The organism is Pontivivens marinum (genome assembly GCF_900231835.1).
GTDB classification, from domain to species: domain Bacteria; phylum Pseudomonadota; class Alphaproteobacteria; order Rhodobacterales; family Rhodobacteraceae; genus Pontivivens; species Pontivivens marinum.
This window is the reverse complement of record NZ_OCTN01000008.1, coordinates 57672-115342: the sequence shown is the minus strand read 5'-3', so window position 1 is coordinate 115342 and position 57671 is coordinate 57672. Positions and strand designations below refer to the sequence as shown.

The 57671-nt window shown below is 60.1% G+C and carries 51 protein-coding genes, 1 tRNA gene and 1 other RNA gene (2 of these 53 cut by a window edge); 11 read left to right on the top strand and 42 right to left on the bottom strand.

What is annotated here, in order from left to right; translation table 11 throughout:
- The 3 genes from CR254_RS15325 to CR254_RS15315 form a co-directional block, all read right to left on the bottom strand.
- Positions 1 to 528: the start of a site-specific integrase gene (locus tag CR254_RS15325; protein ID WP_097931525.1), read on the bottom strand. 1227 nt of this gene lie to the left of the window's left edge; the window shows 528 of its 1755 coding nt (coding positions 1–528); its start codon is at positions 526 to 528; its stop codon lies off the left edge, out of view.
- Positions 529 to 661: 133 nt separating this feature from the next.
- A tRNA-Asn gene (locus CR254_RS15320) sits at positions 662 to 736 on the bottom strand.
- Positions 737 to 815: 79 nt separating this feature from the next.
- Positions 816 to 1616 (bottom strand): IclR family transcriptional regulator, encoded by an 801-nt coding sequence (locus tag CR254_RS15315; RefSeq protein WP_097931523.1) that lies wholly within the window; start codon positions 1614 to 1616, stop codon positions 816 to 818.
- Between the two features lie 119 nt (positions 1617 to 1735).
- Here CR254_RS15315 and CR254_RS15310 point away from each other — a divergent pair, with 119 nt between their 5' ends.
- Genes CR254_RS15310 through CR254_RS15295 form a run of 4 tightly spaced genes read left to right on the top strand, consistent with a single transcriptional unit; the run spans position 1736 to position 4968 of the window.
- Positions 1736 to 2539, top strand: coding sequence for an alpha/beta fold hydrolase (locus tag CR254_RS15310; RefSeq protein WP_097931521.1), 804 nt, complete (start codon positions 1736 to 1738; stop codon positions 2537 to 2539).
- Positions 2536 to 3858 (top strand): lyase family protein, encoded by a 1323-nt coding sequence (locus tag CR254_RS15305; protein ID WP_097931519.1) that lies wholly within the window; start codon positions 2536 to 2538, stop codon positions 3856 to 3858. Before CR254_RS15310 ends, CR254_RS15305 begins: the two co-directional genes overlap by 4 nt.
- The gene (locus CR254_RS15300) at positions 3855 to 4292 is read left to right on the top strand and encodes a cupin domain-containing protein (RefSeq protein ID WP_097931517.1); all 438 of its coding nucleotides are present in this window, start codon (positions 3855 to 3857) and stop codon (positions 4290 to 4292) included. Before CR254_RS15305 ends, CR254_RS15300 begins: the two co-directional genes overlap by 4 nt.
- A gap of 49 nt (positions 4293 to 4341) precedes the next feature.
- Entirely contained in the window at positions 4342 to 4968 is a 627-nt protein-coding gene (locus CR254_RS15295; protein WP_097931516.1) for a thiamine phosphate synthase, read from the top strand.
- A gap of 3 nt (positions 4969 to 4971) precedes the next feature.
- On the opposite strand, the gene CR254_RS15290 is transcribed toward CR254_RS15295, so the two are convergent.
- The 14 genes from CR254_RS15290 to CR254_RS15225 all read right to left on the bottom strand — a co-directional run bounded on the left by CR254_RS15290 (position 4972) and on the right by CR254_RS15225 (position 20960).
- Positions 4972 to 6177, bottom strand: a complete 1206-nt coding sequence (locus CR254_RS15290; RefSeq protein ID WP_097931514.1) for a phenylacetate--CoA ligase family protein — start codon at positions 6175 to 6177, stop codon at positions 4972 to 4974.
- A 57-nt stretch (positions 6178 to 6234) separates the two neighbouring features.
- Entirely contained in the window at positions 6235 to 7524 is a 1290-nt protein-coding gene (locus tag CR254_RS15285) for an ABC transporter substrate-binding protein (RefSeq protein WP_097931570.1), read from the bottom strand.
- 70 nt (positions 7525 to 7594) lie between these two features.
- Complete coding sequence (locus CR254_RS15280) at positions 7595 to 8413, bottom strand: ABC transporter ATP-binding protein (protein ID WP_097931512.1); 819 nt, start codon at positions 8411 to 8413, stop codon at positions 7595 to 7597.
- A 56-nt stretch (positions 8414 to 8469) separates the two neighbouring features.
- Positions 8470 to 9759 carry an ABC transporter substrate-binding protein gene (locus CR254_RS15275; protein WP_097931510.1) on the bottom strand — a complete coding sequence of 430 codons (1290 nt, stop codon included), beginning with the start codon at positions 9757 to 9759 and terminating at the stop codon, positions 8470 to 8472.
- A 61-nt stretch (positions 9760 to 9820) separates the two neighbouring features.
- A complete protein-coding gene (locus tag CR254_RS15270) occupies positions 9821 to 10897 on the bottom strand; it encodes a branched-chain amino acid ABC transporter permease (protein WP_097931508.1) in 1077 nt (358 codons plus the stop codon).
- Between the two features lie 42 nt (positions 10898 to 10939).
- A complete protein-coding gene (locus tag CR254_RS15265) occupies positions 10940 to 11944 on the bottom strand; it encodes a branched-chain amino acid ABC transporter permease (protein ID WP_097931506.1) in 1005 nt (334 codons plus the stop codon).
- Positions 11944 to 12432: a hypothetical protein gene (locus CR254_RS15260; protein WP_097931505.1), complete on the bottom strand. Its 489-nt coding sequence runs from the start codon at positions 12430 to 12432 to the stop codon at positions 11944 to 11946. The genes CR254_RS15265 and CR254_RS15260 overlap by 1 nt, the downstream gene beginning before the upstream one ends.
- Positions 12425 to 13246 (bottom strand): ABC transporter ATP-binding protein, encoded by an 822-nt coding sequence (locus CR254_RS15255; RefSeq protein ID WP_097931503.1) that lies wholly within the window; start codon positions 13244 to 13246, stop codon positions 12425 to 12427. Before CR254_RS15255 ends, CR254_RS15260 begins: the two co-directional genes overlap by 8 nt.
- A gap of 82 nt (positions 13247 to 13328) precedes the next feature.
- Entirely contained in the window at positions 13329 to 15296 is a 1968-nt protein-coding gene (locus CR254_RS15250; RefSeq protein WP_097931501.1) for an AMP-binding protein, read from the bottom strand.
- Positions 15297 to 15638: 342 nt separating this feature from the next.
- Complete coding sequence (locus CR254_RS15245) at positions 15639 to 16088, bottom strand: Hsp20 family protein (RefSeq protein WP_097931499.1); 450 nt, start codon at positions 16086 to 16088, stop codon at positions 15639 to 15641.
- A 135-nt stretch (positions 16089 to 16223) separates the two neighbouring features.
- Positions 16224 to 16991: a trypsin-like serine peptidase gene (locus CR254_RS15240; protein ID WP_097931497.1), complete on the bottom strand. Its 768-nt coding sequence runs from the start codon at positions 16989 to 16991 to the stop codon at positions 16224 to 16226.
- Positions 16992 to 17036: 45 nt separating this feature from the next.
- The gene (gene glcF / locus CR254_RS15235; RefSeq protein ID WP_097931495.1) at positions 17037 to 18326 is read right to left on the bottom strand and encodes a glycolate oxidase subunit GlcF; all 1290 of its coding nucleotides are present in this window, start codon (positions 18324 to 18326) and stop codon (positions 17037 to 17039) included.
- Between the two features lie 9 nt (positions 18327 to 18335).
- Positions 18336 to 19451 (bottom strand): glycolate oxidase subunit GlcE, encoded by a 1116-nt coding sequence (gene glcE / locus CR254_RS15230; protein WP_097931568.1) that lies wholly within the window; start codon positions 19449 to 19451, stop codon positions 18336 to 18338.
- Positions 19452 to 19511: 60 nt separating this feature from the next.
- Positions 19512 to 20960: an FAD-linked oxidase C-terminal domain-containing protein gene (locus tag CR254_RS15225; protein WP_097931493.1), complete on the bottom strand. Its 1449-nt coding sequence runs from the start codon at positions 20958 to 20960 to the stop codon at positions 19512 to 19514.
- Positions 20961 to 21112: 152 nt separating this feature from the next.
- On the opposite strand from CR254_RS15225, the gene CR254_RS15220 reads away from it, so the two are divergent.
- The gene (locus tag CR254_RS15220; protein ID WP_097931491.1) at positions 21113 to 21808 is read left to right on the top strand and encodes a DUF599 domain-containing protein; all 696 of its coding nucleotides are present in this window, start codon (positions 21113 to 21115) and stop codon (positions 21806 to 21808) included.
- Here CR254_RS15220 and CR254_RS15215 read toward each other — a convergent pair.
- Genes CR254_RS15215 through CR254_RS15200 form a run of 4 tightly spaced genes read right to left on the bottom strand, consistent with a single transcriptional unit; the run spans position 21805 to position 28517 of the window.
- The gene (locus CR254_RS15215; RefSeq protein ID WP_097931490.1) at positions 21805 to 23892 is read right to left on the bottom strand and encodes a hypothetical protein; all 2088 of its coding nucleotides are present in this window, start codon (positions 23890 to 23892) and stop codon (positions 21805 to 21807) included. The two genes, CR254_RS15220 and CR254_RS15215, sit on opposite strands and share 4 nt — an antisense overlap.
- Positions 23889 to 26648 (bottom strand): DUF4159 domain-containing protein, encoded by a 2760-nt coding sequence (locus CR254_RS15210; RefSeq protein WP_097931488.1) that lies wholly within the window; start codon positions 26646 to 26648, stop codon positions 23889 to 23891. Before CR254_RS15210 ends, CR254_RS15215 begins: the two co-directional genes overlap by 4 nt.
- Position 26649: 1 nt before the next feature.
- A complete protein-coding gene (locus tag CR254_RS15205; protein WP_097931486.1) occupies positions 26650 to 27522 on the bottom strand; it encodes a DUF58 domain-containing protein in 873 nt (290 codons plus the stop codon).
- A 2-nt stretch (positions 27523 to 27524) separates the two neighbouring features.
- Entirely contained in the window at positions 27525 to 28517 is a 993-nt protein-coding gene (locus tag CR254_RS15200; protein WP_097931484.1) for an AAA family ATPase, read from the bottom strand.
- Between the two features lie 82 nt (positions 28518 to 28599).
- Here CR254_RS15200 and CR254_RS15195 point away from each other — a divergent pair, with 82 nt between their 5' ends.
- Together CR254_RS15195 and CR254_RS15190 are read left to right on the top strand one after the other, a co-directional pair.
- A complete protein-coding gene (locus CR254_RS15195) occupies positions 28600 to 29193 on the top strand; it encodes a DUF1285 domain-containing protein (protein ID WP_097931482.1) in 594 nt (197 codons plus the stop codon).
- A gap of 26 nt (positions 29194 to 29219) precedes the next feature.
- Positions 29220 to 29735: a hypothetical protein gene (locus CR254_RS15190; protein WP_097931480.1), complete on the top strand. Its 516-nt coding sequence runs from the start codon at positions 29220 to 29222 to the stop codon at positions 29733 to 29735.
- Positions 29736 to 29775: 40 nt separating this feature from the next.
- On the opposite strand, the gene CR254_RS15185 is transcribed toward CR254_RS15190, so the two are convergent.
- The 4 genes from CR254_RS15185 to gpmI are packed head-to-tail and all read right to left on the bottom strand — an operon-like array spanning position 29776 to position 34250.
- Complete coding sequence (locus tag CR254_RS15185) at positions 29776 to 30261, bottom strand: RNA pyrophosphohydrolase (protein ID WP_097931567.1); 486 nt, start codon at positions 30259 to 30261, stop codon at positions 29776 to 29778.
- 2 nt (positions 30262 to 30263) lie between these two features.
- Positions 30264 to 31583, bottom strand: a complete 1320-nt coding sequence (locus tag CR254_RS15180) for a S41 family peptidase (protein WP_097931478.1) — start codon at positions 31581 to 31583, stop codon at positions 30264 to 30266.
- Positions 31584 to 31614: 31 nt separating this feature from the next.
- Positions 31615 to 32733: a murein hydrolase activator EnvC family protein gene (locus CR254_RS15175; RefSeq protein WP_097931476.1), complete on the bottom strand. Its 1119-nt coding sequence runs from the start codon at positions 32731 to 32733 to the stop codon at positions 31615 to 31617.
- Positions 32730 to 34250, bottom strand: coding sequence for a 2,3-bisphosphoglycerate-independent phosphoglycerate mutase (gene gpmI, locus CR254_RS15170; protein WP_097931474.1), 1521 nt, complete (start codon positions 34248 to 34250; stop codon positions 32730 to 32732). Before gpmI ends, CR254_RS15175 begins: the two co-directional genes overlap by 4 nt.
- A gap of 192 nt (positions 34251 to 34442) precedes the next feature.
- Between gpmI and purD the strand changes: the two genes are divergently transcribed.
- Positions 34443 to 35702: a phosphoribosylamine--glycine ligase gene (purD, locus tag CR254_RS15165; protein ID WP_097931472.1), complete on the top strand. Its 1260-nt coding sequence runs from the start codon at positions 34443 to 34445 to the stop codon at positions 35700 to 35702.
- Between the two features lie 25 nt (positions 35703 to 35727).
- On the opposite strand, the gene CR254_RS15160 is transcribed toward purD, so the two are convergent.
- Positions 35728 to 36381 carry a hypothetical protein gene (locus CR254_RS15160; RefSeq protein ID WP_097931470.1) on the bottom strand — a complete coding sequence of 218 codons (654 nt, stop codon included), beginning with the start codon at positions 36379 to 36381 and terminating at the stop codon, positions 35728 to 35730.
- 36 nt (positions 36382 to 36417) lie between these two features.
- A complete protein-coding gene (locus tag CR254_RS15155) occupies positions 36418 to 36741 on the bottom strand; it encodes a 2Fe-2S iron-sulfur cluster-binding protein (protein WP_097931468.1) in 324 nt (107 codons plus the stop codon).
- Between the two features lie 183 nt (positions 36742 to 36924).
- On the opposite strand from CR254_RS15155, the gene CR254_RS15150 reads away from it, so the two are divergent.
- A complete protein-coding gene (locus tag CR254_RS15150; protein WP_097931466.1) occupies positions 36925 to 37656 on the top strand; it encodes a calcium-binding protein in 732 nt (243 codons plus the stop codon).
- A gap of 39 nt (positions 37657 to 37695) precedes the next feature.
- Here the strand turns inward: CR254_RS15150 and CR254_RS15145 are convergent, their stop codons facing one another.
- From CR254_RS15145 to aptA, 15 genes are all read right to left on the bottom strand, one after another.
- Positions 37696 to 39120, bottom strand: a complete 1425-nt coding sequence (locus CR254_RS15145; RefSeq protein ID WP_245851677.1) for a DegQ family serine endoprotease — start codon at positions 39118 to 39120, stop codon at positions 37696 to 37698.
- A 170-nt stretch (positions 39121 to 39290) separates the two neighbouring features.
- Positions 39291 to 40694 carry a UDP-N-acetylmuramoyl-L-alanine--D-glutamate ligase gene (murD, locus tag CR254_RS15140; RefSeq protein WP_097931462.1) on the bottom strand — a complete coding sequence of 468 codons (1404 nt, stop codon included), beginning with the start codon at positions 40692 to 40694 and terminating at the stop codon, positions 39291 to 39293.
- A 45-nt stretch (positions 40695 to 40739) separates the two neighbouring features.
- Entirely contained in the window at positions 40740 to 41825 is a 1086-nt protein-coding gene (mraY, locus tag CR254_RS15135) for a phospho-N-acetylmuramoyl-pentapeptide-transferase (protein WP_097931460.1), read from the bottom strand.
- Positions 41826 to 43283 carry a UDP-N-acetylmuramoyl-tripeptide--D-alanyl-D-alanine ligase gene (locus CR254_RS15130; RefSeq protein WP_097931458.1) on the bottom strand — a complete coding sequence of 486 codons (1458 nt, stop codon included), beginning with the start codon at positions 43281 to 43283 and terminating at the stop codon, positions 41826 to 41828. It lies immediately after the preceding gene.
- Positions 43280 to 44758: a UDP-N-acetylmuramoyl-L-alanyl-D-glutamate--2,6-diaminopimelate ligase gene (locus CR254_RS15125; protein ID WP_425440291.1), complete on the bottom strand. Its 1479-nt coding sequence runs from the start codon at positions 44756 to 44758 to the stop codon at positions 43280 to 43282. Before CR254_RS15125 ends, CR254_RS15130 begins: the two co-directional genes overlap by 4 nt.
- A gap of 96 nt (positions 44759 to 44854) precedes the next feature.
- A complete protein-coding gene (locus tag CR254_RS15120) occupies positions 44855 to 46639 on the bottom strand; it encodes a peptidoglycan D,D-transpeptidase FtsI family protein (protein WP_097931456.1) in 1785 nt (594 codons plus the stop codon).
- Complete coding sequence (ftsL, locus tag CR254_RS15115) at positions 46636 to 47025, bottom strand: cell division protein FtsL (RefSeq protein WP_097931454.1); 390 nt, start codon at positions 47023 to 47025, stop codon at positions 46636 to 46638. Before ftsL ends, CR254_RS15120 begins: the two co-directional genes overlap by 4 nt.
- Before the next feature lies 1 nt (position 47026).
- Positions 47027 to 48025, bottom strand: coding sequence for a 16S rRNA (cytosine(1402)-N(4))-methyltransferase RsmH (gene rsmH / locus CR254_RS15110; protein WP_097931453.1), 999 nt, complete (start codon positions 48023 to 48025; stop codon positions 47027 to 47029).
- Positions 48022 to 48528, bottom strand: a complete 507-nt coding sequence (locus CR254_RS15105) for a division/cell wall cluster transcriptional repressor MraZ (protein ID WP_097931451.1) — start codon at positions 48526 to 48528, stop codon at positions 48022 to 48024. Before CR254_RS15105 ends, rsmH begins: the two co-directional genes overlap by 4 nt.
- A 464-nt stretch (positions 48529 to 48992) precedes the next feature.
- An RNA gene (rnpB, locus tag CR254_RS15100) (RNase P RNA component class A) lies at positions 48993 to 49367 on the bottom strand.
- A gap of 78 nt (positions 49368 to 49445) precedes the next feature.
- A complete protein-coding gene (locus CR254_RS15095) occupies positions 49446 to 50624 on the bottom strand; it encodes a DegT/DnrJ/EryC1/StrS family aminotransferase (protein WP_097931449.1) in 1179 nt (392 codons plus the stop codon).
- Positions 50625 to 50626: 2 nt separating this feature from the next.
- Positions 50627 to 51892, bottom strand: coding sequence for an ABC transporter permease (locus CR254_RS15090; protein ID WP_097931447.1), 1266 nt, complete (start codon positions 51890 to 51892; stop codon positions 50627 to 50629).
- Positions 51889 to 52695 carry a taurine ABC transporter ATP-binding protein gene (locus CR254_RS15085; protein WP_097931445.1) on the bottom strand — a complete coding sequence of 269 codons (807 nt, stop codon included), beginning with the start codon at positions 52693 to 52695 and terminating at the stop codon, positions 51889 to 51891. Before CR254_RS15085 ends, CR254_RS15090 begins: the two co-directional genes overlap by 4 nt.
- Before the next feature lie 86 nt (positions 52696 to 52781).
- Positions 52782 to 53777 (bottom strand): taurine ABC transporter substrate-binding protein, encoded by a 996-nt coding sequence (locus CR254_RS15080; protein ID WP_097931443.1) that lies wholly within the window; start codon positions 53775 to 53777, stop codon positions 52782 to 52784.
- A gap of 182 nt (positions 53778 to 53959) precedes the next feature.
- The gene (gene aptA / locus CR254_RS15075) at positions 53960 to 55279 is read right to left on the bottom strand and encodes an omega-aminotransferase AptA (protein ID WP_097931441.1); all 1320 of its coding nucleotides are present in this window, start codon (positions 55277 to 55279) and stop codon (positions 53960 to 53962) included.
- Between the two features lie 132 nt (positions 55280 to 55411).
- Between aptA and pdxR the strand changes: the two genes are divergently transcribed.
- On the top strand, positions 55412 to 56884 hold the full coding sequence (gene pdxR / locus CR254_RS15070; RefSeq protein ID WP_097931439.1) for a MocR-like pyridoxine biosynthesis transcription factor PdxR: 1473 nt from the start codon (positions 55412 to 55414) through the stop codon (positions 56882 to 56884).
- 99 nt (positions 56885 to 56983) lie between these two features.
- Positions 56984 to 57671, top strand: partial view of a sulfoacetaldehyde acetyltransferase gene (xsc, locus tag CR254_RS15065; RefSeq protein ID WP_097931437.1) — the start only. It continues 1091 nt past the right edge of the window; only the first 688 of its 1779 coding nucleotides appear in the window; the start codon lies at positions 56984 to 56986; its stop codon lies off the right edge, out of view.

The following is a 57671-nucleotide window of genomic DNA, read 5'->3' as shown; positions in this document are numbered from 1 at the left end:
CAGCAAGGAGATCAGCTTCGCACGGTCAAAGGCCGAAAGCTGAGGATGACCAGTTAACGCCTTGAAATCGCGTTGAATGATGTTCTGGCAAGCTTCGCTGGTGAGGTCAGCGCGGATGATGTCCAGATTCAAAGATACCAATGGCTGACCAGACGTCGTGCCGTGCAGGCCCTCCGCCATCACCTTTGCCCAAGCATCCGCCGTTGCCTGATCGTGGCGATTGTCATCTGCCGGATCGCGGGAATCAAAACGATGCAGCAGTTTGAGCTTCTCAATCTTCTCACGCTCTTTGGCGATGACACTGGCAAGCCAGCGCCGCGCCATATCCGGCGTGATCTGTTGGTGGGTGAGTTGTTCCATGACGATATCGCTTTCCGCACTGATCCTGCGGGATAAGATATGTGCGCAGCGCAGGTCTGTCGTCCCCAGCGAGAGCTTGATATCGACGATTCCTGTGGATTGTCGGCGCAAACGACGCCGCCACTGATAGGTATTGCCGCGTTTTGAGAGATGGGGTTGGTTCAACATTCGTTTCAGATCCGGTTGGGACGGATACGAAACAGTCATGCCATGTGGCTGCAGGGGGATGTAACACCCTGATGCCGCACCTATGGAGCCACGCCGTGACTTCGATAGGTATTTCAACAACTTACGAAAGGTTTGGCTCCGGCGGTAGGGATCGAACCTACGGCCAATTGATTAACAGTCAACTGCTCTACCGCTGAGCTACGCCGGACCATCGCCTCTCGACTGAGCGGGGTTTAGCAAAGGCATTCGGGGGCAGCAAGCGCAATTTGTGAGTTTTTTGCGAAAAGTTACGGAGCGCGTCCGCCGTACTCATTTGTGATCTCCAAAGCGATCTTGCGAACGTATTGTCCCAGCTCGGACATGCGCCCCTCAACCAGCCGTGATTGAGGGCCAGAAACGGAAACAGCGGCAATCGGATCGCCTGTTTCGCCAAAGATTACGGCGGCGGCACAGCCGAGGCCGTCGAAATGCTCGCCGTAATCTGTGGCATATCCCAAATGCCGCGCATCTGTCAGAGCCTGATCCAACGTGGCACGATCCGTTATTGTTGCGGCGGTCAGTGCGGGCAGGTCGAGCGTATCCAGCAAACCCTCACGCCGTTCGCGTGACATCATGGATAGCAGCGCCTTGCCTGAGCCGGATGCATGCATTGGCAATCGCGCGCCAACCTGTGTCATGGCCCGCATTGCGTGGCGGCTTTCCATCTGATCCAGACAAACCACCTGCCCTCCGCTCTCAACAAAGATATTTGCTGTCTCGCCCGTGGAATCGACCAAACGGCGTAGAAAGGGTCGCGCCAGTCCCGTCAGGTTCCGTGTGCGAACAAATGCTGCGCCAGTGACAAATGCATTCACGCCGATTTGCCACATGCCCGCATTCATATCGTAACGAACGAACCGCTCCCCCTCCATCGTGGTGAGCAGCCTATGGGTGGTGGATGCAGGCAATCCTGCCTTTGCCGCAGCGCTGGTCAGGGTCAGGCCGCCATCAGAGGCAGCGATTTCGCGCAACAATGTCATCGCCCGCAAAACGGCACGCACTTGCCCGGTGCGTTCATTTGAAGGTGTCTCATTGCTGTGATTGGTCATGCAGGGTACTTGCTATTCAGGGCGGCACTGGTCCGCACGGTTACGCTTAAAACTCGGCGAGAAAACGCCTAAGGGTAAATTTTACGTCTCTACGACCCAGTGGAAAGGGATTTTCTACGTTGTTTCACCTACCCGGCCGCAACACTCTGAACCTTACAGAAATTCGCAGCGACCATGGGCCTGCGGTTCTTCTATTGCATGATTACGGCCTAAATCGGGAGATTTGGAGCGAAACTACACAGCATTTGAACAAAGGTGTCCGGATCGTGATGCCGGACCTGCGCGGACACGGGGGCAGCGATGCCCCTGATGGGGACTGGTCCATGCGCGATATTGTCTACGATGTTGCAGATATGCTGTTCGCACTGGGGTTAAAGGACACGCTGGTTGTTGGCATGGGGATCGGCGGGTTGATCGCGCAGGCCCTCGCTGCCGAGTTTCCGCAATCCGTGCGCGCAATGGTTCTGATCGGCACTGCTGCCAAGCTGGAGACGGAGGAGCGCTGGCTGACCCGCGCCCACGCCCTATCCACCTTGCCCGATGCGGAACGTGCACAAGCGTTACTGCATTCCGCGACACGTAAATCCGCCGATACCCACCTGCGCGACATCGCCCAAAGCACACCCGCGCAGACCGTGCGCCGCATGTGTCAGGCCGTGGCACATACCGACCTGCGCATCTCAACCGACGCGCTGCGCCTGCCCACGATGGGCCTTGTCGGGCGCGACGACCGCATTACCCCGCCTGATCTAATGCGTGAGATGACCGAGGGCATTCCCGGCGCCCAACTGCAATTAATACCGCGATGCGGGCACCTAACCCCTTATGATGCGCCGGAAATGACAGCGCAGGCCATAAACCGCTTTATTGAACAAACCGGACACTTGCTGCCCGATCCTGATTGCGAGAACCCAACGATATGAGCTTCACCCCCTTTGATAGCCCGCTATACCGCGAACTGACCTCGGATGCGGAACTGGCCGTGTTGTTCAGCGACACAGCAGAAATCCGCGCCATGTTGTTATTCGAGGGCGCACTGGCCGATGCGCAGGGAAAGTTGGGGATCATCCCGCTGGAAAGCGCCCTGTTCATCGCCCGCAGCGCCCGCGAGGTACAACTAGACCCATCCGCAATGGCGCGGGGCGTGGCAAGCGCCGGCGTTGCTGGCCCTGCATTGGTTGCCGCATTTCGCAAGGAGATGAAGGCACCGGACCATGCGCGATGGGCGCATCACGGCGCATCCTCGCAGGATTTGGTCGATACGGGCCTGATCATTCGCCTGCGCCGCACTGCCGATATTCTGGGCGCACGGGTTGAGGCATTGGCCAGCACCCTCGCCACACTTGCCGATAAACACGCGCAGGTCGTCATGGCCGCACGCACACGGCATCAGATCGCAACTCCGACAACATTTGGGGCACGGGTTGCAACATGGCATGCCGCCCTGCCCCGCCATCTGGACCGCTTGGCCGAACTGCGACCACGCCTGCAACGGGTCAGCCTGTCCGGCGCGTCGGGAACCTCCGCCGCGTTGGGCTCTGATACGGTAAAGCTGGAGGAAATGCTGGCCGAGGCTCTTGGCCTATCCACTCCCGATCATTCATGGAACGCCACGCGGGACGGCGTTGCTGAATTCGCATGCTGGCTGGCGCTGGTCGCGGGCACGCTGGGCAAAATCGCAACTGATGTCCTTCAACTGGTCCAAACCCATCCGGCAGAGGTGACGTTATCCACCGCTGGCGGATCGTCCACCATGCCGCATAAGGCAAATCCGGTGGCGGCTGAAACCACGGTCGCCCTGTGCCGCCATGTGGCCACGCTGACCTCATCAATGCTGCACAGCCAAATGACCGAGGGCGACCGCGATGGCGCTGCATGGGCGCAGGAATGGCTGGCCCTGCCCCAATTGGCCTGCGCAACCGGTGCCGCCCTGCGCCACGTGCAAAATATCGCCGACGGCATTGCGCCAAACCCCGATGCGATGCGCGCCGCCATCGATGCGACCAACGGCACGATGTTCGCGGAACCTGTGACCTTCGCCCTCAGCGCACATATGCCACGCCCAGACGCCGCCGCCATGGTCAAGGATGCGTGCACCCGTACCAACGCCACCACATCACTGCGCGCGATATTACAGGCGGAAAGCCCTGTGCAGCTGGACTGGGACAACCTATTCGACCCAACACAGCAGCTTGGCCGTGCAGTGGAACTGGCCTGCGCACCGCTACAGGCCGCAAAATGACCGCTGATGAGATCATCAAGACGCTCGACCTGTCACCCCACCCCGAGGGCGGCTGGTATCGTGAGACATGGCGCGCAGATGCGGCACCGGGCGAACGCGCCGCCGGAACCGCGATCTATTTCCTGCTAACCGCAGATCAATTCTCACACTGGCACCGCGTTGATGCGGCCGAGATTTGGCACTGGTATGCCGGCGCGCCGCTGGTTCTATCCCTGACCGAAAACGGCCACGACGCGCAGGCGGTGATCCTAGGGGCGGAGCTGACCGCAGGCCAGCGCCCGCAGCGCATTGTACCGGCGGGATGCTGGCAATCGGCAACCTCACTGGGCGCGTGGACTTTGGTCGGATGCACCGTCAGCCCGGGCTTTGAATTTTCACAGTTCGAACTTGCCGCCCCCGACTGGCATCCATCTGCACGCAATGCAGGGGATTGAGAACGTCACGCCGACCGTCTAAATGTGCCGCAACTATTAGGAGCGCCCCATGGCCGAGATTATTGCTGAAGAACCACAGATCTACCTGATCACCCCAGCCAAGTTCGACTTGGCCACCTTCGGCGAAACCCTGCAACGGGTTCTGGACGCGCGTGAGATCGGATGCGTGCGCCTAGACATGCCCGGCGCCGAGGCAGAGGACATCGCCCAAGCCGCCGATCAACTGCGCGATATTTGCCACCAGCGCGACGTCGCATTGGTTATCGCGGATCACTACCGCATGGTTGGCGTGCATGGGCTGGACGGTGTTCACCTTAGCGATCCACGGGCCGTGCGCGATGTGCGCCGCGATCTGGGTGCGGATGCGATCATCGGCACGTTCTGCGGCAGCTCGCGCCATGTTGGCATGAATGCTGGTGAGGGCGGCGCAGATTACATCACCTTCGGCCCGACCAGCCCCGACCCCCTGCTGGGCGACGGGTCCGTGGTGGAACTGGACCTGTTCGATTGGTGGTCCAAGGTGGTTGAGGTTCCAGTCGTGGCCGAGGGTGGCCTGACACCGGAACTAATCACCACGCTGACACCGCTGGTTGATTTCCTCGCCGTCGGGCGTGAAATCTGGTCGCATGAGGACCCCCTCGCCGCGATGCAGGCACTGGGCCTGCCCCGCGGCTAAGGATCAATCGTAGCTGCGCTGATCGTCAATAACCTTGCCATCATTTGGCAGGGTTCCCTTGGCCACCACCTCGACCTGACCGCCCAGCTTTAGAACGGCGCGCACGCTGTCCGAAACGGCATCGGCGTTCACGCCATCGGATTCGACCTGCACCAGCATCGCATCCTGTTCACCCTGACGGGTTGCGGTAACACGGGCGCGGGCAATTTCGGGGTGCCGCTCAACCAGGGCGGCAACCTGTTCAGGGCGCACAAACATCCCCTTGATCTTGGCCGTTTGATCGGCACGGCCCATCCAGCCCTTGATCCGCATATTCGTACGGCCACAGGGGCTTTCGCCGGTTAACACCGCGCTGAGGTCACCGGTCGCAAAGCGGATCAGCGGGTAATCGCGGTTCAGGCTGGTCACAACAACCTCGCCGACCTCGCCCTCCGCCACAGGATCACCGGTGCCGGGGCGCACGATCTCAACGATCACGCCCTCATCCACGATCATTCCCTCCATCGCCGCACTCTCATAGGCGATATTGCCCAGATCAGCGGTGGCATAGCACTGCAAGCACGCAATACCGCGATCCGCATATTCAGCCCGCAGCGACGGGAACAGCGCACCGCCACCAACAACGGCCCGTTTGATGCCCAGCGACAGGCCCAGCTCCTGCGCCTTATCGAGGATAACCTTCAGGTAATCCGGCGTGCCGGCATAGGCGGTCACACCCAGATGCGCCGCGGCCTGAGCCTGCAACTCGGTCTGGCCGGTGCCTGCGGGGAAGACCCGAGCGCCGACTGCCTTTGCCCCACTTTCAAACATCATGCCCGCCGGCGTGAAATGATAGGAGAAACAGTTCTGAACCAGATCATCGGCACCCAGCCCGGCAGCATGCGCAAACCGGCCCATGCGATACCAGTCATCACCGGTTCCGCCTGGCTCATAAATCGGGCCCGGCGATTGGAATGCATGATGTGAACGCCCCGCCGCAAATCCACCAAAGGGCGGCGACGCCTTTTGCGCGGCACCCAGATCGGATTTACGCAACACGGGCAAGGTCGCCAATTGCTCCAGCGATGAGACCCGCCCCACTGCCCCCAAATGCGCCGCCATACCGGGCGCATGGGTAACAGCATGTTCGATCAGCGCGGCAAGAGCGCTGCCCTGATCGGCGTTGCGTTGATCGCGGGACCGGATTTCAAGGGCATCAAAATGGGTCATGTCTGCTCCATGTCATATCAATAAATCTGTCCGAGCACCGCGATCACAGCTGCCCCCTCAGTTTGAGGGGCAACCGGTCGCAGTGATCTCATTCGCCAGCGCAAATGCTGCCGATGCTTCACGGATTTGGGGTTCGATCAGCGCATCATCCGGCGGGTAGTAATCCGTGATCTGTACCCAGCGGCGCTGCTGCGAATTCCACTCAGCAACGGCAACCATGCCGCCACCGCCATGATCCTCACACGTGATCTGCATCGGTGGGGTGAACCCCTCCATTCCCAATGCTTCGAATGCTGCATCGTCCAAGGTCAACTGCTCGTATCCGTCGCGCACCATGGGCGGGGTTACATCGCCAACACCATGAATTTCCTGTGCAATACGGATCGCCTCGGCCGCGTAAATCGCAGCAGCAACACCGCGATTATACAGCGCCTCACCGATATTGTTCATCCGGCCACGCGCCAAATCGCGCTGATAAACCAGATTGTTCAGGTCGTTGAAAATCGCGAAATTATCGCCAACCGCGTGGAACGTGACCGAGCGATATCCCTCAACAGCGTCGCCAAGTGGTTTCAGATCGGATTCAGCAGCAGACCACCAAATGCCCATCATCTGATCGACGGGATAACCGACCTCGACCGCGCCCTCTAACGCTACACGGTTCATCACGCCCCATCCCCAAAGCAGGATGTGATCCGGGCTTTCCTCAGCCACGACGGGCCAGATTGCGGATTGATCCTCACCCGGATGATCGACGGGCATCATGATCAGCTCAAATCCCTCAATCTCTGCCAAAGCCTCCAATGTCGGGATCGGCTCACGCCCGTAGCCGGAATTATGGTGCATATGCATGATCCGCTTACCCTCAAGCGAACCACCATACAGTTCCTTGAGATATGCAATCTGCGCAACCGCACCGTCCCAATAATGTGCCGGAAAGTTGAAAACATAGGGATAGGTCGCGCCGTCCGACGCCGCCGTCAGCCCGTAACCCATCGTGTGCAGAACGACCTCATCCTCCTGCACGCGGCGGATCAGCTCAACCGTTACGCCCGTGGACAGCGGCTGATAGACCAGCGCGCCCTGCGTGACGGTTTCCTCGTAACATGCAACACCACGGTCCGTGGCATAGCCAAACTCACATTCCAGCAATTCGATCGGAACACCGCCAATGCCGCCGTCGCGTTCATTTAGCATTGTGAAATAGTCTGCATAACCGTCCGAAAACGGAATACCGCCTGCGGCATAGGGGCCGGTGCGATAGGTTAGACTTACCATTGTGAGGTCGGCCATGGCCGGTGTGGCGGTTGCGGCACAGACCGCAATCGCCGCTATAGTGGCTCGCATATTCATTCCCCTCCCCGGGATGTAGCGCGTGCAAGCGGCGTTCCGTTCAGGCCACCGCTTGGCAATTATTTTAACTCAACCAACGCTTACGCCGACGATAGGATCGAACATCACGAAAGCTCTTACGGCCCTCGTCACCAACCCCTAGATAGAACTCTTTTACGTCCGGGTTCTCACGCAGTTCGGATGCAACACCATCCATCACCACACGGCCCGACTCCAGAATGTAGCCATAATGCGCATATCGCAACGCTACATTGGTATTTTGCTCGGCCAATAGGAAGGAAACTCCCTCCTGCTCGTTCAAACTTTTCACAATACCAAAGATTTCCTCAACCAATTGGGGTGCTAGCCCCATTGATGGCTCGTCTAGGAGGACTGTTTCAGGCTTGGACATCAATGCACGGCCAATCGCGCACATCTGTTGTTCCCCACCGGAGGTATATCCGGCCTGCGATTTGCGACGTTCGCGCAGACGGGGGAAGTAGTTATAGACCATCTCCAGACCCTGCTTCGCCTCAGCGGCGGAGCGGGTATAGGCGCCGGTCATCAGGTTTTCCTCGACCGTCAAATGCTCGAAGCAATGACGCCCCTCCATCACCTGAATGACGCCACCGCGTACCAGATCATTGGGGGATCGGTCCTGCGTGGTCGCGCCACGATACAGGATAGACCCCTTTGTCACCTCGCCACGTTCCGAGGCGAGCAAGCCCGAAATCGCCTTCAAGGTTGTGCTTTTCCCGGCACCGTTACCGCCCAGCAATGCGGTGATGCCGCCTCTTGGCACCTTCAGGCTGACGCCCTTCAATACGAGGATCACGTGATTATAGATCACCTCGATATTGTTCACTTCGAGCAGTGTCTCATCAGTTTGCGCAGTGTCCAGCATCGGGCTCCCCTATTCTGAATTGCTCCCGGCGCGATACGCCAGGAGCGGTGATTGGATTACTCGCAACGTGTCTCTGGGATGTTGTTCTCAGCCGCATAGGCCAGAGAATCTTCCATCACCAGACGACCAATCACGTCCTTGTCGGGATCCGCGAAATCCGAAATCAGCGACCAGGTCTGCGTGTCCGCATCCCATTCCGCCATGGCGGAGCTGCCCGGACCACCGTGATCCGCACAGGATACGGAGAATTCAGGACCGAAGCCCGGCAGGCCCAGTGCTTCCATCTTCGCCTCGTCGATCACCAATGCCTCCATGCCGTCGCGCATCATTGCTGGAGTGATGTCGGCCACGCCATGGATTTCCTGCGCGGTCTTCACAGCCTCGGCTGCCAGCATCGCCGCGTACATTCCGCGGTTATACAGCACCGTTCCGATCTGATCGCCGGCACCAGCGGCAAGGCCCGCATCAACAACATGTGCCTGAATGTCGTCATAGACAGGGTAGTCATCGCCCACACCGTGGAACGTCACAGAGCGATAGCCATCAGCACCCGCACCAGCCGGGATCACGTCATTCTCGGAACCCGACCACCAAACGCCGTAGAAGTTGTTCATCGGGAAGCGGATGTTCGCAGCTTCCTGAATCGCAACGGAGTTCTGTACACCCCAGCCCCACATGATGACGTAGTCGGGACGCTCACGACGTACTTCCAGCCAAGTCGAACGCTGCTCGTTACCCGGAGGGCTAACGGCCTTGAGCGAAACGGTAAAGCCGTGCTCCTCACCCAGTGCCTGCAATGTGCGGATGGGCTCCGCGCCGAACGAACTGTCGTGATAGACCAACGCGATGGTCTTGCCCTCCAGATCGCCGCCGGTTTCCTCCAGCAGGTAGTTCACGATGCCCGATGCTGCGTCCCAGTAGTTCGCAGGATAGTTGAACACGTGGCTGAACACTTCGCCATTCGACGCCGAAGTCCGGCCATACCCCATGGTGTGCATCGGAATGTCGTCTGCCGTCACCTTCGGGATCAACTGATAGGTAATGCCGGTGGACAGTGGTTGATAAACCAGCGCGCCTTCGCCCTTGGTCGATTCATAGCATTCCACGCCACGCTCGGTGTTATAGCCGGTTTCGCACGGGATCTGACGGATCGGCTCACCACCGATGCCACCATCACGCTCCTGCAACAGGGTCAGATAGTCGGCATAGCCATCAGCGAACGGAATACCGCCCGATGCATATGGGCCAGTCCGGTAATCGAGCAGCGGAAACACCAGATCGGCAGATGCCGAGCCAGCAACGATTGCGGTTGTGCATGCCGCGAGTACAAGGGTCTTGAGCTTCATTCTAGATTTCCTCCGGTTGAGATTAACGCCCCGGTTTGTCCGGGGTCGTATAATTGAAAGCTTAGTGCGGGAACGGCCACAGACGCAGTTTTTCCTTCACCGTACGCCACAGTGCGGCAAGGCCGTGTGGTTCTACAATCAGGAAAAATACGATCAGACCGCCAGCGATGAGAAAGTTGATATGCGCGGCAATATCCGTCGGCCAACCCAGCGTATCCACAAAGAAAATCTTCAGGAACACAGGCAGCAGAACCATGAACGCCGCACCGGCAAAGGCACCAAAGATCGAGCCAAGTCCGCCAATGATGACCATAAACAGCACCAGGAACGATTTCTGGATACCGAACGCTTCACCAACCTCAGCCGCACCCAGATAGACCGCGAAAAACAGCGAGCCGGAAATCCCGATAAAGAACGACGAGACAGCAAACGCGCTCAGCTTGGTCCGCAATGGATTCACGCCGATGATTTCCGCCGCAATATCCATATCCCGAATGGCCATCCACGACCGCCCGATCCGGCCCCGTGTCAAGTTCCGCGTCAGCCATGCCAACGTGAAAACAAAGATGAGACAGAACAGATAGGCCACCCATGGCTCCGCATTCGGGCCTGTTACCGCTTGGCCAAAAATGGTCCGCTCGGGTGCGGAAATCTGGCCGGATGCCGAATTGTTGTAGAACCACGGCACCTTGTTGAACAACCAGACAAGGAAGAACTGCGCCGCCAGTGTCGCCACCGCCAGATAGAACCCCTTGATCCGCAGCGATGGCAGACCGAACAAAACCCCCACAATCGCCGTGATAAGCCCCGACAGGATCACGATGAAAAAGATGTTCAGGTCAGGAAAGGCCGTCATCAACTTATAGGTCGCATAGGCGCCCACGGCCATGAAACCACCGGTTCCCAGTGACACCTGACCGCAATATCCGGTCAGGATGTTCAGCCCCAATGCCGCAATGGCAAAGATCAGGAACGGCAGCATAATCGCGTTCACCGTGTAATCCGTCAGGACGAATGGCACGATACAGAATGCGACGAACACCACCGCATAATACCACCAGCGATCCAGTTTGATCGGGAAGGTTTGCGCGTCATCCGTGTAGGATGTCTTATAGTCGCCTGCCTCACGATAGAGCATCGCGCCCTCCTACTACTGTATTGTTTTCAGGGTTGCTGTTCATCACACACGCTCGATGATCTTGTCGCCAAACAGACCCTGGGGCCGGAACACGAGGAACAGCAGGGCCAGCACATAGGCGAACCAGTTTTCAGTCGCGCCACCCAGGAACGGCGCACCGATTGCGAATTCGAACAGCTTCTCACCCATTCCGATAATCAGGCCGCCAACAATGGCACCGGGGATCGAGGTAAAGCCGCCCAGCATCAGCACCGGCAGCGCCTTTAGCGCGATCAGGCTGAGTGAGAATTGCACGCCCGATTTAGCGCCCCACATGATACCCGCGACCAGTGCAACGAAACCCGCAATCGACCAAACCATGATCCAGATCCGGTTCAGCGAGATACCAACCGACAGCGCCGCCTGATGGTCATCTGCCACCGCACGCATCGCGGTTCCGGCCTTGGTGTACTGGGCAAAAATCGTCAGACCAGCCACCAGGAACACCGCAATCACGGTTGCCCAGATATCCAGTGTATCGACATACATACCCCAATAGGTTTCCCCCTCACGCGCCCATTGTGCGGTCACATCCTCGATCCAGAACGACCCGCCCGAGGGCAACCCGACATCCAGCGACTTCAGCTCAGCGCCCCACATCAGGTCGCCAAAACCCTCCATGAAATAGGCCAGTCCGATGGTCGCCATGAACAGAATGATCGGCTCCTGATTGACCAGTCGCACCATGATGACCCGCACCACGACCCATGCAAACACCACCATGACCAGAGTGGTCAGGATGATCGCCAGAATGGACGGCACATCGAACCCGAAACGCGACACATGCAGACCGGTGATCGCGTTGATCAGATGCGCAAACGGCACCTGTCCGGTTTGAATGCCGACTAGCGATTGTGCGGCAAACAGGGCCATAACCCCTTGGGCGTAATTGAAAACACCCGAGGATTTGAAAATCAAAACGAAGCCCAACGCGACGAGGGAATATAGTACTCCCGTCATCAGTCCGTTGATCGAGACTTCCAGCGTATTAAGCAGCCAGATCGGCATCAGTTCTCTCCCAGAACGGTGTTGGACCAATCGCCTGCGGGCAGGCTCATGGCGTTAAGTGCGGCGACATCCGGTCCCGGGACCGCCATCACGACCAGCAGGGTAACTTCCCCGTCTTCACGTTGTTTTAGAAACTGGGTCCGCCCCTGTCCGGCCGGCCCCTCAATCATTCCTGCATCGGTGGCAAAGGATGTTGCGGCGGTTACAAACTCATCCGCATTCACCCCCAAACCGAACACGCCACACGATTGCACATCGTCATAATCGAACAGCGCCAGTGCAGGGTTTTCAGCAACCCATGCGCGCCCTGCCGCACCGTCAATCAGGCTAGCGACAACGGCATCCGATGCGGGCTCCAGCTCAGGCGAAATCGCGGCACCTGCCTCGATATGCGGCAGGCAATGCGCGCTGAACAGGTCGAGCATTTGCCCGCTTTCCTGTGCAGCAAGCGGCCCGGAGGCCAGCATTAATGCGAGAACCTTAATCATGGGACACACCCAGATAGGCGTCGATCACCTCGGGATTGGCGATAACCTCTGCCGGTGTGCCGTCGCCGATCTTACGTCCGTAATCCAGCACAACCACGCGGTCGGAAATGTCCATGACCACGCCCATATCGTGCTCGATCAGGGCAATCGTGGTGCCGAACTCATCGTTCACGTCCAGGATAAAGCGGGACATGTCCTCCTTCTCCTCAACGTTCATGCCGGCCATCGGCTCATCCAGCAGCAGCAACTTGGGTTCCGCGGCCAAGGCGCGGCCCAGCTCGACCCGCTTTTGCAGACCGTATGGCAAACGGCCAACCGGCGTCTTGCGGATCGCCTGAATTTCGAGGAAGTCGATAATCTTCTCGACCACTTCGCGGTTCTCGATCTCCTCGCGCTCTGCCTCACCATGCCACAATGCCTGCTTCCAGACCGGTGCCTTCATATGGGTGAAACGGCCCGTCATGATGTTGTCCAGCGTGCTCATCCCCTTGAACAACGCGATGTTCTGGAATGTGCGGGCGATGCCCTGCTGCGCAATCTGATAGGGTTTCATCGGCCCGCGCTTTTCCCCGCGGAAGTAGATGCCCCCCTCCTGCGGGTGGTAAAAGCCGTTGATGACGTTCAGCATCGAGGATTTCCCCGCGCCGTTCGGGCCGATAATTGCGCGGATTTCACCCTCTCGGATATCGAAGGAGATATCCTTGATCGCGACCACACCGCCAAAGCGCAGCGTGATGTTTTGTACCTCCATCATCACCGGACCAATGGTGCGGCCATCTGGTGTGACGTAGCTATCGTGGTTCATATCATTCATCGCTTCACCTCAAACGGGATCGCTGGGCACAGGCTGTCGCCCGGGGCGGGGATATTACGGGGGCGGAACGCCGATTTGGGTATCATTCCGCGGCGACCGAATGCGCCTTTACGGCAACGGTTGCTGCATCGCGGATTTCAAGCTGACCGCTGACGCGACCCTTACGGCCATCCTCATAGGTCACTTCGGTATCGGCAAAGACACCATCGGAACCGTCATAAAGCGCGGTGATCAGATCAGCGTAGCGTTCCTCAACAATCCGGCGACGCACCTTTTGTGTGCGTGTCAGTTCGCCATCATCGGCGTCCAACTGCTTGTGCAGGATAAGGAAGCGATGGATTTGGCAGCCGGACAGCATCTCGTCCTGCGCGACGGAGCGGTTGACCTCCTCAACATGCGCCTGAAGCGTGGCAAGCACCTGCGGGTGCTGCGCCAGTTCCTGATAGGAACCATAGGCGATGTTGTTGCGCTCGGCCCAGTTGCCGACGGAGCCCAGATCGATATTCAGGAATGCAGTGCAATTGTCGCGATCGTTGCCGAAAACCACGGCCTCCAGAATGTTGGGAAAGAACTTCAGCTTGTTCTCGACATATTTCGGCGCGAACAGCGAACCATCGGCCATTTTGCCAACATCCTTGGCCCGGTCGATAATGCGCAGATGGCCGCTTTCCTTCTCGATGAAGCCCGCATCGCCGGTTGCGACCCAGCCCTCGGGATCCTTGGTCGAAGCGGTGCTCTCGGGATTCTTATAATATTCAACGAACGTACCGGGAGAGCGATAGAACACCTCGCCACTGTCACCGATGCGGATTTCAACGTCAGGCGACGGAACGCCGACCGTATCCGCACGCACCTGCCCGTCAGGCTGTTGCGTGATGTAAACCGACGCCTCTGTCTGACCATAGAGCTGCTTGAGGTTGATGCCCAGCGAGCGATAGAAATCAAAGATTTCCGGTCCGATAGCCTCACCGGCGGTATAGCCGATCCGCACCTTGGACATGCCCAGCGTATTTTTCAGCGGGCCGTAAACCAGCGCGTTGCCGATGGCGTACTGAATTTTCTCGCCCAGGCTAACCGGCTTACCGTCCAGCATTTTCGGACCGACCGTCTTGGCCAAGGCCATGTATTTGTGGAACAACTTCTGCTTGATCTTGGAGGCATCCTCCATCCGGATCATCACATTGGTCAGCAGGCCCTCGAAAAAGCGGGGCGGCGCGAAGAAGTAGCTCGGCCCAACCTCACGCAGATCGGTCTGCATGGTGTGCTCGCTCTCGGGACAACAAACGCAGAAACCGGTCCATTGCGATTGCCCCATCGAGAAGATGAAATCGCCGACCCATGCCATAGGCAGATAGGCAATAACGCTATCCGTTTGACGCAACCCATCGAATTCACAGCTGTTTTTCGCCGTAACCAGAATATTGCGGTTGGACAGAACCACGCCCTTGGGGCGGCCTGTCGTGCCGGATGTGTACAGCATGACGCAGGTATCATCGATACCGCGTGTCGCAATATCGGCGTCCATTGCGGCACCCAGCGATGCCTCCAATGCCTTACCGCGCGTGATCAGCGCCTCAAGCCCGTGCAGCGTTTCGTGATCATATTTGCGCAGCCCGCGCGGATCACGGTAAACGATCTGCCGCAGATCAGGCAGCTTTTCGCGGACTTCCAAAACCTTATCGACCTGCTCCTGATCGTCACACACAACCAGCTTGGCCGAGCAATGATCCAGAACGTATGCGATCTCCTCCGCCACACCGTCCTGATAGATCGGAACCGGAACACCACCGGCGGCGGAAATCGCGGTCATCGCGATATATAGCTCGGGCCGGTTTGTGCCGATGATGGCGACATGGTCACCCTTCTCCAGCCCCAGTTCCAGCAGCCCCAGCGCGGTTGCGCGCATGTCTGCATAGGCCTCGGCCCAGGTCCAGCTTTGCCAGATCCCGAATTCTTTCACCCTGTACGCAGGCGCGTCAGCGAACCGTTGCGCGTTATGCGCCAACAGCTTCGGGAACGTATCGAGATCGCCGAGTACGGACTTATTCATTCTTCTTCTCCCCCCTGTGAAGCCAGATTTTGCGCACTCGCTCTTATTGGCGATGGATAATTGCGCAAGTTGCTTCGTTGGAGTTTGAAACGTACCAGCAGATTTTCAGCCACGTAAAGGGGGTAAAATGAACTAGCGTTCAATTTCTGCATTTGAGCTGCGAAATTCAGGGGCATCCCGCCCTCGAGAATGCAGCGGAATTACGTGTAATTTTTTGTGATCACATCCGAAACGCGCACAACATTAGACTGCAAATGCAACGCCTTGCGCGTTCACGTTATCGATCACGCATAAAAAAAGCCGCCCCGTAGGGCGGCTTCAACTCAGCGCAAAACCTTAGTTTCAGGCACTGACGGTTTGGGCGGACAATGCCTTGGCCGATTGGATTTCAACGCGCCGTGGCTTCAATGCTTCGGGCACTTCACGCACCAATTCGATGTGCAACAGCCCGTTTTCGGTGCGCGCACCCAATGCGCGAACATGATCGGCCAGCTGGAACCGCTTCTCAAATGCACGGGTCGCAATGCCGCGATGCAGATAGCTTGGCTCACGCTCGGTCGCCGACTTCTTGCCGGAAACGACCAACTGGCCATCGCGTGCCTCAATTGACAGCTCATCCTCAGCAAATCCAGCAACAGCCACCGTAATCAGATAAGCATCGTCACCGGTTTTTTCGATATTATAGGGGGGATATCCCGTCTGACCATTATCAGCGACAGTGTCCAGCAGGTTGAACAACCGGTCATAACCAACAGTGGAGCGGTAGAACGGGGAAAAATCAGTATTACGCATGATGCATCCTTCCAAAAGCGATACGTTTGCTTAGGGCCTCCATCTATGGACCGCCCCAGAACTTCGCGAAGCCCGATATCGGCGCCTCACATCAAACTATTTGGGAAGGCGCGTCACGCCATTCAAGGGGGCCATTCACTCGCGCCCCAACTGTTCCGCAATGCTTGCGCCGGGGCGGCGAATGCCGCGATCCGCATCCCCATGCACAATATCGGTCAGCACCGAATCGAGCGCCCCCTCATCAATCGCCGCGCCATATGCCACCTGCTGATCTCCACCCCGCCGTCCGATGGCGGACACGACAGATGAAATCCGCGCACGCCCGTTGCGCACGGTAAAAACCGGACTGCCCGACGCACCAAAGGTCACATCGCAATCCATCACCACAAACCGATCCTGCACGGCGATCGTCTCACACGGCTCCTGAATCGAGGGGGCCTCAGGCCGATCACGGGCATAGGAAACGACGACGATGGGATCACCCGCGCGGGGGCGCAGCTCACGCTCGAACGGGCGCACATCATTGATCGGCTCGGATAGTTCCAGCACGGCGATATCAGACACGATCTGCTGCTCGCTCAATTCACGCAGGGGGTCATAGCCGCGATGCACCATCACGCGCCGCACACGCCGATGCGCGACGTAATCGCCAATGTAATAGCCCGCAACGAAGTGCAGCGCGTCTGGCCGTACCAGCCGCCGCGTTCGTTCGGAAAACACGCAATGCGCCGCTGTCAGCACCAGATCGGGCGCGATCAGCGCACCGGTGCAGAACCCCCGCCCGTCGATGTTCAGACGACCCACGGCCTGCCAATCCTCGGCCTCCTCGACCGATAACAGGCGGCGGCCCTCGGCGTTGGCACCACTTGCCAGCAACGCCAGCATCAAAATCAAAAATCGCATCGGACCCTCCGCCCCGCGTGACTTTTACAGTCTGCGGGGCTGGGATCAATCGCCTACAGTCAAGGCGCGCGGCTTCGGCCCGCCTGTGGCCCAGTCGAGCAGCTCAACCGTATGCACCACCGGCACGCCGATTGCGGATCCGATTTGCATCATGCAGCCGATATTACCGGCGGCGATCAGGTCGGGTTTTGTGGCCTGCAATGTCTCGACCTTACGTGCCTTTAGCTGCCCCGAAATCTCGGGCTGCATCAGGTTATAGGTGCCTGCCGACCCACAACATAGATGCGGGTCACGCGGCTCTACCACTGTAAATCCGGCCTTTTTCAACAGCTTCTTAGGCGTATCCTTGATCTGCTGGCCGTGTTGCAATGAACAGGCGGAATGATAGGCCACGCGCAGCGATTGCGGCTGCGCGTTCAGGTCCAGCGTTTCGAGCAGCTCAGAAATATCACGCGCAATCCCCGACACCCGCGCCGCATCCGCCGCCAGCGGGTCGTTGCGGAACATATGTCCGTAATCCTTGACCGTGGTTCCACAGCCAGAGGTATTGATCACGATCGCGTCAAGCCCCTCTCCATCCATCTCCGTCACCCAAGCACGCACATTGGCGGCGGCGGAGGCATGGCTCTTATCCTCGCGCCCCATATGATGGGTCAGCGCACCACAACAGCCAGCGCCCTGCGCAACCACAACCTCGACACCATGCCGTCGCAAAATGCGGATGGTGGCATCGTTAATGTCGGTGTTCAGCGCCTTTTGCGCACAGCCTGTCATCAGGGCCACACGCTTGATCCGTTGCCCCTGCGCAGGAAAGCTTTGCGGGCGATCATTGGGCGATGGTGAGGGAATATCGCGGGGCGCCATGTCCAGCATTGCCCGCAGCCGAGGATCAGGCATGAACCGGCGAAAGGGCCGCCCCAGCTTCGCCAAGCCCAGGGCCGCACGGAACCGCCCCGGATAGGGCAGGATTTGCGACAGCGTCCAGCGCAGCGCCTTATCCATAAAGGGCCGGTCGTAATTCTTCTCGATGTAGGCGCGGGCGTGGTCCACCAGATGCATGTAGTGCACGCCGGATGGGCAGGTGGACATGCAGGCCAGACAGCTCAGGCAACGGTCCACATGCTTCACCGTTTTTGCATCCGGCTTACGCTCGTTTTCCAGCATATCCTTGATCAGGTAAATCCGGCCACGCGGGCTGTCCAGCTCATCCCCCAGCACCTGATAGGTGGGGCAAGTCGCCGTGCAAAACCCGCAATGAACGCAACTGCGCAAGATTTCGTTGGAACGTGCAATCGCCGGATCGGTCAGTTGCTCGGGGGTAAAGGTCGTCTGCATATCGCCGTCCTAAATCATCTTGCCGGAATTGAGGATATCACGCGGGTCAAACCGCGCGCGCAGCCCCTGCGACAGCCGAGCAATCGGCATCGGCATCGGCTGAAACACACGCTGGCCCGTGCCGCGGATCAGGGTCGCATGACCTGCGATGCCATCAATCCGTTCACGCAAGGCGGCGCCCTGCGGCATCCGCAACCAAACCAAACCGCCCTGCCAATCGTAAAACGCGGCCTCGGCGCCGGCGGCGGCAACCACCGCAGGACCGTCAGAGGGCTTAACCGAAACGCGCCAAATATCACCCTGCTCTGCGCGCAATGGTTCCGCATCGCGCAAACCGGCCCAGATGGCAGTGATTTGCGCAGCGTCCGCAATAATTTCAGCCGCTCCATGGGATGCCAGATCGCGGGCCAATGCCTGCGCACGATAGGAAACCGACTGGTCCAATCCCTCGATCCGCACATAAGTCCGCCCGCCATCCGCCGGATCATGGGCCGCACCGGACACGTCATAGGGCGACCGCATCGCAGCAGCCAAGATCGCCACCGCATCAACATCCGACAGACCCTGCCAGACCAAGGTCGCAGTGGCCTGCGGGCGGGGCAACACCTTGAACGACACCTCAGTCAACACGCCCAAAGTGCCATAACTGCCGGCCAGCAGCTTGACCAAATCATAGCCGGTGACGTTCTTCATCACACGGCCACCATTTTTGATGATCTCGCCCTCTCCGGTCACGAAACGCACGCCGATCAGGCTATCCCGGCAGGCGCCAGCCTTTAACCGGCGCGGGCCGGAGGCGTTCACCGCCACAGCACCACCAATGGTCGGCGTGCCGGTTGTGCCCAAAATGCCGCGATGGTCCATCGGCTCAAACGGCAGCATTTGCCCCTCAGCCGCCAAGGCAGCCTCGATATCCGCCAAGGGTGTTCCCGCCCGAGCGACCAAGGTTAGCGCCCCTGGATCGTACAGTGTAATTCCGCTCAGCCCGCCGGTTTGCAGCACCGCATCAGTGCGAACCTCATTCCCGAAGTCCCGCGTCCCACCGCCGCGAATTTGCAACGCCGTGCGGTTATCATGAGCGGAACGAACCACTTTCGCCAACTCATCCTCGGTTTCGGGGGTCAGCACGGTGCCTGTCAAATCAGTCATCAGTATCTCCACGCCGCATATAAATCGGCCAACGTCTCAAGCAGCAGTTTGGCGGATGATGCGACGTCCCTCGGTCACATCCAGCGGGAACACCTTTGCAGGGTTCAACAGCCAGCCGGGGTCGAACACATCCTTGACCCGCAACTGCATTTCCAGATCGACGCGGTTGAACTGCACATGCATCAGATCGCGTTTTTCAATGCCAACGCCGTGCTCACCCGTCAGGCAACCGCCCACTTCAACGCAGAGCTTCAGGATCTCCGCGCCAAAGGCCTCGCAAATTTCCAGATCGCCGGGCTTGTTCGCATCGAACAGGATCAGTGGGTGCATATTGCCGTCGCCCGCGTGGAAAACATTGGCGACATCCAGCCCGAATTGCGCGCTCATCTCACGCATCCGGCGCAGGACCAGCGGCAGCTCACTGACCGGAATGGTGCCATCCAAACACATGTAATCGTTGATCTGGCCCATCGCGCCAAAGGCCGCCTTGCGCCCCGCCCAGATCGCCTTTGATTCCGCCTCGGACTTGCTCTCTCGCATCTCAACAGGGTTATGCGTGGCGGCGATAGCGGTGATTTTCGACAATTGCTCGTCGATTTCCGCGTCAGAGCCCTCAACCTCAACGATCAGCAGGGCCTCACATTCGGGATAACCTGCCTTGGCAAAACGCTCACAGGCCTGAATGCAGGGCCGATCCATGAATTCGATCGCAACGGGCAAAACACCGGCGCGGATAATGTCCGAGACACAGGCCCCCGCCACCTCGTTACTGTCAAAGGCCAGCATGATCGGGCGCGCGCCCTCGGGCTGAGCGATGATGCGCAACGTCGCCTCCGTCACGACGCCCAGCTGCCCCTCGGACCCGCAGATCACGCCCAGCAGATCATAGCCCGCCGCGTCCAGATGGGCACCGCCAACCTCGATGACCTCACCCTCCATCGTGACCATCGTGACGCCCAGCAGGTTATTCGTGGTCACGCCGTATTTCAGGCAATGCGCCCCGCCGGAATTCATCGCGATATTGCCCGCAATCGCACAGGCCAGCTGGCTGGACGGATCGGGAGCGTAGAAAAAGCCGTCCTGCTCTACCGCGCCGGTCACGCTCAAATTCGTGCGGCCGGTTTGAACGCGGATGAAGCGGTTGTCATAATCGGTTTCCAGAACGTCGCTCAGCTTGGCCACGCCCAGAATAACCGCATCCGCCGTTGGCAGCGCGCCGCCCGATAGCGACGTGCCCGACCCGCGCGGCACAACGGGCACGCCCTCCTCATGGCAAATGCGCAAAACAGCCGCGACCTCCGCCGTGTTTGCGGGTAGAACAGCGGCAAGCGGCGGGCATTTATAGGCGGTCAGCGCGTCGCATTCATAGGCGCGAACCTCATTATCGGAATGGATCACAGCATCCTCGGGCAATACCTGCTGCAATCGCGCGACCAGATGCGCCTTACGTGCGATAATCATCGCGTTTGGGTCTGGCATCTGCATGAGCGGCTCCTCAATCCGGTAAATTGGTTTGTTTATATTACCAATGACAAAAAACAGCCAGAGAATTCACAGATGCGCGACATTTTCCCTATGCTATGTAAGCTGCTGCACCTGCACCGTAATGTGCATGCCGATCAGTTAGGGACGATAGAATGCATTTGGACTTCGCAGGCTTGATAGACAAATTCGGGCCATTGGACCTTGCCGCGCTGATCACATTCTGGACCGCATGGCTGGTGATGACCGTCTGGATTGAGCGTGAGAGCAACAAGCGCCCCTCGGTTCATATCCTGATGATGCGCCATCGTTACAGCTGGATGCAGGAAATGGCCGCGCGCGACGTGCGTATTTTCGACAGCGCCATCCTGAACGGCATCCAGCAAAGCACGGCCTTTTTCGGCTCAACCACCCTGCTGGCCATTGGTGGTATTTTCGCGATCATTGGTAAGCCTGAGCTGATCCTGTCCGCAGGCGGCGGCATATTGCCCGACAACACCGTGCAGGCGATCCAGATCGAGATGTTGATGGTGCTGGGCATCACCAGCTTTACCTTCCTGAAATTCGCGTGGTCCAACCGCCTGTTCAGCTATTGCGCCATCGTAATGGCAGCTGTGCCAAATGACGGCAAAACGGAGGAAGGGCGCCGCATCGCCACCCGTGCCGCCCGCCTGAATTGTTATGCCGCGCGCAGCTTTAACCGTGGTTTGCGGGGCATCTATTACTCTCTCACCGCAATGGCATGGGTGATCGGGCCAGAGGCACTGATCGTCGCCACTATCATGACCACCACCACATTGGCACGGCGCGAATTCTTCTCACGCTCCCGTCAGGCGCTGCTCGACGATTAACGGCTTTCCAACCGCCACGCGCCGATAATCAACAGCCCGACCAGCAGCAGCACCAGCCACGCAGGGGCCAGCGGGGTCAGGCTGACATTTTCAACGGTGTAGGCCTGCCGATCGGCCAGCCCCAGCCAACCGCGCCCCGCAGCGTTACGCCCCTCACGCACGCGGCGCAGATCAGGCACGCCGTCAGAGATACGGATCACGCCACCATTCGAGGCATCTATCTGCGGCTCCAACAGGTCGGGCGTGGACAGCGCGTTCTCGAACTCCTTCGGCGCGGCTGGGCCAACGGCAGCAACGCCGGTGACATCCCCATCCGCCAGTCGCCACAGGCCCTGCTCCGCATCTGCGATCCGCGCCTCCCAGCGCCCCGGCTGCGTTTCCACCATTTGCGGCGTCAGAACCGTGCCGTCAGGGCCGGTCAATTCCAATGCAGGTGGCTCCGTGCTCAGGCTACGACGGCTTACGACCAAGTCGCCGCGATCATCATCGCCCAGCAGAACCTCCTCCTCCAACTCCGGCTCCTGCATCAGCCAATGGGCCAGTCGGCGCAGCAATTCCACCTGCGGGCCGCCACCCTCAAACCCGCGCGACCACAGCCACGCATGATCCGAGGCAAGCATCGCAATCCGCCCCCGCCCCGGCCGGTCAAGGATCAACAGCGGCCGCCCATCTGGCCCCTCCATCACCGCATCGCCCGAGGTTTGTTCCAGATCGATCAACCGGAACCAGCGCCCCCAACCGGGCAATCCATCGACCGAGGGGCTGGGCGCGAACGCCTCCAAACCAGCCGTCACCGGATGGCGTGCGCCCAGCTCCGAGATCAGCGGCAGATAGCCCTCCTCGATCACCCGCGCAGTCGGATCGGCGGGCAAAACGCGAGCCAAGGGGGTGCGCCACAGGCTTTCCACCCCGGCAAATGCAGGGCCGGAGGCAACCAGAACCGCGCCGCCTTCCTCAACATAGCGGGCAATATTATCCAGATAGCTGGGCGGCAAAACGCCCCGTCGACGATAACGGTCAAAGATGATCAGATCGAATTCGTCGATCTTTTCCATGAACAGCTCATGCGTGGGGAACGCGATCAGGCTCATCTCGTAAACCGGCACGCCATCTTGCTTGGACGGGGGGCGCAGAATGGTGAAGTGCACCAAATCCACCGCCGCATCCGATTTCAGCAGGTTACGCCACGTGCGCCCACCCGCATGCGGCTCACCCGAAACCAGTAGCACCCGCAGCCGGTCGCGAATGCCGTTAATCTCCAATAATGCCGAGTTATTGCGCGGCGTCAGCTCACCCGCCCCCTCCGCCACGGAGAGCTGGATGATGTTCATCCCGCCCCGCGTGATCGGCAGATCAAAGGTGATATCCTCACCCAGCGGCACCTCGATCCGAATATCGTCACCGCCATCGAAACTGACCAGCAAGGTCTCGCTCAACGATGGCTGCGGAACCGCACCCAGCTCATCCACGCGCAGGGTTAGCTGCACGTTTTCGCCTACGATGCCAAATGCTGGGGCCGCGACCAGCGTTAGCTTGCGATCCCATTCGCGTGGCTCACCGGTCAGGACCAGATGCAGCGGCGCGTTCAGTTCGGGCGTCAATTCCCGATCATGCACCTGCCCGTCGCTGATCATAATGGCACCCGCAATCCGGTCCGGCGCAACACCGGCCATCGCATCGGACAGCGCGCGCATCGCCAGGGTGCCACGCCCCTCCTGCGCGCCGGTGGCGTTGCCAACCTCAACCCGCCGCCATTCCAAGGGCGCATCGGGATCACCCGCCAAGAGGTCCAGCGAGGCTGACAGCTCCGCCTCCGCCTGCTCGATCTGAGTAGGCCGGACGCCGATATCCTGACTGTCGGACCGATCCACCAGCAGAAACGCAACATCGACCAGCGGGCTACGATCCTCATCCTTCAGGCTGGGACCAGCAAGTGCCGCCAGAAAAACCAGCCCGCCCAGCCCGCGCAGCGCCCAACCGGGCAACCGCATCCACGCCGCATATAGGCACAGCACCACCAGCGCCGCCGCCAATCCAGCGATCAGAACCAATGGCACCAAGGGTGCAAAGACGACCCCGCTCATTGCCCCAACCTTTCAAGCAGAGCAGGCACATGCACCTGATCCGACTTATAATTTCCGGTCATTACATACATGACCAAATTCACGCCGAACCGGAACGCCATCTCTCGCTGTCGTTCACCACTGACGCCGCGCCCGACGGGGCGGATAAAGCTGCCCTGATCGTCCATCGCCCATGCGCCGGCCCAATCATTGCCACCGATAATCACCGGACTAACCCCGTCATTCAGGTTGCGAAACGGCACCCCGTCCAGATCAACCGGCGCCAATGAAGCTTCGGCCCAGACCGGCGCACCGACATAGCGCCCGGGATAATCGTCGAGCAGATAGAACGCCCGCGTCATCACGTGATCCGCCGGAATCCGCTCCAGCGATGGCAGGTCAAGCTGCCCGGCCAAGCGGCGCAATTGCGCATTTCCGGGTCCCTCACTGCCGCCCGCCAGATGGGTATCGCGGGTATCAAACAGGATCATGCCGCCCGATCGCAGATAGGTATTGATCCGCACCACAGCCTCAGGTCCGGGGGGGGCCTGCGCATCGGTTATCGGCCAGTATAACAGCGGATAGAATGCCAGCTCGTCCCGCTCAATATCCACCGCCACAGGGGGCGCAGGCTCAATCGCTGTGCGCTGCGTTAGAACCGTGGACAGTCCGGTCAGGCCCGCACGGCTGATCCGGTCCACCTCCACATCGCCGGTACGGATATAGGCCAACACGGTTTCGGAGGTGGCATAGATCGCACCGGGATCATCACGCACGCTCTGCGCCTTTACGTCCTGCGCGCCCATGAACAGCATCAGCGCCAGCCCTGTCATTCCCGCCCGCGCCGCAGGCCGCAATCGCCCGCCAAGGGCAAGCGTGGCGAGGATATCCACCAACAGCAAAATCAACGCGCCAGCCAGCACAGGACCAGTCAAATCCTGCTCGGCCCGCACGGCATATCCGCGCGATGCGATCCCTGCGGGTAGCTCCAGCGCTTGCAAGCTCGTCGCGTCGTCGGTCACGTTATAGGCATGGCCCCGCACACCGGCGCGGTACAATCCGGGCGGTGCGTCGGGCGCGGGCGCCGCATCAGCCAGCCGTTCCCCTGAAACACCGGCAAGCCGCTGCACGTCCATGATATCCCCCATTCCGTTCAGCACACGCTCGGGCGTCCAGATGGCACCGGTTAGGGCCTGCGCTCCCTGCTCACCCGATTGCGCAACCCGTGCGATCCGGTCCAGCATCTCTAGGAACAGACCCGATAGCGGCAGGCTGGACCAACGCGGCGTGGCTGTGACGTGGAACAGGATCACCCGCCCGCGCCCCTCATCCCGCGCCGTGACGAGGGGCGTGCCATCCTCCAGCGCGACCAAGGTCCGTTCCGCCAGATCAGGATCAGGCTGCGCCATCACCTGCGAGACAACATCCACATCCTCCGGCAGGGCCAAACCATCGAACAAAGTACCCTGAGGAAATGGCCGTAACCTCTTGGGATCGCCCCAAGACATCGCGCCGCCCAGGTTCCGCCCTCCCTCACGTAGGCGCACGGGCAACAGCGGATCACGCTCCATCTGGCCAACCGTGCTGGCCGCCATGCGGGGTCCGGCAAAACGCACCAGCATGCCGCCATCACGCACCCAATCCTGTAGCGCATTGCGTTCATCATCCGAGAAATTCGCAACATCCGCCAGCATGACAATATCGGGTGCTGCATCCAGAACTTCGGAGAGCAGCGGCTCCACCACCTCCGCCACGGGCGTCAATGCGGTGCGCAGGTAATGTAGCGGCTCGGTCAGGGATTGCCCCTCACCACTGCGGGCGCTGGATACCAAGGCGATGCGGCGGCGTTGCAGGGCATCATCGGTCAAAACCGTGGCACCGGCGGACCGATACGGCGCGGCCAGCACCAGTCGTGTAACCCGATTGCGCAGTTCCAGCGGCAAATCAATCGCCACGCGGTTGCGGACCTCATCAGCGCCTAATGTAACCTCAACCTGATCCAGCACACGCTCCACCCCCGCCGCATCAGTGCCAATCACCTGCAATGGCACAACCTGCGGCGCGGCATTCGGGGCGCGTAAAACATGAGTGACAAGCTGCCCGTCCTCGAACCGCGCGGGCGCTAGGGCCAGTGCGGTTTGCGTCGGCATCACCACCTCAACCCGCCCCAACGCGGCCAAGGCATCAGGCAAGCCGCCATCATCGCCCAAACCATCCGTGATCCAAATGCTGGCTCCGATATCATCCAACGCATCCAGTTGCTCGGCAAAACCTGCGCGGTCCGGCGCCCATGCCATCGGCTGCATATCGTCCAGCACGCCCAGCCAATCGGCGGCGGCACGCGGGGCCAAATCCGGCTCCGCATCGGCCAGAGAGACCAGATGCACCGCCCGTCCGCTGCGCCCTGCCCGCTGCAAAATCTGGCGAGCTTCCTGCCGGCGCGCGCTCCAATTCGACGCGCTGGCCCAGCCACCATCCATAACGATCAGCAACGCGCCGTCCCCCTGCTCCACATCCGAGGCAGGATTAAGCAGCGGACCGGACAGCCCCAAAATCGCCATCGCCAACATCGCGATCCGCAGCGCCAGCAACCACCACGGCGTGCGCGCGGGCATCCGCTCCGCATCTTGCAGCCCTAGCAGCAGTGAAATTCCGGGAAACATCCGCCGCACGGGGGCTGGCGGCGTTGCCCGCAGCAACCACCACAATGCCGGCAACGCGACCAAGGCGGCCAGCAGCAGCGGCGTTACAAATCCAATCGCTCCAAGGCTCAGCATGTTAGCGCCGCTCCCCCTCAATTACGCGGTGCAACCATAGCAACGCAGTGCCCGCCGGATCCTGAACGCGGTGCACGTTGAACGACCAACCGGACAGGCGTGCGCGTGTCCGCAGCATGTCGCGCCGTGCCGCCAACCGCGCCTGATACCCGTCACGCAGGGAGCGCGCCCGCTGCGCCTCAAACGAAATCGCGCCGGACATCGAGCGGAATTCCGTGCGCCCATCAAATGGAAACGCCTCCTCGCTCTGATCCATGACCTGCAACATCACGACCCGCTGACCCTGAGTGGCCAGCCTGTCCAAAGCGGGAACCAGCACCTCATCCGGCGCCAGAAAATCGGAAAGAACGACCAGCAAGCCACTGTGATCATTCGGCATAACAGGAACGGAATATTCGTCGCGCCCCTGCGAGATACTCAACATCTCCGCAATGCGATCCACCTGCATACGGCCACCACCGGCGGGCAAGGCAGGGTGCGCCAGCGCCACCCGCTCCCCCCCGCGCACCAATAGCAGTGACAAGGCGCATCCCAGAACCGCCGCCCGAGCCCGCTTGGTTTCGCCCTGCTGCGGATAATCCATCGACAAGGCAGGATCGACGCTCAGCGTGACCGTCTGCGCGGCAGACCATTCGGTTTGGCGTACAAAGGCCGCATCGGATCGCGCCGATCGACGCCAATCAATCGTGCTGGCCGCATCACCGGCGATCGCCTGACGATATTGCCAGAATTCCTCGCCCATGCCCGCACGCCTGCGGCCATGATCGCCCAATACGACGGTGGCGGCCAACCGCTCCGCCTGCGCCAAGAGCGGGGGCAATCCCCCCGTGGCGCGGCGCGCGGTGGCCTGTAATGCTTCGGAGGATGAGGACATGCTCACGCAGCGGCAGCTAGGCCGAGGTGCCGCTCAACCAATTGCGCAATCAGATCGTTCAACTGTACCCCCTCGGCCCGCGCGGCATAATTCAGCGCCATGCGGTGCGTCAGAACCGGAACGGCCAACGCGGCAACATCGGCCAGATCAGGGGCCAAGCGGTTGTCGAGCAAGGCCCGCGCCCGCACACCCAACATCAACGCCTGCGCCGCACGCGGCCCCGGCCCCCACGCAATCGCATCGGTCGCAGCATTCCCCGCAACAGGTCGCGCCGCGCGCACCAGATCGAGGATCGCCTCGACCACCGCCTCACCCACCGGCATCCGGCGCAGCATGGCTTGCATGGCAATCAGCTCATGTGCGCTCAGCACAGGTTGCAGGGTACTATCATCGGCACCGGTCGTGGCCAGCAGGATTGCACGCTCATCATCACGATCCGGGTAATCCACGTCAATCTGGAACAGGAACCGGTCCAACTGCGCCTCGGGCAGCGGATAGGTGCCCTCCTGCTCAATCGGGTTTTGCGTGGCTAATACGTGGAACGGCGCGGGCAAATCACGGCGCTGCCCCGCGACGCTGACATGATGTTCCTGCATCGCCTGTAGCAACGCGGACTGCGTGCGGGGGCCCGCGCGATTAATCTCATCCGCCATCAGCAATTGGCAGAAAATCGGCCCCTCGATAAAGCGGAACGCGCGGGTGCCATCAGGGGCGGTTTCCAGAACCTCCGCGCCCAGAATATCCGAGGGCATCAGGTCCGGCGTGAACTGCACGCGATTTGCGTTCAGCCCCAACACCGTGCCCAGCGTTTCGACCAGCAGCGTTTTGGCCAGACCGGGCGCACCAACCAGCAGGCCATGCCCGCCGGACAGGATCGCGGCCAGCGCCAGATCCACCACTTTTTCCTGACCGATCACCCGCCGCGCGACCATTTCACGCACCGATATAAGGCGCTGCCCAGCCTGCTCGATTTCGATCAGAAGTGAATCACTCATCCCGCATCCCCTGTTTTGCACCGCATTTGCACTACTGTTACTATTGAACACATAATCTCTCTGCACCGAAAGGCACGCCCCCGTGAACAGTGAAAACACCGGATCACCAAATCTCAGCGCCGACGGCATCGCAAGTGCGGTTCGACGCGCCGCGCCGCGCGGACTTCCGCCGGTGGAAAAGTGGAACCCGCCCTTTTGCGGCGATCTGGACATGCGGATCGCGCGGGACGGCACGTGGTACTACCTTGGCACGCCAATCGGGCGCAAACCGCTGGTCAAGCTGTTCTCCTCGATCATCAAGAAGGAGGGCGACGATTATTTCCTCGTCACTCCGGTCGAGAAAATCGGCATCACGGTTGAGGACGCCCCCTTTGTCGCCGTTGACTTCACCGTGCAGGGCGACGGGCAGGACGCGAATATCACCTTCACCACGCAGGTTGGCGATCAGGCGACAGCCGGTGCCGATCACATGATCCGCATTGTACGTGACCCCGAAACCGGTGAGCCCTCGCCCTATGTGAACATCCGTCGCAATCTGGATGCGCTGATTGACCGCAAGAGTTTCTATCGTCTGGTCGATATCGGGGTTGCGCATCCCGTCGAAGGAGAAGACTGGTTCGGCATCTGGTCCGGCGGCGTGTTCTTCCCGTTTATTCCGGTCGCGGAGTTAAGCTAACCCTTTCATTTAAGTCAGGATATTTCATGCGTTTTATCGCACTTGCCGTCGCCGCCACGGCGTTAACCGCGTGCACCGTGCCCGCCGCCATGCCCGTAGCCGACGCGCCGCAGGAACCCGCGCCCAGCGTCCTGCTGGCCCGTTCCGGCATTATCGCATTGGATGAGCATGACAGCCTGCTGGCCTTCGGATCGCCGATGCAGGATGTGCAGCCGCGTCTGGAACCCATCCTCGGCCCTGTGGCGATCCAACTGGTGAACGAGGATTGCGGTGCGGGCTCTGTCACCTTCGATGAATACGAGGATGTAACGCTGCTATCGCAAAACGGCATTCTGGTCGGATGGTCTACGCACAGCGCCTCGCTGCGCACCGATGCGGGTATCGGATTGGGCAGTTCGGAAATCGAGCTTAGCGCGGCCTACACGACCGAGATTGAGGTCAGCAGCCTAGGGCGAGAATTTTCATCCGAGGGGTTCTATGGCCTGATCGAGAATGGCCAGATCGTCGATCTATGGGCCGGTACGTCCTGCGTCTTCCGCTAGGATAGGATCAGGCCCCTGCATCCGCCGGGGCCTGCTTCACTCACGCTAGAACAGGCGCAAATTCGTCCAGAACGGCGCGATAGATTGGCCGCTTAAACGGCACAATCACCTCAACCATCTGGTCCGGCGTCATCCAGCGCCAGTCCGAAAACTCGGCATGGTCAACATCAACATTGATCGCCGTATCGCCCGCATCCAGCCGGATTAAAAACCAGACCTGCTTTTGCCCGCGAAACCGCCCGCCCCACCGTTTCGGCACGACATCATGCGGCAGATCATAATGATGCCATTCCGCCGATTGCGCCAGAACAGTGACCTGATCGGGCGCAACGCCGGTTTCTTCCTCCAGCTCACGCAGGGCGGCGGCTTCAGGCGTTTCGCCCTCATCAATGCCGCCCTGTGGGGCCTGCCACGCACCAACAGCGCCGTGAACGCGAGCACCGGCAAATAACCGCCCCGCCCCGTCCGTCAGCATAACGCCAACGCAGGGGCGATAGGGCAGCGCCGCGATTTCAGCCGCGCTCAACATTAGCGATCCGAATAGACAGACAACCCCTTGAGGATGTCGAGCGCATAGGAAAGCTGGAAATCGTCATCACGCAGCAGCGCATCCGCCTCAAGCCGCGCACGCTCTTCTTCAAGCTGCTCACGCTCATCATCGGTCAGGCTGTCGTTGCTGAGCGAGCCACGCAGATCGGCCTCGGACCGACGCGGGATCACGCCCTCCTCAGCAACTTCACTGGCCAAACGCTGGCTGACGATCACATCCGGCTCAATGCCAAGCGCCTGAATCGACCGCCCCGATGGCGTGTAATAACGCGCCGTGGTCAGGCGCATCGCACCGTTGCCCTGCAATGGCATGATCGTCTGAACCGACCCCTTACCAAAGCTCTTCTCGCCCACGATGATCGCACGACGATGATCCTGCAACGCACCGGCCACAATCTCGGATGCCGATGCGGACCCGCCATTGATCAGCACGACCATTGGCAGCCCCTCGGCCAAATCGCCCAGCGTCGCGTTATAGCGATCGCTATCCGATGCCGCACGACCGCGGGTGGACACAATCTCACCCTGATCGAGGAATGCATCCGAAACATAGATCGCCTGATCCAGTAAGCCACCGGGATTGTTGCGCAAATCCAGAACAACGCCGCGGGCATTCTCGATACCACCCAACGCCTCGACCTGCGCTGCCATCTCTGTTTCAAGGTTGGCATAGGTTTGCTGGTTAAAGGTCGTGACCCGCAGAACGACGGCCTCTGCCTCGGTCCGGCCACGCACAGCACGGATCTGGATTGTATCGCGGATGATGCTGACCTCGAATGGCTCAACGCCCTCACGCACGACGGTGATGATGATCTCGGACCCGACCGGCCCGCGCATCAGGTCAACCGCTTCGTTCAGATTCAGGCCCAGAACGCTCTCGCCATCGACATGGGTGATGAAATCGCCCGCCTCGATACCGGCCTCGGCGGCGGGGGTGTCGTCGATGGGGGATACCACCTTGACGAAGCCATCCTCCTGCGTGACCTCAATGCCCAGACCGCCAAACTCACCACGGGTCTGTTCGCGCATATCGGTGAAATCGGCAGGCGGCAGATAGCTGGAATGCGGGTCGAGCGATGTCAGCATGCCGTTGATCGCGCTTTCGATCAGCTCACGCTCGTCTACTTCCTCAACGTAGTCGGCACGGACCCGCTCGAAAATATTCCCGAACAGATCAAGGTATTCGTAAGTCGTCCGCGACCTGTCATCACTTTGCGCAAACAGTGGTGCCACAAATTGAGTCGTTACGAGAACACCGGCCAGCGTTCCTGCAAGTCCCGCCACGAGTATCTTGCTCATCGAATATTCCTTACTCTGTCTCTAACGTATCTCAATTAAGTTCAAACCACAGCGTCGGATCGACTGGAACGCCATCATGACGCAGTTCGATGTAAATTACCTGTTGTTGATTTGGGCCGTTTTCCGCCTGAGGTTCAACCCCAAAGCCAGCAACACCACTACCCGATTGCGTGAGCGTCCCGATAGGTTCCCCCGCCAAAACAACCTCACCGGCCTGCCGCTGCACCTCACCCAAACCGGCGAGGATCATCAACCACCCCTCCGCCGGTTCCAGCACAGCGATTTGCCCATATTCCAGAAACGGGCCGGTATAGCGCAGAGTGGCCGTCCAAGGCGCGGTCACCTGATGGATGCCGTCCTGTACGCTCAACACAATGCCGGGTCGCACGGTGCCATCGGCATCACGCGCACCATAGGTCCGCAGGATGCTCCCCGGAACCGGTGGCGTTAAGGTGCCGCGTGCCTGTTCGAAAGTCTCCGCCGCGCGGGTCTCACCCGTCAGGCTTTGCCGCGCTAAAACACGGGCGAAGGCTTGCAAATTCTGGCTATCCGCACGCAATCGCTGAACCAGCGCCGGATCTGGGTTCGGCGGAACTGTGCGTTCATCCAATGCCGTCTTCAACGCCATCCGCGCCTGCTGCACACCGGACAGGCCATCGCGCATCACGCCCTCGGCACGGGATTGTTCGGCGGCGATAATATCCAGCTCGATCATCATGGCGCGCAGGGCATCAGCCTCGGCCTGTAACTGCGGAACAATCGCGGCCATCATCTGCGCCGCGCGCGCAGCACCCTCCGGCCCTGAGGGATGCAACATCAGCAACGGCGCTGGCGCACGGCTGACACGGTGCAATCCGCCCAGCAACCGTGCGAGGCGATCCCGCTCCCGCGCCATTTCCGCGCCCATCACACTGGCGCGCAGGGCCAGATCACGATCCGCCTCACGTCGCGCCGCCAGACCCAGCTCGTATCCCTGCACAACCTGCGCCAGAACCGAGAGCCGACGCTCGCCGCGCGGCGCGGATGCCAACCCCTCAGCCGCGTCGCCGATCAGACGCGCCGCTCGCTCCGTCTGACGCACCACATCGGATTGCGCGAACGCCCCCGTGGCTATCACCGTCGCGATCAAAAGGCAGGCAATGCCCCTCATACCGAAATCAAGCTCCGCCCCGTCATCTCCTTGGGTGGCTCGATCTGCATCAGGTCCAGCAGGCTGGGCGCCAAATCGGCCAGCCGCCCGCTCATCATCCGCGCGCCCTTTGGTCCACCGACCAAAATGACCGGCACAGGGTTCAACGTATGCGCCGTGTGCGGCCCGCCCGTGGCAGGGTCCACCATAACCTCGCAATTGCCGTGATCCGCCGTGACAATCATCGCGCCGCCGGCAGCCCCGACCGCATCAACCACACGGCCAAGGCCAGTATCCACCGCAGCACAGGCCGCCATTGCCGCCTCCAGATCACCGGTATGCCCAACCATATCAGGGTTGGCATAGTTCACGACGATCAGGTCATAGGTGCCGCTTTCAATCGCCGCGACCAATTGATCCGTCACTTCGACCGAACTCATCTCGGGCTGCATATCATAGGTGCGCACATTGGGGGATTTCGGCATGGTGCGATCCTCCCCTTCATTCGGAACCTCGATCCCACCGTTGAGGAAGAACGTCACATGCGGATATTTCTCTGTCTCCGCGATGCGGAACTGATGCTTGCCCTGCGCCGCGACCCACTGACCCAACGTGTTGGGAATATCGACGGAGGGAAACATCACATCCAGCCGCGCATTCAACGCATCCGAATATTCAACCATACCGCAGGCCGCGGCCAAGTCGATCTGCTTACGCTCGAACCCGTCAAAGTCCGGCTCAACAAAGGCCGCCAAAATCTCACGCGCGCGGTCTGCGCGGAAATTCAAGAACAGCAAACCATCGCCGTCCTGCATCCCGTCATAATCGCCAATGACCGATGCCTCGATAAACTCATCCGTTTCACCGCGATCATAGGCCGCCGCAATCGCGGTATCGCAATTGGGCATTTCCACGCCCTTTGCGTTCGCAATCAGCTCATAGGCCGCCTGAACCCGCTCCCACCGGTTATCACGATCCAGCGCATAAAAACGTCCGATCATGGTGGCAATAACCACCCCCTCGGGCAATTCCTGCTCTAAGGCATAAGCCTGATCGCGGGCCGATTTCGGAGCCACATCACGCCCGTCGGTGAACAAGTGCAGTTTAACCGGCACACCCGCCGCCGCAACAACACGCGCGGCCTGCGCGATATGGCGCTGATGCGCATGCACCCCACCGGGTGAGGCAAGCCCCATCAGATGCGCCGTACCACCGCTTTCCTTGAGCGCGGCGATATATTTGACCAGCGCCGGATTGATGTCGAATGACCCATCCTCAATCGCGTTATCAATCTTGGGCAAATCCATCCAGACAACGCGACCAGCCCCGATATTGGTGTGGCCAACCTCGGAATTGCCCATCTGCCCCTCAGGCAAACCAACATCCGGCCCATGCGCGGCCAGCGTTGAATTGGGGCATTCCGCCATCAACCGATCGAATACCGGCGTGTCGGCCAGCGCAACCGCGTTCGCTTCGGTTTCGTCACTCAATCCCCAACCATCGAGGATACACAGGATAACAGGGCGCGGTGTCGTCATGGGGAACTCCTATCAGCTTGCCCATGACATAGGGCGCACCCAACGCTTACGGCAAGCCCACGGATCGCATTCTTCAAATATCCACTCTAAATCCCACCTAAATCCCATCTAAACCACCGCGATGACCGGCAAACCTTGCGCAAAGCGTCGCCCTTGTCCTAGATGCGCGAAACCGGACACAGGGGCGCATACATGAACATCCTCATCCTCGGCGGCGGCGGGCGTGAACACGCGCTGGCATGGGCCATTTCTCAAAACCCCAAATGCGACCGGCTGTTTTGTGCACCCGGAAATGCCGGCATAGCCGAGATCGCCGAATGCGTGCGCATCAACCCCGAGGACGCAGCCGCCGTTATCGCCTTTGCTGGCGAACACGCGATTGATTTCGTCGTCATCGGGCCAGAGGCACCACTGGCCGCCGGCGTTGCGGATGAGCTGCGCAATGCAGGCTACCTGACCTTTGGCCCGTCCAAGGCAGCAGCACAGGTTGAGGCATCCAAGGCGTTTACCAAGGAACTTTGCGACGCCGCAAACGCCCCCACCGCCGCCTATGCCCGCTTTACCGACGCCGCCCCGGCCAAGGAATACATCACCGAACAGGGCGCCCCCATCGTGATCAAGGCGGACGGGCTGGCTGCGGGTAAAGGTGTGACGGTCGCCATGGACGTGGACACGGCTCTCGCCGCGATCGACGATTGCTTCTCCGGCGCATTCGGTGCGGCAGGGGCAGAGGTCGTGATCGAGGAATTCATGGACGGTGAGGAAGTCTCCCTCTTCGTGCTGACTGACGGCACCGCGATGCTCTCGCTTGCCTCGGCGCAGGATCACAAACGCGCCTATGATGGCGATGAGGGGCCAAATACCGGCGGCATGGGCGCCTATTCCCCCGCGCCGGTCCTGACACCGGAATTGCTGGATCAGGCGATGTCGCAAATCGTGGCCCCCTGCCTGGCCGAGCTGCGCGACCGCGGCATGCCCTTTGCAGGCGTGCTGTATGCAGGCCTGATGATCCAGAACGGACAGGCGCGACTGGTCGAATATAATGCCCGCTTTGGCGACCCTGAATGTCAGCTTTTGATGGCCCGCATGGGCGCACAGGCGCTGGACCTGCTGCTGGCCGTGGCCGAGGGCACGCTGGCCGATGCGCAGGTTGCATGGGCCGACGATCACGCCGTCACCGTCGTTCTGGCGGCCAAGGGATATCCCGGCGATTATGCCAAGGGCGAGGCAATCCACCTGCCCGACCTGACCGGACAGCCGCTTGTGCAAATATTCCACGCAGGCACGGCGGATCAGGATGGGCAACTCGTCTCGAATGGCGGGCGCGTATTGGGCGTAACCGCACGCGGCGCAACGCTACAGGACGCACGCGATCTGGCCTATTCGGTGGTGGATCAGGTCAAATGGGATGGCGGCTTTCACCGCACCGATATCGGCTGGCGCGCACTGTAACGCCGCCAGCGACCAACGGCGCTGCCTAAGGGCACGCCGTTGGCAAAACGCCGTTCGGAATTGGAAATGGCTCCGACCGTAACTGCTGATCGTCGGTCAGCATGGTCAACCGCCCTAGGCGCCAACGCGCATCCGCCGTGATAATCGCGGGCCCCTCAGGGCACTCAACAATCCCGCCAGCGATAAAATTCTGCCCGATCTGATGATTTGAGTGACCGGCGGACGATGCGATCTCAATCAAATACCCGTCCAAGCGCCAAATCCGCAGCGTGCCACCGATATGCGGCGTTTCGACATAGGCAATTTCCAACTGCCCATCGCCATCCAGATCCGCGATGCCAATCGGGGCCAGCCAGCGGTTGCGCCGCCCGAACCAATGGGTCCGCGCCTCCAACCGCAATTGCCCTTCAGCATATTCGTACACCGCCAGCGCAGCACCGGCGTTGAAGCGGGTTTCGACCACGACGATCTCAATCCCCGCATCATCATCCAGCTGCACCACACGCGGCGCAATATCCTCGAAAATATGATCGGGCGGCAAAACCAGCTCTGCCACCTGCCCGTCTGTGTCCGTAACGCGCAGGCCGTGCCATTCGGGAATATCGCCCAAAACGCCATGCCCATAGGATGCGCGCCCGTCGATTTGGGTGAACGCAACCTCCTGCGCATTGCCAGCCACAGCGCAGCCGCAAAGCAGCCAGCAATTTTAGGCGCATCAGATCTGCTTTTCAGGCATCCGAACAACCAAGCCGTCCAGATCATCGGTGACCTTGATCTGGCAGGTCAGGCGCGAGGTCGCTGGATTGGGCTGCCATGCGAAATCCAGCATGTCCTCCTCCATCGGGTCCTTTGCGGGGACTTTGTCTGCCCATGCCTCGGCCACGTAAACGTGGCAGGTGGAGCACGCACATGCGCCGCCGCAATCCGCCTCGATGCCCGGAATATTGTTGTCGCGCGCACCCTCCATGACTGTCAGCCCGTTGGCGACATCCACGACATGCTCTGTGCCGTTATGCTCGATATATGTAATTTTAGCCATGAGATGTGCCCCTCGTTCGCAATCCGTCTTAGATCGGTTCTAACTGCAAGAACGAAGCGGCTACAACGCAAATTTTCGCTATCTCACCCTCTTCGCGTTAACCAATTTATAAGCTATTGCTTGGATTTTAAATAAATCCGGCTGATATGTGTGCGGCGAGTTTAGTAAAATTGGAGCGATGTGATGGCCAAGGATTTCAACTTCACCGAAAATGGCACCGTCCAATCCGTTGAGCCGGCTCGTACTGTACTGACCACTGATATCCTTGTCGGGCATGTTGTCTCCACCCCGCTGCAACCACTGGCGCAGATCGGCCTGGGCGTGGAAATCACCTCTGCGATCGACAGTGACAGCTTTGATTTCATCGCCGACACCCCGTTTGAATTCGTGCCGACGATCCCTGACGATAACGGCACCGTCGGACCAATCACACCAGTTGAGGTGGTTGAGGATACGCCCCCCGCACCACAGGGAAGCGATTGGGATATTGAGGTTTTTGAGGACGGACGTCAGGTTCTAACGCCTGAGAACGACATCCTTCAGGCGCGTCTGGGCAACCGGGTTGACGGCGAACAGCACATCGGAACCCGCGCCGCCGATGCACTGACAGGAACTGATGGCGACGACGTTCTGATCGGGGCAAAGGGTGACGACATTATGACCGGCGGGCAGGGCGCAGATGTGTTTGTCTTTAGCCAAAGCAGCACCGGAACCGACCGCATCACCGACTTCACCGTGGGTCAGGATCACCTGTATTTCGCTGCTGATACTGTGTTTGATTTGGATGAGATTTCGATCACCCAACAGGGCGATGATACACTGCTAAGCTGGCATCGCGGCCATTCCGAAGTGTTGCTTGAGGACGTTAACGCCATCGATTTGGACGCGGACAGCTTCATCCTCGCCGCATTGTAATCACCGCCCCGCACCTGCGGGACGGCGATAGTGTTAACCTTACTCGTCCAGATCGAGCGCGACGAAACGCGGGCTTCCACCCTCACGCACCAGCATCAGAACCGATTTGCGGCCAGCTTCACGAACCTCGGCGATGATATCCACCACATCAGCGGGCGCATCGACGGAACGCTGACCTACCTCGGAAATGACCTGCCCGACACGCACGCCGCGTGTATAGGCGTCGCTCAATTCGTCCACACCGATGACCACAACGCCACGCACCGTTTCGGGGATACCGTATTGGTCGCGCAGCCCCTCAGTCATGCCCAGCAATGTCATGCCAGCAACCTCGGCCTGCTCAGGCTCCGTGACCTTGCCGTCAGGCTCATCGCCTTCGACCTCAGCGGTGGAGGTATCTTCCAACCGACCCAACGTGATCGACAGCGTGCGCGTGCGGCCATCGCGGAACACGATTACCCGAACGGCCTTACCAACCTGCGTCGCGGCAACAACTCGCGGCAGCTCGCGCATCTCGTTGATTTCACGGCCATCAAAGGTCAGGATAACGTCGCCTGCCTCAACACCACCATCGGCGGCGGGACCGGGGGGAACATCGGCAACCAGCGCGCCGCGTGCTTCCTCTAGCCCGATTGCCTCGGCCACACCCTCATCAACAGGCTGGATACGAACGCCCAGCCAACCGCGGCGGGTTTCGCCGAATTCGCGCAACTGATCCACAACACCCGATACAACAGCCGAGGACATGGAGAAGCCAATCCCGATCGAGCCACCATTTGGCGACAGGATCGCAGTGTTCACGCCAATCACCTCACCGTTCATGTTGAACAACGGACCGCCGGAGTTTCCACGGTTGATCGCAGCATCGGTCTGAATGAAATCATCGAACGAGCCGGACAGTTCGCGGTTACGCGCCGACACAATACCAGCCGAGACGGAGAAGCCCTGCCCCAGCGGATTACCGATCGCCAGAACCCAATCCCCCACACGCGCCAGATCGCTATTACCAAATGCGACGAAGGGCAGCGGCTGAACCGGCTCAACCTTTAGCACCGCAATATCGGTGCGCGGATCGGTTCCGACCAGTTCCGCCGGCAGTTCAGTACCGTTGAAAAACTCGACGAGGATCTCATCCGCCTGTTCGATCACGTGGTTATTGGTCACGATATAACCGTCGGCGGAAATGACAAAGCCCGACCCCAACGCCTGTGCGCGACGCTGCTGTGGCTCACCATCCTGACGGTCGAGGAAATCGCGGAAGAAATCCTCAAACGGCGATCCCTCGGGGATTTGCGGTGCGATCCCGGGGTTTTGCGCGGTAATGGTCTGGCTGGTGGTGATGTTGACGACGGACGGGCTTAACCCCTCTGCCAGATCGGCGAAGCTTGCAGGACGGCTTTGCGCCTGTGCGGCCCCGATATCGGCGCCAATCACGGCCAGGCCGAGGCAGGCCGCGAACGCCATATGGCAGCTCATACCAATCACAGTTCTAATTCGTGTCAATTTTGGTCCTCCTGAACGCACTTCCGAGGGTCATCGCCAGCGTCCCCCGCCCCTAAACATTGCTGCGTCACTGTGGCAGAGACAACGCAGCTTTCATCGCGTTGCTTCACAGCTTCGTGAGTCTAGCCCGATCATCCAGCCAGTGCAGCTACCAAAGCCTCGAACATCTCGCCACGCGCCTCAAAGCTCGGGAATTGGTCAAAGCTAGCACAGGCCGGTGCCAATAGAACAGTATCCCCCGGTTGCGCGGCGGAATGGGCACTGGCCACGGCCTGCTGCATTGTGCCGCTGATTTCATGGGGAAAATCGGTTAAATCCTGCGCAAAGGCAGGCGCCGCCTCACCGATCAAATAGCTGGACGTGACGTGATCCATCAACGGGATCAGTGAGCTGATACCACCCGCCTTAGGCACTCCACCAGCGATCCAGTGGATGTTTTTAAAGGCGCGTAAGGCCTGCTCCGCCGCATCCGCATTCGTGGCTTTGGAGTCGTTTACATACCGCACGCCGTTGATCGTCGCGATAACCTGACAGCGGTGGCGTAAGCCGGGATAGCTCCGCATCCCCGTCTCAATCTGCCGCGGGCCAAGGCCAAGGCTGCGCCCAACGGCATAGGCCGCGCAGGCGTTTTGGTGGTTATGTGCACCGGGCAATCCCGCCATTTCTCGCAGGTCAAAGGACGCAACCTGCCGCCCCTTGCGCCATTCGGCCAGATGCCCCTTACGCGCGAAAACAGACCAGCCATCGCCGGACAGTTTTTGGCCGGATGAAACACGGATCACCGGATCGCCGGTCGCGGTTTCCTCACGCAATTGCTGGGCCAGATAGCGGCCCTCAACCTCATCCACACCGATGATGGACCGCTCGGGGCCACCCTCCGCAAATAGACGGCGTTTGGCGGCGAAATAGCCCCCCATCCCGCCGTGACGGTCCAGATGATCCGGCGTCAGATTGGTGAACACGGCGATATCGGGCGACAGCGCACGGGCCAGCTCGGTCTGATAGCTGGACAGTTCCAGCACAACCACGCCGCCATCCGTGGCCGGGTCCATATCCAATACGCCCCGTCCGATATTTCCGCCCATTTGCACGGACATACCGGCGGCGCGCAGGACATGCGCAACCAGAGCGGTGGTGGTTGATTTTCCGTTCGATCCGGTGATGCAAATCACACGGGGCGCCCGCTCAAACTCGTCCCATTCCTGCGTTGCGAAGCTGCGGAAGAACAGCCCGATATCATTGTCCACAACCGCGCCGTTCTGCCATGCCTTGGCGATAGCGGGATGTGGTGCGGGGTATAGATGCGGAATACCGGGTGAGGTGATCAGCGCGTCGATACCGTCCCAAGCCGCATCACGGCTGAGGTCGGCAACGGTAAAGCCCTCATCATGGGCGACGGTGCGCGCGGCCTCACCATCATCCCAGCAGATCGGGATCGCATCCCCCGCAGCCAAAGCGCGCGCTGTGGCCAGACCTGACCGGCCCAGCCCCAGAACGGCGACCTTGCGCCCCGCATATCCACGTACAGGTATCATCGCATGGCCCCGCTATGCTCTCAAAATATCCGCGTTCCAGCTGACTTAGCGCAGCTTTAGCGTGGCAAGTCCAATCAATGCGAGGATCAGTGCAATAATCCAGAAGCGGATGACGATTGTGCTTTCGGCCCAGCCCTTTTGCTCAAAATGGTGGTGGATCGGCGCCATCAGGAACACCCGTTTTCCGGTGCGCTTATAAACCGCGACCTGAATGATGACGCTCAGCGCCTCAACCACGAACAGGCCGCCGATGATGCTCAGCACGATTTCATGCTTTGTCGCCACCGCAATGGCACCCAACGCACCGCCCAAAGCCAGCGAACCCGTATCGCCCATAAACACCGCAGCGGGCGGCGCATTATACCACAGGAATCCCAATCCGGCTCCGATCACCGCCGCGCAGAACACGGTAATCTCACCGGTTCCGGCCACATAGTGCACGTCCAGATATTCGGTAAAGTCGGTCCGGCCCACGAAATAGGCGATCACCCCGAAAGAGGCCGCTGCGATCATCACCGGCATAATCGCCAACCCGTCCAGACCATCGGTCAGGTTCACAGCATTGGCAGCACCCACGATAACGATCATCGCAAAGGGGATGAAAACAAAGGACAAGTTCAGCAATACATCCTTGAACACCGGAAAGGCCAGATGGCCGGACAGCTCAGGCGAATGCAGATACATCGCCCAGATCGCGGCAGTTCCCGCAAGCGCGAAACCAATGGCCAGACGCACCTTGCCCGACACGCCCTTGACGTTGCCCGCGCTGACCTTGGCATAATCATCGGCGAAACCGATGGCACCAAAACCGAACGTGACCATCAGGACCATCCAGACCCAGCCGCTGTCCAGTCGTGCCCATAACAGGGTCGAGATCAACAGCGCCAGCAGGATCAGAACTCCGCCCATTGTCGGCGTGCCCTGCTTCTCCAGCAAGTGCCGCTCCGGCCCGTCCTCGCGGATCGGCTGGCCCTTTTTCTGGCGACGGCGCAGCTCATCAATCAGCGGACGGCCAAAGGCGAATCCGATGATCAGCGCGGTGAAAAACGCGCCACCGGACCGAAAGGTCAGATAGCGGAACAGGTTGAAGACATCCCCCCCATCGGAAAGACTTGTCAGGAAATACAGCATTCAGGCGTCCTCATCCTCGGCGCTACTCTGGGCTGGCACCGCGTGCCCCAGTTTTAATATGGCGTCAACGATCCGCGCCGCGCGCGAACCCTTCGATCCCTTGACGAGCGCAACGTCACCAGCGTCGAGCAATCTGCCCGCCCGCTTGGCCAGTGCCTCGGCATCCTCGTACCACTCACCGCGTTTGGAATGCGGCAGGGCCTCGTGCAGCGCGCGCATCAGCGGGCCGGCACAGTGAATTCGGTCAATTTTCTGGATCATCGGCAGATCGGCCAACGCCGCGTGATGCGCCTCGGCCTCCGGCCCTAGCTCCAGCATATCAGTCAGAAAGGCAACGCGCCGCCCCTTGGCCACACGGCCAATGCCGTTTTTCGGAGTTGCTGCCTCCAGCACCTCCAACGCCGCCGCCATCGAGGTCGGGTTGGCATTGTAAGCATCATCAATCAGCAGCACCGATCCGTCGATCGACGCATGCCCCCGACCGATCCGCCAACGCGCCCCACGCCCATCCGGCGCACGCCACTGACCCAGCGCCATCGCCGCCTGTGCAACATCGGCGCCCACTGCCTCAACCGCAGCCAAAACAGCCATGGCATTCATCGCCAAATGGCGGCCCGGTGTGCCTAGTTTAAACAGCAACCGATCACCATGCACCCGCGCCACAGCGCAAGTCGTCGCCCCACGCAAACGGGTCGATAGCAGTAAAAACGGCGGCCGCCCTGCCCCGCCAAAGGGCACAACCCGCGCCCCAGCGCGCAACGCCTTACGCCGCAAAATCCGATAGGTGGCATCATCGCGGTTCAACACAACAGCGCCGTCCAGCTCCAAACCGGCAACGATATCGGCCTTTTCCCGCGCAATCCCGCGCACATCGGTAAAGGCAGCGGCATGAACCGCCGCAACCGTCGTCAGCACGCCAACATGCGGGCGGGTGATACGCGATAGCGGGCCGATTTCACCCGGTGCGTTCATGCCGATTTCGATCACTGCAAAATCCGCCTCACGCGGCATACGCGCGAGGGTCAGCGGTACACCCCAATGGTTGTTAAAGCTGCGCTCCGCAGCATGCACATGACCGACCGCGCCCAAAACGGCGCGCAACATATCCTTGGTGCCAGTTTTTCCGACGGAACCTGTGACCGCAATCACCTTGCCATGCATCCGTGCGCGGGCTGCACGGCCCAAGGCCTCCAACCCGCTCAGAACATCCTCAACAATCAGCAGCGGCGCATCCTCTGCCACGCCCTTTGGCCGATGCGTGACCAAGGCCGCAGCAGCCCCCGCCGCCAAAGCCTGCGCCACGAAATCATGGCCATCGCGCACGTCCTTCAGCGCGACAAACAGATCGCCCTGCTGCAATTCGCGAGTGTCGATGGAAACGCCGGTCGCGCTCCAATCTGTGGGGCCAGTGCCACCGGTTGCGTCCTGCGCCTCCTGTGCGGTCCATAGCGGCGTCATAGTGGGCCTCCGGTTTTGCTTGCGGCCAGACGGGCAACCTCAACATCGTTAAAGGGCAGAACCTGATCGCCGATGGTCTGGCCTGTCTCATGCCCCTTGCCCGCAATCAACAGCGTGTCATCCGGCCCCAGCATCGCAATACCGGCCGCAATCGCCGCAGCACGGTCGCCAATTTCCTGCGCATCGGGCGCACCGGCCAGAACTGCGGCACGGATCGTGGCGGGATCCTCGCTGCGCGGGTTATCATCGGTTACGATCACAGCATCCGCATTTTGCGCTGCCGCCTGCCCCATCAACGGGCGCTTACCCGGATCACGATCACCGCCCGCACCAACGATGCAGACCAACCGCCCGGCAACATGGGGGCGCAGCGCGGCTAGAGCGATCGCCACACTGTCGGGCGTATGCGAATAGTCCACATAGATCGCGCCACCTGTTTGGGAATGCGCCGCAAATTGCATGCGCCCGGCCACGGGTTTCAGGGATTCCAGCGCCGCAAATACATCCGTCGCAACCGCACCACTTGCCACGGCCAAGCCCGCCGCCAGCAACGCATTTTCCGCCTGAAACGATCCGATCAATTCCAGCGAGGCCGCATATTCCGCGTCCTGATAGGCAAAGGAAACCCGCTGGCCTGATGCCTCGAACGTGGTGGAGAGCAACCGCAAATCCGCCACCGGATCACGCCCGACGGTCAGCACCTGCCGCCCTGCCGACTTCGCGCGGGCAATCATCCGCTGCCCCGCATCGGTGTCCAGATTGATCACCGCAGTGCCATCAGAGGCCAGAACGCGATCGAATAGCAGCCCCTTGGCCGCCTCATATTCCGGGACAGTCGCATGGTAATCCAGATGGTCACGGCTGAGATGGGTGAACCCCGCCGCACGTAATTTCACACCGTCCAATCGGCGCTGCGCCAACCCATGGCTGGATGCCTCCATCGCGCCATGGGTCACACCCTGCGCCGCTAAATCCGCCAGCAAGCCGTGTAGGATGACCGGTTCGGGTGTCGTATGGCTCAACGCAGCGTTAACCGCACCCTCCACCCCTGTGGTTCCGAAATTGACTGCGCGCAAACCCATCGCCGCCCATAGCTGGCGGGTAAAGCTAGCGACGGAGGTTTTCCCGTTCGTGCCCGTCACCGCCACCATCACATCGGGCTGCGCACCAAACCAACGGGCCGCAACCTGCGACAGGGCCGCCCGTGCATCATCGGCCACCAGCCACACCGCACCATCATCGGGCCGCGCCTGCGCAAAACCTTCCTCATCCGTCAGGATCGCCACAGCCCCCGCCGCAATTGCCGCCGCAGCGAAACGAGCACCGTGGGCATTCACACCGGGTAAGGCGGCAAACAAAACACCTGCGCGCACCTGTCGGCTGTCCACAACCACCCCCGTCAATTCGGGCGTGCCAGCGGTACGGCGCAGAGGCTCCAACCCCAATGAATCGAGTGTTCGGGGCGCATTTGTGATTTGTGCGTCGGTCACGGTCTTATCCAGTTCACTGCCAATAATCAGGGCATTACTCCGACAAGCGCACGGCGTCACCAGTCTGTTTCAAGGGATCGCTCACTGTCCTGCGCTTGCCAATGTTGTGGCAGGCACGTTTTCAACCAGAACCTCAGGCTGCGGACGCATGCCCAAAATCGGCGCAATGCGCGTCACCAACATGCCCATCGTGGGCGCAGCCGTCCAACCAGCCGTGCGACGAATGGCACCGGCGGCAAATGTTTCCGGTTCATCCAGCGACACAACAACGACATAACGCGGGTTCGAGGATGGGAACATGCCGGCAAAGGTCGCAATCACGCTATCCTCGGCATATCCCCCGACATTGGGTTTATCCGCAGTGCCGGTTTTGCCGCCAACCTCATAACCCTCAATATTCGCGAAGCTGGCCGTGCCGCGCGACACAACTGCCCGCAGCATCTGGTTCAATGCCTGAGAGGTTTCACGGCTGACCACGCGGTCCTCCTCCGTCGGAGGGGTCGCACCGGCCAGCAGCGTCGGATGCACCCGCAGTCCACCATTCACAACAGATGCATAGGCCGTGGCCAGATGCAGCGGGGTGGCCGCCAATCCGTGACCATAACTGATCGTAATCGTGCTCAACTCGGACCAGCGTGGCGGCAGCAGAGGATCAGCGTTGCGCGCCTCGGGCAGCTCAACCGGCGATGCGTCAAAGAAGCCAAGTTCACGCAGGAAATCCTGTTGCGCTGGCGTTCCCGTCTGCAATGCAACCCGCGCCGACCCGATATTGGACGACTTGACCATGACCTCGGTCAGCGTCAGCTCAGGTCCGTAATTGTGGTAATCACGGATACGAAACCGACCCCAAGTCAGCGGTCCGCGCGTGTCGATGATGGTGTTCGGCCCTGCGACCCCACGCTCCATCGCATTGGCGGCGGCAAATGCCTTGAACGTCGAGCCAAGCTCGTAAACGCCCTGCGAAGCGCGTGAGAACAGCAAGTCCCCGTCCGGCCCCTGTGGCGCAGGGCGGTCATTCGGATCAAAATCGGGCAGCGAGACCATGGAGACCACTTCACCATTGGTCGCATCCATCACAATCGCCGCAGCACCAATCGCACCATAGGCATCCATCTGCGATTGCAACACGTCGCGGGTGGCGTTTTGCACCTGCATGTCGATGCTCAACCGCAGCGGGGTATCAATCTGCTCCGGATCACCAAGACGGTCGTCGAACTGATATTCGATACCGGCCACGCCCTCCAGCTCCGCCGCGCGGGCGGCCTGAACCTCATAGCGCGATCCGCCGAGGATATGGCCAATACGCTGTCCTTGCGGGTAAATCCGGGTTTCTCGCGGGCCGAAATATACGCCGGGCTGGCCCAGTTCATGCACGGCCTGCTGCTGCTCGGGGCTGATCTCGGACCGGATCCAGTGGAAATTGCCCGGACGCTCGAATTTCTCAAGCAGGGTTTCCGCGTCCAGATCAGGGAAGATCGAGGCAAGCCCCTCCGCCACGCCAACGAAATCCACCATCTGCCGTGTTTCGACATAGATGGCCGATGTCACCATGTTCGTGGCCAGCAAAACCCCGTTGCGATCCACAATATCGGCACGATGCGCGCGGATCGGCTCACCCGCTACAGCGCGCCGTGTTTCGGTCGGCGCACTGGCCGAAATCACAGCCATTTTTCCGCCAACCGCTGAAAAGGCCAGCAGAAACACGCCAGACAGCAACCAAAGCCGCCATTCGGCACGGCGACGCTCCTCGGACCGGCGATTGCGCAAAACGGCTGCGCGGCGCTCAGCCTCGACAATATCGGGGTTCAGCCCCTGCGAACGGGCCGCAATAACCTGTGCCAGCGGGCGAAGTGGAACGCGGATCATTGCACGACCCCCGTTTCAATTCCGGCCTCGATCAGCGTCATCGGCAATCGCGCCTGCCCTGCCGCAGCGGGCAGAACGGGCGGCGCGACAAAGATGTCCTGCACCGGATAGGCCACCATGCGCAGTTCCCCAAAGTGGTCAGGGTGCAACGGCATCAGGCCCAGCGTCGCCAAATGCAACTCAACCAAGGCCTCCAGCCGCTCAGGCCGGTTCAACCACGCCCATTCCACCTGCAAAACAGAGATTTGCTCACGCTCCTCCGCGATGGAACGCTGCAATTGTGCGACCTGCTCCAGCGCGGCGCGGGTGCGGTAATTCACCTGATAGGCCCAGAATGCGACCCCGACGACCATTGCAATCGCCAGCACATATATTGGCGACTTCATCTCAGGTCCCCTCGGAGGATAGCAATGTCCGGTCCAGACCGGGCAGGCCCAAACCGGCCACATCCGCCGGAAATGGTGCAGCGTCGGTGCGCCGCGCGGCACGCAACTTGGCCGAACGGGCGCGCGGATTGCGCTCTAATTCCTCGGGCTGCGAGGTCACTGCCTTGCGCGTGATCATCTCGAAACTCGGGGGTGTGACATGCTGCATCGGGGCGTAACGGCTACCGCCACCGCCCTTGCCAGCACGATCCGCGAGGAACCGCTTTACGATCCGATCCTCCAGCGAATGGAAGGTCACAACGATCAGCGTGCCACCGGGGGCCAGAATACGTTCCGCCGCCAGCAAACCACGCACCAGCTCCGCCAGTTCCTCATTCACCGCAATCCGCAGCGCCTGAAAGGTCCGCGTCGCGGGGTGGGGTAAACCGGGTTTGCCGCGCGGCACCTCCTTGGAGATGATATCAGCCAAGGCCAGCGTGGAATCCGGCAATGGGCGCGCCGCGATAATCGCCTTGGCAATCCGACGCGAGGCCCGCTCCTCACCATACTGGAAGATAATATCGGCCAGATGCGCCTCGGATGCCTCGTTCACCAGATCCAGCGCACGCGGGCCATCCTGCCCCATGCGCATGTCTAGCGGACCGTCCTTTTGAAACGAGAACCCCCGCTCCGCCTCATCGATCTGCATCGAGGACACGCCGATATCCAGCACAACGCCGTCCAGCGTCTGAACGCCCGCATCGCGCGCCAATTCGTCCAAGCGCCCAAACGTGCCCGCCAAGAAGGTAAACCGCTCCGCATAGGGCTCGGTCCAAACGGCCAGCTCCGCCTCGGCCCGTGGGTCGCGATCGACGCCCAGAACACGGTCTGCACCGGCATTTAACAGCGCCCGCGTATATCCGCCCGCGCCTAATGTTCCGTCCAGCCAAACGCCACCAACCGGCGTTGCGGCAGCAATCACTTCATCAAGCAGAACCGGAATGTGCGGCGCATCGGTCATGTCTGATACTTCTCTTTTGCGGCGTTCATCAGCACGAACAGATCGTCGGGCGCAGGTTCGGCCTGCAACCACTCCAACATATTCGCCTTATAAGCGGCGTATCCTTCGGGGGACCAAATCTGGAAACTGTCGATCATGCCGACAAAAACGGCTTGGGTCGTGATCCCTGCCTTGGCACGCATATCGGCGGATAAGCCAAACCGGCCATTATCATCCAGCGACGTGTTATCAGACCCCGCCGCCAGCAGGCTGGAAAGGGCGTCACGCTCTTTGGAAAAACGGGGCAAGGCGGCGACATCGTCGTCGATCAGGGCCATCTCGTCGGTGGTGTAAACGTTCAGACAGGCGCGGCGATCCTGGTTCTTGACCACGACCAGCGGCACGGGCGCGCCCTCGGACCAATCCTCGACACCCTCAAGCACCCGGCGAAACGGCGCAGGAACGGAGACGCGACCCTTCGCGTCAACCTTATGCGTCCATTCACCGCGAAATCTTAACGCCACCGACTTTGCCCCACTTACGCGTGCACAGTACTGGCCTAGAATAGAAACGGCGGATGCGCCGCTCTACTGCACACCCGCCGCCTGTCCCTCGAAGATCTACCGACGCACTGGCTGCATTGGTTCGGTCCGCGCCTTATTATACTGTGCTCGTGTCTTCTCATTCTATTTCAGACAGAAGCTTGCCTGTATGAGTTCTGCCAACTCCCGGCTCGATTCTTTAAGCGATCAAATCCGGTTCTGCCTCTGTCTGAATAAAGGCTTAGCATGGGAAGTTATGGGAAACAAACAAATTTGATGGGAATTGAGTGAACCTGAACCCGCAACGCATGGTCACAACAGGTCAAAACACCGACCACAACACCACAGATTGCCACATTTCGGCCACATACCACTATATCTTGCGCCAGAAGGGGCGTCATCGCGGTGGGATAAAAATCCATGCGATCCCATCGCGGACCGTTTTTTTGTGCGGAGGGCCTGTAAGCCGGATTCTGTCCGGGTCGCCCTGGGGCTTCCCTGAATGATCATTCCTCTGTGTACACGCTTACACGTGACATCAAGCAGCCAACCCGAATCGTCGGGGCGAAAGCAGCCCTGGGCCGAAACCCGCGCGATCCCTATTCGGCTTTGCTCCCGGCGGGGCTTGCCATGCCCGGTCTGTTGCCAGCCCGGCGGTGGTCTCTTACTCCACCGTTTCACCCTTCCCCGATCGCGACCGGGGGGTCTGTTCTCTGTGGCGCTATCCCTCGGGTTACCCCGGCCGGGCGTTACCCGGCGCCGTTTCTTTCTGGAGTCCGGACTTTCCTCGACGTTGCCGCCGCGATCATCCAGCCCACCGCACGAATCACTGATAGCGCCGTCACAGCCCTGACGCAAACCCAGAATCGCATTTTGCAATATTGCTTGCGCGCGCGGCTTCAGCCGTGCAGCGCACAGTCGCGGATAATCCGCCCGATCTGCCGGCAATCATCGACGCTGAATGTCAGCGGCAACCGCATATCAAACAGCCCCGCCAGAACCGCATCCGTCTGCGGCAATTCCTGCTGCGGCACGGATCGCCAGTCATGGTGGCTGGACGTAAAGCCAACCGCCTGCGATGCCCCGAACCATTTAAGCTCAACCCCACGCGCGGCACAGGCCCGCAGGAAGTCCTGCGCCGAACCCTCGGGCCGCAAGAACTGGATCGAGCTGCCGACAAAAACCTCATCCACTGGACGCTCAATCACCGTTAAGCCAGCCACATCGCGCAGTTCCGCCTCAACCGCCGCATAGCGTTTGGCCCACCGCGCTACGTTTGCATCCAACCGCCGCAATTGCGGGCGCAGGATCGCCGCGCGCAGGTTGTCCATGCGACTGGAGCAGTTCGGCATATCCAACCGTGCCTGCGAATAGGCATCGGCCGACGGCCCCGCCACATGCCGGTCATATAACATGTACGAGCCGGACAGGATCGTCGCCCGCGCCATAAACTCCGCATCATCCGAGGTCAGCAAACCGCCCTCACCCGAATTCAGATGCTTGTAGGTCTGGGTCGAAAAACACCCTGCAACACCAAAGCTGCCGGACCGTTTTCCGCGCCACGTCGCCCCCATCGAATGCGCGCAATCCTCGATCACCGCGATACCCAGACGATCCGTGATCTCCATCAGCGCATCCATATCCGGCAGATGCCCGCGCATCAGGGATAGCAGCATGACCTTTGCGCCGCTTTCAACGGCGATCCGCTCCAGATGATCTAGGTTTGGGACCAAGCCCTCAGTCGTTTCAACCAGCACAGGTATGCCGCCCGCCGCCACAATTGCACCCGGTACGGGGGACAGAGTGAATGCATTGGTCAGCACAAAATCGCCAAATTCGACACCCACGGCACGTAACGCCATCTGCATCGCCGCCCCGCCTGACGCGCAGGCCAGACAATAGGCCGCGCCCTGCCATGCCGCATATTCCTGCTCCAGCGCGGCAACCTCACCGATTTCACCCTCGGCAATGTTGTAGCGATGCAATCGGCCAGAGCGCATGACATCCAGTGCAGCCGCCATTTCCTCTTCACCCAGCGCTTCCTGCTGGGTGAAGTTTCCGGTGAATTGCTCAGCCATGATCAGCTGCGCCCCTTCCAGGGAACCAGCGCCCCCTCGGCCAAGCGCATCAGAATATCGATGCCATAGCCGATGATGCCGATCAGGATGATGCCCATGATAACAATGTCGGTCAGCTGGAATTTAGAGGCTGCGATAATCATCATGCCTGCCCCCTTTTCCGCCGCGACCAGTTCCGCCGCAACAACCGTGCCCCAGCAGACCCCCATCGCAACCCGTGCACCGGTAAAGATTTCGGGCAGCGAGTTTGGGACAATCACATGTTGCAGGATTTGACGCTTGGACGCGCCCAGCGAATAGGCCGCGTGAACCTTGGTGATATTCACGCCAGACACACCAGCCCGCGCCGCAATCGTCATGATCCATAGCGAGGCGAGGAACAGCAGGATAATCTTGCCCTGCTCACCAATGCCGAACCAGATGATAACCAGCGGGATCAGCGCCAGCGGCGGAATAGGCCGCATGAACTCGACGATCGGATCGAACCAACCACGGAACCAATTGCTCAACCCCATCGCATATCCCAGTGGCACGCCCAACACCGCACCAGCGGCAAAGCCTGCGACAACGCGGATCAGGGACCAGCCCAGATGCTCCCACAGGGTCGAGTTCTGGTAACCGGTCGATGAAATCTCCATCAGGCGGGCCAGAACTGCCTCGGGTGAGGGCAGCCAGATCGGCTCCATCTGCCAACCGGAATAGGGTGCAAAATTCAGGGTGCCACGGTTTGTCATCGACATGACGCCGTTATCAACCTTGACCTCCACACCGGGCGAGATTTCCTGACCGTTTACCGCGATGATGTCATAGGGGTCAGCGTCGCCGCCGATATCATTGCGGTCCACACGGATCAGGCCGCTGCGCCACGCATTGATCTTGGCCGTGTCGTTCAGGGCAAAACCGTCGCCCTCCTCGATCACGGCATCATCGACCTGCTCACCGGTGCGGGCAACGCGGACAACCACTGTGGCATCATCGGTTTCACCCGCCGCATTGCGCGCCGTATAGGTAAATGTCGTATCTCCCATAAAGGGACCGGGCGCATGGATCGGCGTGATTGACGATCCGGTGAACGCCCCCCAAATCAGAAAGATCGTCAGGATCGAGATAACCGACGCCGCCCGATTGGGCCGCACCGCGCTTTCATCACCAAAGGTAACAGTCTTGAGCGAGGTGAAATCCTTGGTCGCCGCGCGCCGGTCGCTGATCAATTTGACGATGAAATAGGCGCCAACAAACAGCGCGATATAGATCAGAAGGATAATCATGCCGCGCTCTCCGTGCTGCCCATAATTTCCTCTTCCATGTCCCAGATCATGCTGAGAATTTCCTCACGACGCTCGCCAAAGGCGGGGTCCTTTTTAACTTCGCGCAGGTCCTGCCCAACGCCCATCTCGGCAAAGGGCAAACGGTATTCACGGTGAATCCGGCCCGGACGCGGTGCCATAACCAGCAGACGCTCGCCCAGCAGCAATGCCTCCTCAACCGAGTGGGTGATCAGGATGATCGTCTTGCCGGTTTCCTTCCACAGCTTCAGAACCAGACCCTGCATCTTTTCCCGCGTCAGCGCATCTAGCGCGCCCAGCGGTTCATCCATCAGGATAACATCGGGGTCATTAGCCAGACAGCGGGCCAGCGCCACACGCTGCTGCATACCGCCGGACAATTCGTAAACTGCCTTTTCCTTGAAGTCCTGCAGGCCGACCACTTCGAGCAGGTGATCCACGATCTCCGCGCTTTCCGCCTTGGGCATACCCTTCATATTGGGGCCAAAGGCGACGTTTTCGCGCACGTTCATCCACTCAAACAATGCGCCCTGCTGAAACACCATCCCGCGTTCAGGACCGGGGCCGCGCACGACCTGTTCGTGCAGCACAATATTGCCTGAGGTCGGGGCCAGAAATCCGGCCACAATGTTGAGTAATGTTGTTTTACCGCATCCGGACGGGCCGAGCACGGACATCAGCTCACCCTCCGCGATATCCAGCGATACGTTCTTCAATGCCTGAACCGAGCTGCCATTGGGCAGGTCAAAGCGCATTGAGATATCGTCGATCCTAAGTCCGGTCATCGTGTGTACGCCTCCGGCGAGGTGGGGATTTACAGCGAGGGGGGGATCCGGCCCGCCAATGGGTGGCAGGCCGGATCGGGTATCGCTTACTCAGCAGCTTCGGACAGAGGTGCCGTGTCTACTGCGTCCTCATAGGTGTCACGCGCCGACGGGATGTTGCCCTGCTCAACAAAGAAGTCTGCGACCTCCTTGAGGAAGGTTTGCGTGGCGCCACCGAACCATTCTTCGCCCAGCTGCTCCTCAACCGACGGGAATGCGAATGTGGCAAGGCTCGCCGCCGCTGCATCCACATCCATACCTGCATCCTGTGCGATCACGGCCAGCATCTCATCCGTGTGCTCACCGGAATTCCACATCGCGTTCATGCGCGCCGTCACGGCAAGGAACTCCGCCAGCATCTCTGGCTGCTCCGCCGCGAAATCTGCGGGAACCGAGGTCACGTCGAACACCTGAATGCCCAGCGCCTGCTTTTCCGCACCGGTCAGCAGGATGTTGCCATGCTCCAGCATACGGCGCAGACCGCCGCCCCAACCGCACGACATGTCCACATCGCCCTGCGACAGCGCAACAGCGCCCTCAGCCGGAGCCATATCAACGATATTCATTGTCGAGACATCAACGCCGAAATGCTCCATCTGCTTGAGGAAGCCGTAATGCGCCGCCGTACCGATTGGAACAGCAGCCGTCAGGCCCGCCAGATCGGATGCGGTGGAGGCATCGATTTCCAGCGCCTCGGCCACAACGCAGTTATCGTTGTCAGCATAGGCAACAGCCACATCAACCGCGACCAGATCCTGACCGGCAGATGCCGCGATCACGAAGGGCGGAACCCCCTGCGAGACGGAAATATGCACATCACCCGATGCCATAGCAGCCGACATTGCTGTGCCCGCATCGAATGAACGCCAGTTGATGGTAACGCCCATCTCTTCCTCGTAGATGCCGTTTGCCTTGGCAAACTGGAACGGCATTGGCCATTCGAGGAAGTAGCCAACAGTGATTTCCTGCGCGGTTGCGGCATGTGCGCTGGCGATCAGGGCGATGGCGGTCATGCCGCCGGCGAATTTCTTGGTGATAGACATAGTATCTCCTTCGTTGGGTTGGTCATGTGACCCCGTGGCGTCGGATTCCTTTGCGGATCGACTTTTTTATGCGCCGCCATTTTTGACGGTCGTTATGCGATCACTGCGGTGCAGCAAAACACATGTTTACCCAAAGACGAAATCATTCTGTCCCGCCTATGGGAATTCGTTCAGATCACAACTTACCGTGGCAACGCATCCAGCGTGGCCCGGAATTTCGTAATCATCTCATCAATATGCGCACGTTCCGCGATATACATTGGCGCTAGAATGCCGTTATCGCCGGTGAACTTAACGTGCATTCCTTTCCAGAACATCTCCGTCTGGGCCAATACGCCGCGCGCGCCGGGTTTGGGGTGCGGGTACAGCTCTACCCCGGCCATCATGCCGATGGTGCGGATATCCTTGACCAGTTCATGATCGCTCAGGCTCATCACGGCTTGCTCGAAATAGGGGGCCATATCCTTGGCCCGATCGAACAACCCCTCCTCCTGATAAATCGCCAGCGAGGCAAGCCCCGCCGCGCAGGCCGCTGGGTGGCCGGAATAGGTATAGCCGTGGAACAGCTCGATCCCGCCCATCGCGGCCTTGTCGGTCACAACGTCGTAAATCTCATCGCGCACAACGACAGCGCCCATGGGGATTGCACCGTTGGTCAGCGCCTTTGCCATGGTCATGATGTCAGGAACCACCCCGAACGCATCAGCCGAGAATTTCCCGCCCACACGGCCAAAGCCGCAGATCACGTCATCGAATACCAGCAGGATATCGTTGGCGTCGCAAATCTCGCGAATACGCTGCAAATACCCGATGGGCGGTGGTAATGTACCGGTGGAACCTGCAACCGGCTCGATAAACACAGCACCGATGGTTTCCGCGCCGAAATTGTCGATGGCGCGCTGCAAATCCTCGGCACGATCCGCACCGCCCGCACGCTGTCCGGGGGTAAACAGGTCATCCTCGGTCCATGTGTGGCGCATGAACACCACATTCGGCATGACCGACGGGAAAGCACGACGGTTATTCACCAGACCGGACAGGCTAACCCCGCCGATATTCACACCGTGATAGGCCCGTTCGCGGCTGATAAAGCGGTGGCGGTTCTCACCCTTGGCTGTGTGATAGGCCATCGCGATTTTCAGCGCGGTATCAATCGCCTCGGAACCGGAATTGACAAAGAACACCTTGTTCATGCTGTCCGGCGTCAGGCGGCTAACCTGTTCCGCCAATGCAAAGGACAGCCCGTGACCCGTGCCGAATGGCGATACATAGGTCAGTTGCTGCATGGACTGGTGGACAGCCTCGATAATCTTGGGGTGGCAATGACCGGCGGGCGAACAGAACAGACCGGATGAACCGTCGATGATCTGCCCCCCCCTGTGATCCGTCATATACAGGCCCTCGGCCTTTACGACCAAACGGGGGTCTTTCTTGAAACCGCGATTGTCCGTGAAGGGGATCCAAAATTCCTCTAGCGAATTGCTTTTAACGTCCAGCCCCATCTCGTCCTCCACATCTACCACCGGTCTGAATTGCGCCGGAATGGGTTGACGTTAGGAACGTCCGCCTGTTTTTCTTACATCCAGTTCAAACTGTCACATAAGGCCAGTATGCAGGAGCGTCGCGCAGCCACTATGGGCATTTCCGAGGAAACCTTCTTCTTTGACCCCCGCTCGCAGGGGACATTGCAACAGCAAATTCAGGAGATGGTGGCGCAGGGCATTTTATCCGGCAGATTTAGGGTGGGTGAGAAGCTGCCCTCCTCACGCAAACTGGCCGCGCATCTGGGCGTCAGCCGCATCACGGTGACGCTGGCCTATACGGAGCTGATGGCAGATGCCTATATCTTTACCCGTGGCAAATCGGGTTATTTCGTATCGCCCGACGCGCCCCAATCCCCGAAATTTCTGGCGTCCCATGTGCCTGCGGGCAATGGCGTGGATTGGAGCCGCGCCATGGGACGCCGGTTTTCAAACGTACCGCGACCGGACAAGCCAGCGGATTGGCGCACCTATCATGCCCCGTTCATCTACGGTCAGGCGGATAATACCCTGTTCGACCACCAAAACTGGCGCAACTGCGCGCTGCGTGCCCTAGGCCAGCGTGAATTCGACAGTCTGGCCACCGATGCGTTTCAACAGGACGATCCTATTCTGGTGGAATATATCGCCCGCCACTCCCTGCCCCGCCGTGGCATCATCGCCCGACCGGAGGAGATTATCGTCACTCTTGGCGCGCAGAACGCATTGTGGATCGCCGCGCAAATCCTGCTGACCCAACGCCGCACCGCGACTGTTGAAAACCCCAGCTATTACGGCTTGCGAGAGGTCCTTACCCCCACACGGTGCAAGGAAATCCGCGTTGATATCGACGCGGACGGCCTGCCACCGGATGCGATCCCCACGGAAACCGATGTGCTGTTCACCACGCCCAGTCATCAATGCCCGTCCACCGTGACCATGCCGCTGGCCCGCCGACAGGCCCTGATGGCTCGCGCGGCCAAGGATGACTTCCTGATCGTCGAGGATGATTACGAATACGAGATGTCGTTTCTAAAGGCGGCGACCCCCGCCCTGAAATCCATGGATCACGACGGGCGGGTTATCTATATCGGCTCGTTCTCCAAATCCTTGTTCCCCGGCCTGCGCCTTGGCTACATGGTCGGGTCCGAGGAATTCATCCGCGAGGCCCGCGAACTGCGCTCCGCGATGTTGCGCCACCCGCCGGGGCATATGCAGCGCACGACTGCCTATTTCCTGTCATTGGGTCATTACGATGCCCTATTGCGCAGGCAAGGCCGCGCCTTTCACCGTCGGCGCAATGTCATGACCGCCGCGATCGAGGAATACGGCCTGCGCATCGCCGGTTCGGGCAGTTTTGGTGGCTCATCCTTGTGGATGCGGGCGCCGGACGGTACAGATACGGATGCGCTGGCCCATGACCTGCGCGCGCACGGGGTGCTGATCGAACCGGGCGGCGTGTATTTCGATGACGGGTTAAAGCCGACAAATTACTATCGGTTGGCCTATTCCTCCGTGTCCGAGGATCGCATTCCAGCAGGCATCGCACGCATTGCGACGGCCCTAAAAAACGCCCCGAAAGCGTAATATCTGGACATAAGCTACCCAGGCATCTGGCCCTAACCTCGCCTATACTGGCTGACCTATCGTCGCCGCAGATAACATCATTTGCACGGAGCCATCGCAATGAAAATGACTACCGAAGAAGCCTTCGTCAAAACCTTGCAGATGCATGGCATCCGGCACGCATTCGGGATCATCGGCTCGGCCATGATGCCAATCTCCGATCTATTCCCGCAGGCCGGTATCAACTTCTGGGACTGCGCGCATGAGGGGTCCGCCGGCATGATGGCCGATGGCTACACCCGCGCGACTGGTGAAATGTCGATGATGATCGCGCAAAACGGTCCGGGCATCACCAACTTCGTGACGGCTGTGAAAACCGCGTACTGGAACCACACGCCACTGCTGCTGGTCACACCTCAGGCGGCGAACAAAACCATCGGTCAGGGCGGCTTTCAGGAAGTCGAGCAGATGAAGCTGTTCGAGGATATGGTCGCCTATCAGGAGGAGGTCCGCGATCCCTCCCGCATTGCCGAAGTCCTCGCCCGTGTGATCGCCAAGGCAAAGCGCGCCTGCGCCCCTGCCCAGATCAACATCCCCCGCGATTACTGGACGCAAGTGATCGACGTCCCCCTGCCCACAACTCCTGATTTCGAGCTGCCCGCAGGCGGCATCAGCTCCATCGCGCAAGCGGCGGAGTTACTGTCCACCGCGAAATTCCCCGTCATCCTGAACGGTGCGGGCGTTGTCCTGTCCGCAGGCGGCATCGACGCCTCGCGCCTGTTGGCGGAGCGTTTGGACGCACCGGTTT

Coding starts and splice junctions, on each gene's coding strand:
- CR254_RS15270 (WP_097931508.1), bottom strand. CDS start 10,897: ATGCTCTATCGTGAGGCAGGCGACTATAAGACATCCTACACGGATGAC.
- CR254_RS15095 (WP_097931449.1), bottom strand. CDS start 50,624: ATGGCTGAGCAATTCACCGGAAACTTCACCCAGCAGGAAGCGCTGGGT.
- CR254_RS15205 (WP_097931486.1), bottom strand. CDS start 27,522: ATGTCCTCATCCTCCGAAGCATTACAGGCCACCGCGCGCCGCGCCACG.
- CR254_RS15295 (WP_097931516.1), top strand. CDS start 4,342: ATGGCCGAGATTATTGCTGAAGAACCACAGATCTACCTGATCACCCCA.
- CR254_RS15180 (WP_097931478.1), bottom strand. CDS start 31,583: ATGAGCAAGATACTCGTGGCGGGACTTGCAGGAACGCTGGCCGGTGTT.
- CR254_RS15090 (WP_097931447.1), bottom strand. CDS start 51,892: ATGATTATCCTTCTGATCTATATCGCGCTGTTTGTTGGCGCCTATTTC.
- CR254_RS15190 (WP_097931480.1), top strand. CDS start 29,220: ATGCGTTTTATCGCACTTGCCGTCGCCGCCACGGCGTTAACCGCGTGC.
- CR254_RS15120 (WP_097931456.1), bottom strand. CDS start 46,639: ATGATCCGCGTTCCACTTCGCCCGCTGGCACAGGTTATTGCGGCCCGT.
- CR254_RS15300 (WP_097931517.1), top strand. CDS start 3,855: ATGACCGCTGATGAGATCATCAAGACGCTCGACCTGTCACCCCACCCC.
- rsmH (WP_097931453.1), bottom strand. CDS start 48,025: ATGACCGATGCGCCGCACATTCCGGTTCTGCTTGATGAAGTGATTGCT.
- CR254_RS15155 (WP_097931468.1), bottom strand. CDS start 36,741: ATGGCTAAAATTACATATATCGAGCATAACGGCACAGAGCATGTCGTG.
- pdxR (WP_097931439.1), top strand. CDS start 55,412: ATGGGCATTTCCGAGGAAACCTTCTTCTTTGACCCCCGCTCGCAGGGG.
- aptA (WP_097931441.1), bottom strand. CDS start 55,279: ATGGGGCTGGACGTTAAAAGCAATTCGCTAGAGGAATTTTGGATCCCC.
- CR254_RS15210 (WP_097931488.1), bottom strand. CDS start 26,648: ATGCTGAGCCTTGGAGCGATTGGATTTGTAACGCCGCTGCTGCTGGCC.
- CR254_RS15250 (WP_097931501.1), bottom strand. CDS start 15,296: ATGAATAAGTCCGTACTCGGCGATCTCGATACGTTCCCGAAGCTGTTG.
- CR254_RS15200 (WP_097931484.1), bottom strand. CDS start 28,517: ATGAGTGATTCACTTCTGATCGAAATCGAGCAGGCTGGGCAGCGCCTT.
- CR254_RS15085 (WP_097931445.1), bottom strand. CDS start 52,695: ATGACCGGACTTAGGATCGACGATATCTCAATGCGCTTTGACCTGCCC.
- CR254_RS15305 (WP_097931519.1), top strand. CDS start 2,536: ATGAGCTTCACCCCCTTTGATAGCCCGCTATACCGCGAACTGACCTCG.
- glcF (WP_097931495.1), bottom strand. CDS start 18,326: ATGCAGACGACCTTTACCCCCGAGCAACTGACCGATCCGGCGATTGCA.
- CR254_RS15080 (WP_097931443.1), bottom strand. CDS start 53,777: ATGTCTATCACCAAGAAATTCGCCGGCGGCATGACCGCCATCGCCCTG.
- murD (WP_097931462.1), bottom strand. CDS start 40,694: ATGATACCTGTACGTGGATATGCGGGGCGCAAGGTCGCCGTTCTGGGG.
- CR254_RS15245 (WP_097931499.1), bottom strand. CDS start 16,088: ATGCGTAATACTGATTTTTCCCCGTTCTACCGCTCCACTGTTGGTTAT.
- CR254_RS15280 (WP_097931512.1), bottom strand. CDS start 8,413: ATGCTGGACACTGCGCAAACTGATGAGACACTGCTCGAAGTGAACAAT.
- CR254_RS15130 (WP_097931458.1), bottom strand. CDS start 43,283: ATGACGCCGCTATGGACCGCACAGGAGGCGCAGGACGCAACCGGTGGC.
- CR254_RS15290 (WP_097931514.1), bottom strand. CDS start 6,177: ATGACCCATTTTGATGCCCTTGAAATCCGGTCCCGCGATCAACGCAAC.
- CR254_RS15265 (WP_097931506.1), bottom strand. CDS start 11,944: ATGCCGATCTGGCTGCTTAATACGCTGGAAGTCTCGATCAACGGACTG.
- CR254_RS15175 (WP_097931476.1), bottom strand. CDS start 32,733: ATGAGGGGCATTGCCTGCCTTTTGATCGCGACGGTGATAGCCACGGGG.
- CR254_RS15215 (WP_097931490.1), bottom strand. CDS start 23,892: ATGAGCGGGGTCGTCTTTGCACCCTTGGTGCCATTGGTTCTGATCGCT.
- mraY (WP_097931460.1), bottom strand. CDS start 41,825: ATGCTGTATTTCCTGACAAGTCTTTCCGATGGGGGGGATGTCTTCAAC.
- CR254_RS15285 (WP_097931570.1), bottom strand. CDS start 7,524: ATGCGAGCCACTATAGCGGCGATTGCGGTCTGTGCCGCAACCGCCACA.
- purD (WP_097931472.1), top strand. CDS start 34,443: ATGAACATCCTCATCCTCGGCGGCGGCGGGCGTGAACACGCGCTGGCA.
- CR254_RS15275 (WP_097931510.1), bottom strand. CDS start 9,759: ATGAAGCTCAAGACCCTTGTACTCGCGGCATGCACAACCGCAATCGTT.
- ftsL (WP_097931454.1), bottom strand. CDS start 47,025: ATGAAGTCGCCAATATATGTGCTGGCGATTGCAATGGTCGTCGGGGTC.
- CR254_RS15260 (WP_097931505.1), bottom strand. CDS start 12,432: ATGATTAAGGTTCTCGCATTAATGCTGGCCTCCGGGCCGCTTGCTGCA.
- CR254_RS15315 (WP_097931523.1), bottom strand. CDS start 1,616: ATGACCAATCACAGCAATGAGACACCTTCAAATGAACGCACCGGGCAA.
- gpmI (WP_097931474.1), bottom strand. CDS start 34,250: ATGACGACACCGCGCCCTGTTATCCTGTGTATCCTCGATGGTTGGGGA.
- CR254_RS15145 (WP_245851677.1), bottom strand. CDS start 39,120: ATGGCGTTCGCGGCCTGCCTCGGCCTGGCCGTGATTGGCGCCGATATC.
- CR254_RS15150 (WP_097931466.1), top strand. CDS start 36,925: ATGGCCAAGGATTTCAACTTCACCGAAAATGGCACCGTCCAATCCGTT.
- CR254_RS15255 (WP_097931503.1), bottom strand. CDS start 13,246: ATGAATGATATGAACCACGATAGCTACGTCACACCAGATGGCCGCACC.
- CR254_RS15225 (WP_097931493.1), bottom strand. CDS start 20,960: ATGCAGATGCCAGACCCAAACGCGATGATTATCGCACGTAAGGCGCAT.
- CR254_RS15220 (WP_097931491.1), top strand. CDS start 21,113: ATGCATTTGGACTTCGCAGGCTTGATAGACAAATTCGGGCCATTGGAC.
- CR254_RS15240 (WP_097931497.1), bottom strand. CDS start 16,991: ATGCGATTTTTGATTTTGATGCTGGCGTTGCTGGCAAGTGGTGCCAAC.